This window comes from Streptomyces sp. NPDC006326 (assembly GCF_040612915.1).
Lineage (GTDB): Bacteria > Actinomycetota > Actinomycetes > Streptomycetales > Streptomycetaceae > Streptomyces.
This window is the reverse complement of sequence record NZ_JBEXRC010000009.1, coordinates 1-57,671: the sequence shown is the minus strand read 5'-3', so window position 1 is coordinate 57,671 and position 57,671 is coordinate 1. Positions and strand designations below refer to the sequence as shown.

44 protein-coding genes, 2 pseudogenes and 2 CRISPR repeat arrays (1 of these 48 running past the window's edge) are annotated in these 57,671 nt (G+C 69.2%); of the genes and pseudogenes, 21 read left to right on the top strand and 25 right to left on the bottom strand.

What is annotated here, in order from left to right; all coding sequences use genetic code 11:
* Positions 1-122: the final stretch of a response regulator gene (locus ABZ128_RS10010; RefSeq protein ID WP_356847422.1), read on the top strand. Its footprint begins 943 nt before the window's first position; the window shows 122 of its 1,065 coding nt (coding positions 944-1,065); its start codon lies off the left edge, out of view; it ends in the stop codon at positions 120-122.
* Positions 123-435: 313 nt separating this feature from the next.
* Here the strand turns inward: ABZ128_RS10010 and ABZ128_RS10005 are convergent, their stop codons facing one another.
* Together ABZ128_RS10005 and ABZ128_RS10000 are read right to left on the bottom strand one after the other, a co-directional pair.
* Entirely contained in the window at positions 436-2,178 is a 1,743-nt protein-coding gene (locus tag ABZ128_RS10005) for an SsgA family sporulation/cell division regulator (RefSeq protein ID WP_356847287.1), read from the bottom strand.
* On the bottom strand, positions 2,175-2,996 hold the full coding sequence (locus tag ABZ128_RS10000; RefSeq protein ID WP_356847285.1) for a hypothetical protein: 822 nt from the start codon (positions 2,994-2,996) through the stop codon (positions 2,175-2,177). Before ABZ128_RS10000 ends, ABZ128_RS10005 begins: the two co-directional genes overlap by 4 nt.
* A 215-nt stretch (positions 2,997-3,211) precedes the next feature.
* Here ABZ128_RS10000 and ABZ128_RS09995 point away from each other — a divergent pair, with 215 nt between their 5' ends.
* The 9 genes and pseudogenes from ABZ128_RS09995 to ABZ128_RS09955 all read left to right on the top strand — a co-directional run bounded on the left by ABZ128_RS09995 (position 3,212) and on the right by ABZ128_RS09955 (position 14,489).
* Positions 3,212-3,403, top strand: coding sequence for a hypothetical protein (locus ABZ128_RS09995; protein ID WP_356847284.1), 192 nt, complete (start codon positions 3,212-3,214; stop codon positions 3,401-3,403).
* A gap of 6 nt (positions 3,404-3,409) precedes the next feature.
* A CRISPR array of direct repeats spans positions 3,410-3,868; the repeat unit is 28 nt; unit sequence GGGTCATCCCCGCGGGCGCGGGGAGCAG.
* A 66-nt stretch (positions 3,869-3,934) separates the two neighbouring features.
* Positions 3,935-4,451: a CRISPR direct-repeat array (repeat unit 29 nt; unit sequence GGGGTCATCCCCGCGGGCGCGGGGAGCAG).
* A gap of 530 nt (positions 4,452-4,981) precedes the next feature.
* On the top strand, positions 4,982-5,404 hold the full coding sequence (locus ABZ128_RS09990) for a hypothetical protein (RefSeq protein WP_356847283.1): 423 nt from the start codon (positions 4,982-4,984) through the stop codon (positions 5,402-5,404).
* The gene (locus ABZ128_RS09985) at positions 5,404-5,967 is read left to right on the top strand and encodes a hypothetical protein (RefSeq protein WP_356847282.1); all 564 of its coding nucleotides are present in this window, start codon (positions 5,404-5,406) and stop codon (positions 5,965-5,967) included. Before ABZ128_RS09990 ends, ABZ128_RS09985 begins: the two co-directional genes overlap by 1 nt.
* A complete protein-coding gene (locus tag ABZ128_RS09980; RefSeq protein ID WP_356847281.1) occupies positions 5,967-10,703 on the top strand; it encodes a putative T7SS-secreted protein in 4,737 nt (1,578 codons plus the stop codon). The genes ABZ128_RS09985 and ABZ128_RS09980 overlap by 1 nt, the downstream gene beginning before the upstream one ends.
* A gap of 13 nt (positions 10,704-10,716) precedes the next feature.
* Positions 10,717-11,469, top strand: a complete 753-nt coding sequence (locus tag ABZ128_RS09975) for a hypothetical protein (protein ID WP_356847280.1) — start codon at positions 10,717-10,719, stop codon at positions 11,467-11,469.
* A gap of 267 nt (positions 11,470-11,736) precedes the next feature.
* Positions 11,737-12,485 (top strand): annotated as a pseudogene (locus ABZ128_RS09970) (transposase family protein).
* 255 nt (positions 12,486-12,740) lie between these two features.
* Positions 12,741-13,676 carry a hypothetical protein gene (locus ABZ128_RS09965; RefSeq protein ID WP_356847426.1) on the top strand — a complete coding sequence of 312 codons (936 nt, stop codon included), beginning with the start codon at positions 12,741-12,743 and terminating at the stop codon, positions 13,674-13,676.
* 32 nt (positions 13,677-13,708) lie between these two features.
* Positions 13,709-13,986: pseudogene (locus ABZ128_RS09960) on the top strand (transposase family protein); the annotation flags it as partial.
* A 125-nt stretch (positions 13,987-14,111) separates the two neighbouring features.
* Entirely contained in the window at positions 14,112-14,489 is a 378-nt protein-coding gene (locus tag ABZ128_RS09955; RefSeq protein WP_356847279.1) for a hypothetical protein, read from the top strand.
* Positions 14,490-14,496: 7 nt separating this feature from the next.
* Here ABZ128_RS09955 and fxsT read toward each other — a convergent pair whose 3' ends face one another.
* The 3 genes from fxsT to ABZ128_RS09940 all read right to left on the bottom strand — a co-directional run bounded on the left by fxsT (position 14,497) and on the right by ABZ128_RS09940 (position 18,504).
* Positions 14,497-17,232, bottom strand: coding sequence for an FxSxx-COOH system tetratricopeptide repeat protein (gene fxsT, locus ABZ128_RS09950; protein WP_356847277.1), 2,736 nt, complete (start codon positions 17,230-17,232; stop codon positions 14,497-14,499).
* A gap of 44 nt (positions 17,233-17,276) precedes the next feature.
* On the bottom strand, positions 17,277-17,834 hold the full coding sequence (locus ABZ128_RS09945; RefSeq protein ID WP_356847276.1) for a hypothetical protein: 558 nt from the start codon (positions 17,832-17,834) through the stop codon (positions 17,277-17,279).
* Between the two features lie 124 nt (positions 17,835-17,958).
* Positions 17,959-18,504 carry a hypothetical protein gene (locus ABZ128_RS09940; RefSeq protein WP_356847275.1) on the bottom strand — a complete coding sequence of 182 codons (546 nt, stop codon included), beginning with the start codon at positions 18,502-18,504 and terminating at the stop codon, positions 17,959-17,961.
* A 1,033-nt stretch (positions 18,505-19,537) separates the two neighbouring features.
* Here ABZ128_RS09940 and ABZ128_RS09935 point away from each other — a divergent pair.
* Positions 19,538-20,086 carry a hypothetical protein gene (locus ABZ128_RS09935; protein WP_356847273.1) on the top strand — a complete coding sequence of 183 codons (549 nt, stop codon included), beginning with the start codon at positions 19,538-19,540 and terminating at the stop codon, positions 20,084-20,086.
* Positions 20,087-20,099: 13 nt separating this feature from the next.
* Positions 20,100-21,179, top strand: coding sequence for a HEAT repeat domain-containing protein (locus ABZ128_RS09930; protein WP_356847272.1), 1,080 nt, complete (start codon positions 20,100-20,102; stop codon positions 21,177-21,179).
* A gap of 98 nt (positions 21,180-21,277) precedes the next feature.
* Here the strand turns inward: ABZ128_RS09930 and ABZ128_RS09925 are convergent, their stop codons facing one another.
* The 3 genes from ABZ128_RS09925 to ABZ128_RS09915 are packed head-to-tail and all read right to left on the bottom strand — an operon-like array spanning position 21,278 to position 23,589.
* Positions 21,278-21,841 carry a hypothetical protein gene (locus ABZ128_RS09925; protein ID WP_356847270.1) on the bottom strand — a complete coding sequence of 188 codons (564 nt, stop codon included), beginning with the start codon at positions 21,839-21,841 and terminating at the stop codon, positions 21,278-21,280.
* Between the two features lie 47 nt (positions 21,842-21,888).
* Complete coding sequence (locus ABZ128_RS09920) at positions 21,889-22,854, bottom strand: hypothetical protein (RefSeq protein ID WP_356847269.1); 966 nt, start codon at positions 22,852-22,854, stop codon at positions 21,889-21,891.
* A 36-nt stretch (positions 22,855-22,890) separates the two neighbouring features.
* Positions 22,891-23,589 (bottom strand): hypothetical protein, encoded by a 699-nt coding sequence (locus ABZ128_RS09915; protein ID WP_356847268.1) that lies wholly within the window; start codon positions 23,587-23,589, stop codon positions 22,891-22,893.
* A gap of 503 nt (positions 23,590-24,092) precedes the next feature.
* Here ABZ128_RS09915 and ABZ128_RS09910 point away from each other — a divergent pair.
* Together ABZ128_RS09910 and ABZ128_RS09905 are read left to right on the top strand one after the other, a co-directional pair.
* A complete protein-coding gene (locus ABZ128_RS09910) occupies positions 24,093-27,026 on the top strand; it encodes a hypothetical protein (protein ID WP_356847267.1) in 2,934 nt (977 codons plus the stop codon).
* Positions 27,023-30,994: a hypothetical protein gene (locus tag ABZ128_RS09905; RefSeq protein ID WP_356847266.1), complete on the top strand. Its 3,972-nt coding sequence runs from the start codon at positions 27,023-27,025 to the stop codon at positions 30,992-30,994. The genes ABZ128_RS09910 and ABZ128_RS09905 overlap by 4 nt, the downstream gene beginning before the upstream one ends.
* 105 nt (positions 30,995-31,099) lie before the next feature.
* On the opposite strand, the gene ABZ128_RS09900 is transcribed toward ABZ128_RS09905, so the two are convergent.
* Together ABZ128_RS09900 and ABZ128_RS09895 are read right to left on the bottom strand one after the other, a co-directional pair.
* Positions 31,100-31,417: a hypothetical protein gene (locus tag ABZ128_RS09900; RefSeq protein ID WP_356847264.1), complete on the bottom strand. Its 318-nt coding sequence runs from the start codon at positions 31,415-31,417 to the stop codon at positions 31,100-31,102.
* An 11-nt stretch (positions 31,418-31,428) separates the two neighbouring features.
* On the bottom strand, positions 31,429-32,307 hold the full coding sequence (locus ABZ128_RS09895) for a hypothetical protein (RefSeq protein WP_356847262.1): 879 nt from the start codon (positions 32,305-32,307) through the stop codon (positions 31,429-31,431).
* 552 nt (positions 32,308-32,859) lie between these two features.
* Here ABZ128_RS09895 and ABZ128_RS09890 point away from each other — a divergent pair.
* The 3 genes from ABZ128_RS09890 (at position 32,860) to ABZ128_RS09880 (ending at position 35,572) form a co-directional block, all read left to right on the top strand.
* Positions 32,860-33,597, top strand: coding sequence for a BTAD domain-containing putative transcriptional regulator (locus tag ABZ128_RS09890; RefSeq protein ID WP_356847261.1), 738 nt, complete (start codon positions 32,860-32,862; stop codon positions 33,595-33,597).
* Between the two features lie 79 nt (positions 33,598-33,676).
* Positions 33,677-34,717: a ferritin-like protein gene (locus tag ABZ128_RS09885; RefSeq protein WP_356847259.1), complete on the top strand. Its 1,041-nt coding sequence runs from the start codon at positions 33,677-33,679 to the stop codon at positions 34,715-34,717.
* 30 nt (positions 34,718-34,747) lie between these two features.
* Positions 34,748-35,572: a BTAD domain-containing putative transcriptional regulator gene (locus ABZ128_RS09880; RefSeq protein WP_356847258.1), complete on the top strand. Its 825-nt coding sequence runs from the start codon at positions 34,748-34,750 to the stop codon at positions 35,570-35,572.
* 80 nt (positions 35,573-35,652) lie between these two features.
* Here the strand turns inward: ABZ128_RS09880 and ABZ128_RS09875 are convergent, their stop codons facing one another.
* The 13 genes from ABZ128_RS09875 to ABZ128_RS09815 form a co-directional block, all read right to left on the bottom strand.
* Positions 35,653-36,228 (bottom strand): methyltransferase domain-containing protein, encoded by a 576-nt coding sequence (locus ABZ128_RS09875; protein ID WP_356847257.1) that lies wholly within the window; start codon positions 36,226-36,228, stop codon positions 35,653-35,655.
* A 189-nt stretch (positions 36,229-36,417) separates the two neighbouring features.
* A complete protein-coding gene (locus ABZ128_RS09870; RefSeq protein ID WP_356847256.1) occupies positions 36,418-36,690 on the bottom strand; it encodes a LuxR C-terminal-related transcriptional regulator in 273 nt (90 codons plus the stop codon).
* Between the two features lie 147 nt (positions 36,691-36,837).
* Positions 36,838-37,071 (bottom strand): hypothetical protein, encoded by a 234-nt coding sequence (locus ABZ128_RS09865; RefSeq protein WP_356847255.1) that lies wholly within the window; start codon positions 37,069-37,071, stop codon positions 36,838-36,840.
* A 72-nt stretch (positions 37,072-37,143) separates the two neighbouring features.
* The gene (locus ABZ128_RS09860) at positions 37,144-39,033 is read right to left on the bottom strand and encodes an ABC transporter ATP-binding protein (protein ID WP_356847254.1); all 1,890 of its coding nucleotides are present in this window, start codon (positions 39,031-39,033) and stop codon (positions 37,144-37,146) included.
* A 54-nt stretch (positions 39,034-39,087) separates the two neighbouring features.
* The gene (locus tag ABZ128_RS09855) at positions 39,088-42,309 is read right to left on the bottom strand and encodes a lantibiotic dehydratase (RefSeq protein ID WP_356847253.1); all 3,222 of its coding nucleotides are present in this window, start codon (positions 42,307-42,309) and stop codon (positions 39,088-39,090) included.
* Positions 42,310-42,316: 7 nt separating this feature from the next.
* The gene (locus tag ABZ128_RS09850; RefSeq protein ID WP_356847252.1) at positions 42,317-43,636 is read right to left on the bottom strand and encodes a lanthionine synthetase C family protein; all 1,320 of its coding nucleotides are present in this window, start codon (positions 43,634-43,636) and stop codon (positions 42,317-42,319) included.
* Between the two features lie 82 nt (positions 43,637-43,718).
* Complete coding sequence (locus ABZ128_RS09845) at positions 43,719-43,898, bottom strand: hypothetical protein (RefSeq protein WP_356847251.1); 180 nt, start codon at positions 43,896-43,898, stop codon at positions 43,719-43,721.
* 276 nt (positions 43,899-44,174) lie between these two features.
* Positions 44,175-45,563, bottom strand: coding sequence for a S28 family serine protease (locus tag ABZ128_RS09840; RefSeq protein WP_356847249.1), 1,389 nt, complete (start codon positions 45,561-45,563; stop codon positions 44,175-44,177).
* Positions 45,564-45,810: 247 nt separating this feature from the next.
* Complete coding sequence (locus ABZ128_RS09835) at positions 45,811-46,113, bottom strand: hypothetical protein (protein ID WP_356847248.1); 303 nt, start codon at positions 46,111-46,113, stop codon at positions 45,811-45,813.
* Positions 46,114-46,210: 97 nt separating this feature from the next.
* Positions 46,211-46,636 (bottom strand): hypothetical protein, encoded by a 426-nt coding sequence (locus tag ABZ128_RS09830; protein WP_356847246.1) that lies wholly within the window; start codon positions 46,634-46,636, stop codon positions 46,211-46,213.
* 1,093 nt (positions 46,637-47,729) lie between these two features.
* A complete protein-coding gene (locus tag ABZ128_RS09825) occupies positions 47,730-48,848 on the bottom strand; it encodes a hypothetical protein (RefSeq protein ID WP_356847245.1) in 1,119 nt (372 codons plus the stop codon).
* 194 nt (positions 48,849-49,042) lie between these two features.
* Positions 49,043-49,459 carry a hypothetical protein gene (locus tag ABZ128_RS09820; protein WP_356847244.1) on the bottom strand — a complete coding sequence of 139 codons (417 nt, stop codon included), beginning with the start codon at positions 49,457-49,459 and terminating at the stop codon, positions 49,043-49,045.
* A 51-nt stretch (positions 49,460-49,510) separates the two neighbouring features.
* Positions 49,511-50,215 carry a hypothetical protein gene (locus ABZ128_RS09815; protein WP_356847242.1) on the bottom strand — a complete coding sequence of 235 codons (705 nt, stop codon included), beginning with the start codon at positions 50,213-50,215 and terminating at the stop codon, positions 49,511-49,513.
* A 1,483-nt stretch (positions 50,216-51,698) separates the two neighbouring features.
* On the opposite strand from ABZ128_RS09815, the gene ABZ128_RS09810 reads away from it, so the two are divergent.
* Positions 51,699-52,295 (top strand): hypothetical protein, encoded by a 597-nt coding sequence (locus ABZ128_RS09810; protein ID WP_356847241.1) that lies wholly within the window; start codon positions 51,699-51,701, stop codon positions 52,293-52,295.
* Positions 52,205-53,182 (top strand): hypothetical protein, encoded by a 978-nt coding sequence (locus ABZ128_RS09805; protein ID WP_356847420.1) that lies wholly within the window; start codon positions 52,205-52,207, stop codon positions 53,180-53,182. The genes ABZ128_RS09810 and ABZ128_RS09805 overlap by 91 nt, the downstream gene beginning before the upstream one ends.
* A 92-nt stretch (positions 53,183-53,274) precedes the next feature.
* Here the strand turns inward: ABZ128_RS09805 and ABZ128_RS09800 are convergent, their stop codons facing one another.
* Entirely contained in the window at positions 53,275-53,697 is a 423-nt protein-coding gene (locus tag ABZ128_RS09800) for a hypothetical protein (RefSeq protein WP_356847240.1), read from the bottom strand.
* A gap of 36 nt (positions 53,698-53,733) precedes the next feature.
* Positions 53,734-54,840, bottom strand: coding sequence for a hypothetical protein (locus ABZ128_RS09795; protein ID WP_356847238.1), 1,107 nt, complete (start codon positions 54,838-54,840; stop codon positions 53,734-53,736).
* A 310-nt stretch (positions 54,841-55,150) separates the two neighbouring features.
* On the opposite strand from ABZ128_RS09795, the gene ABZ128_RS09790 reads away from it, so the two are divergent.
* Entirely contained in the window at positions 55,151-56,311 is a 1,161-nt protein-coding gene (locus ABZ128_RS09790) for a ParA family protein (RefSeq protein WP_356847237.1), read from the top strand.
* Entirely contained in the window at positions 56,308-57,522 is a 1,215-nt protein-coding gene (locus tag ABZ128_RS09785; protein WP_356847235.1) for a ParB/RepB/Spo0J family partition protein, read from the top strand. The genes ABZ128_RS09790 and ABZ128_RS09785 overlap by 4 nt, the downstream gene beginning before the upstream one ends.
* Positions 57,523-57,671 lie beyond the last annotated feature (149 nt).

Genomic DNA, 57,671 nt, shown 5'->3' with positions numbered 1-57,671 from the left:
TCCCGCAATGCGGGTGCTGCATTGAGTACACGTTGGGGCTTGACCAGCGGACGTGGGCTGCCGAGCTGCGGATTGCCGCGCTCGCCCTCACATCGTCTCCGCCGATCGGCCCCGGCTGCTGACTCTGCCCTGGCGGCGTGCCCCCAGCAGGGGCCGTCCGGCGGACGCCGGCGTCTCCCGCTCCGAGGCGGCGTAGGCACGTGCCGGGCCCCGACCCCGTCCTGTCACTGCCTCCCGCGCTGGACCAGCTGCTGGTCATACGCCGCTGGCCGGAGCTGACCCCGGCCCGCGTGGACGAGAAGTTCACCGCCGTACGCGCGGCGGACGCGGAGACAGCGCGGCGCCGGCCGGTTGAGCCGAGGGACCTGGTTTTCCGCGCTTCCCCCATCCGATCACCGCGGTACACCGGGACAACAGCCCGTTCCGGCAGCCCCGTCAGTCCTTGCAGCCGGGCGAAGCCGCCAGCTCATGCAAGTGCTCCTCCAGGTCCGTCAGTCTGCCGGCCAATTGCTCCGGTTCGGTTCCGAACGCGACCATGCGCCGGGACTGCTCCAGGAACTCCACCACGTGAGCCGTACGCATGAAGAGCAGTGCCGTCCCGTCCGGCGAGCTGAGACGGAGGTAGGTACGCCGATAGCCAGGCGCGGCCTCGGCAGACTGCGTCGCCGGATCCTCGCTCCAGACCTGTACATCTCCGCTGCCCGTCTTGCGCCGCAGGCCGTCCCACAGCAGGTCTCGTGCCAGCACCCAAGTGACTCCGTCCTCCTGCCCGGGGACTTTGAACAGCACCTCCACCGCATAGGGATCCCCACGCCGGTACGTCAGGCACGCGTCGAACCGGTACTGGGCATCGCCGGACGGATGCTCGCACAAACGGACGAGCAGCTCTGCATGCAGCACCTCATCCCCGTCCTCCACTACCCGCCGGATCCTCAACGGATCCGGGCGTTCAACCCGAGAATCGGCCCGCGGTACCTCGCTCTCCGCCGACGGAATCGGGTTTCGCATGACGTGATAGCTCCGCGACCGCCGAGGTTGCCTGTCCTCCAACAGGCGTGTACGGCCGCCTAGTGCGACGAGGTCTGCCGGGGCGCCCGTACGTTGCCATGGCTTCAGCACATACCGATACACCGCTTCTTCCAGCCCGGTACGCCCGCGAAGCGAGCCGAGCCCATCCCACTCCTCCCGAATCTCCCGCTCCTCGAGCAACGCAGCGAGACGAGCCCAAGTCGCCAACCCGCCCATGTCCGTGCGGCGCATGCCTGGCCGAACACCATCGACGGCGCCCCGCAGCTCCCTCACACGCCGCTCCGTCGCATCGCCCAGGACCGCCTGCTCCCAGGACCAGGAGACGGGCTGCTCGTGCTGAAGCCGTTCCTCCACAGCAGACAGCACCGCAACCTTCACACCGAGCCCGTAACTGCCCAGTGCCGGCCACCGAGGGTCGCTGTCTGCACGGAGTCCCATGAACCTGGCAAAAGTGCTGTGGCAAAAGGCGAACACCCGGTCAGCCTCCTGCAGCTCAGGGAACTCCTCGACGGAGCCAATCAGCGCATCAGAGCTCCACGTCACGAGGAGGGACCGGATACCCCGTACCGGGCCATTCGGCACTGTGCAATCCGCGAGCCCGCCCCGGCCGACGACGGACGCTTGGGCGCCGCGGCGCAGAAAGTACTCGGCAAAGCCGCGACGCTCGTCCGGCGGGCCGAGCAGCGGGTAGCCCGCTTCCGGCACCGTACGGCTCATGAGTTCGCTGACGGCCGAGGCCAGCGCTGTCGACTTCCCCGTTCCCGGTGGACCGCAGAACACCAGATGGGAGGCGTTCTGGAGCCCCTTCAGCAGCGGCGGGGGCGACTGCTCCCCCGCTGCCACCGGAAGTGCCGGCAGCCCACCTTCCGTCTCGTCGAGCGTTCGCGCCCGAGGGCGCTCCTCCGCCTGGCCGCTCTTGTCTGCCGGACCGGGCTGCTCTAGACCGGTTCCAGCAGCCGAGGAGACGGAGCGCGGTGCTGTGACCGCTTCCCGGATGCGCCGCCGGACAGGGTCAGGCACGTGCCCCAGCGCAGCCAGCACGTGGGGCGCTCCGAGGCTGGAGGCGTCCAGGAGGGAATCGAAGTCGAGGTCGTCTGCGGTGTCCGTCTCGGCGAGGTCCTCCAGGAACCCCTCACGCCGAAGGCTCATCGTGCTTCCCCCTCCCCCGGCTCAAGCCGGCGTGCTCCGCTTTCGTTGATCCGATTCCTCAACCGATGAGTCCGGCGCTCCAAGGCCTTGCGCGTCAGGCCGACGCGCTCGGCGGCCTGTTCCTGGGTGCAGCCGACGGCGTACCAGCCCAGGCTCTCCAAGACCTGGGGGTCCTTCACCATCGGGAGGATCCGGCGGATCTCGTCGTTGGTCGCGGCGACCTGGTACGGGTCCGCGGCGCGCTGGTCAGGGATCGCGGCCATCGGGTCGGCCTCCTCGTCGGTGCCGGCGCGACGGAGTTCGGCCTGTCCGGTCCGGCGCGCGTCGTACCAGGCCTTGTAGACGGGGCCGAAGGCGCGGATCACCGCACCCATGCAGTAGGTGGTGAGGCTCGCCCCGCCGCCGGCGTGCCAGCGGCCTTCGAGCAATCCGTACGTACGGAAGAGCGCCATGCCGTTGATCACGCTGTCCGTGGCGATCTCGAGGCGGTCGTCGTGCGACCAGTCCGAGACGATCAGGCGGCGGGGCACCGGGCGCCCCACCGCGGCGGCCCGGTGGAAGACCTCGCCGGTACCGCACCACTTGACCATGGTGGGCCAGGCGTAGCCGGACAACCGCTCGACGACCTTGTTGTAGCGGGGTCCTTCGAAGCCGTCCGCCCGCAGGATCTCGACGATCCTCGCGTCGTTCTGTAAGCGCCGGGCGCGCTGGGCCTCGCCCTCACTGCCGACGGGCTCGAGGGGGCATTCCGGGTCGGACTGTCCCGCGTGCGACGGGTCGCGGACGGCGATGCCATCGCCCTCGAGCTCAGTCGGCACATCCGCTCCCTTGCGTCCGGGCTCCCTTGGCGGTCCTTCTGTCTGGCCTCACGCCCTACGTCTTAGGTACGGACTGCCGGTCTCCCCCCGCACCAGTCGTGTGATTCAGTTCACACACACTCCGGCGGGGGAGGCGGCCCGTATGCGGCCTAAACCACCAGCACCCGGGCCGCCGCGGATGCGGACGCCCTCATCCGACGAAGCTGGAGCTGAAGTTGTCCCAGAACACCCCGCCGCCCACCCTGCTGTCGCAGCGATCGGCCGTGATCCTGCTGCTCGGCGTCCTGACCGCCGTCGCCGCTGTCGTACTCACCGTGCTGGCGGGCGGCGCGCTGGCCGCCGGCCTGCTCGCGGGTGGCGCGGCCTTCGCTGCGGGGGTGCTGTTCTTCAACGCGGTCATCTCGTGAGGAGGTGAGGTCATCCCCGCGGGTGCAGGGGGCAGGTGCGAGTCGGTCGGCATAGTCCGCCTGCGGCCCTACGGGTCATCCCCGCGGGCGCGGGGAGCAGCAGCCCGGGCTCGTTCCCCGCTCGGGGCAAGGGGGTCATTCCCGCGGGCGCGGGGAGCAGATGCTGAGCCTGTACATGCCGGCGGTCTGGTAGGGGTCATCCCCGCGGGCGCGGGGAGCAGTTCATCTTGGCCTCGTCGAAGCGGGCGTCCTGGGGGTCATCCCCGCGGGCGCGGGGAGCAGATCAGACCGAGCCGGTCCAAGACCTTGAGGTCGGGGTCATCCCCGCGGGCGCGGGGAGCAGGGCGAACCGGCACCTGCCGATACTGGGCAGCTGGGGTCATCCCCGCGGGCGCGGGGAGCAGCCGACGGTGTTCGCCCGAACGAACTTGGCCTCGGGGTCATCCCCGCGGGCGCGGGGAGCAGGGTGGACGCTCCGCGCTGAGTACCGCAGCGCAGGGGTCATCCCCCCGCGCTGAGTACCGCAGCGCAGGGGTCATCCCCGCGGGCGCGGGGAGCAGGGGTCTCGATGAGTTCGTGCTCGCGCGTGCGGGGGGTCATCCCCGCGGGCGCGGGGAGCAGTGCGACATGTTCGCCGCGTCGTTGAAGACGCCGGGGTCATCCCCGCGGGCGCGGGGAGCAGTCCAACGTCACTGGCGCCAGCAGCCCCCAGACGGGGTCATCCCCGCGGGCGCGGGGAGCAGTGGAAGCTCCCGACGCAGCTGCCGCTGTCGTGGGGGTCATCCCCGCGGGCGCGGGGAGCAGAGCAGCGTCCCGCGCTTAGACCGAAAGCCCAGGGGGTCATCCCCGCGGGCGCGGGGAGCAGATGTCAAGGGTTGACATCCCTCACCGGCTGCTGGGGTCATCCCCGCGGGCGCGGGGAGCAGACCACCGCGCGCAGCAGCGGGAGCACGGCCGGGGGGTCATCCCCGCGGGCGCGGGGAGCAGGGCCTGGACGAGTCCCTGCGGGACCTGTCCTCGGGGTCATCCCCGCGGGCGCGGGGAGCAGGCTTACTGACCTGCGACTCTATCCGGACGATGGGCCCTTTTTCAGCACTTCCATAGAATCCGGCAATCGGCATGTTTCTTGCCAAATCTATGCGTAGACCCCAACACTTGGGGTGGCAGGCCGACGACAGCGGCGCCGACAAGGATCGCGGCTCAGCGCCGCCGTGCCTGCCAGGAGCATCCGATGATGGCGAACTAGATGCTGAGCGCGGTGGAGTCCCCCTCGACGAGCCGGACTCCGACTGTGTGAAGGCTTTGTGCGATCTCCAGCGCTTCGGCGCGCAGCCTGGCCGGTGGAGAGCGTCGGTGCGCATGGCCTCCGTATCGGTCTGCAGACCAAGAGCGCGCAGGAGCCATCGATGAGCGCGCAGATCACCGAGCTGCTCGCGGGTTCGCGTGTCGCCTGCTCCCCCGCCGCCGACACCTGGCAGGTTGCGCCGGCGCAGACGCCATGACCCCTAATCAGGTGATTTGGCGATCAAGGTACTGTTCCCCCCGGGGTGTCAATCGCCCTGAAGGGGGACGCAGAGCATGGAACTGATTGCAGAGATAGCCGCATACCGGACGGGGACCGGGGATCCCAGACGCCTGGTCGGCGAGTTCCGGCGGGCTGTCCTACTCGCTCCCCTTGCCGAGGGTGCCGAGGACGTCGGGGGCGGGTTGATGTCGGCCGTCTCGGGTGGGATCCGCTGGTTCTACGCCTTCACGGACGAGGAGGCCCTGGCCCGGTTCGCGGAGGCCCGTGGGGAAGCCGGCCGTGAATGGCCCTACCTCGCCATCCTGGGTGCGCGGTTGGTCGATGCGGTTGTGCCCGAGGTGGACGGCCCGGCGGGGGTCGCCGTGAACGTGGCCGATGCGGACGGCTCGATGCTGTTCCCGCCCGTCGCGGGGATCGTCCCCGACGCCTGCGCCGTTGACATCGAAGCCGAGGACGAGTCCGCGGAGGTGGCCTGATGGCCGGCGATGGTGACCTTGAGGTATCCCCGCAGGCGGTTGCTGCGATCCAGAAGGGTCTGCGGGCGGCCATATCGGAGTTGCGGGAGTCGGGGGATGCGGCCGGGGCCTCGCAGGGGGCGGGGTTCGAGAACCTGTCGATGACCGCGATGGAGACCGGGCACGGCGCGTTGTCGAAGGACTTCGAGGACTTCTGCGAGCGCTGGGAGTGGGGCGTGCGCAGCCTGATCCAGAACGCCTCCGCCCTCGCCGGGAACCTTGGCATCGCCGCGGGGACGGTGTGGGAGGAGGAGCAGTACATCCACGGCACCTTCAAGGTGGCGGTCAACGCGGCGTACGGAAACCCGCACGCCAGCGAGGACGAGATCGAGAAGAAGTCCTGGGGGGACATCTTCAGCGCCGATGTCTACAAGCCGGACTACAGCAAGGAGTCCTTCGAGAAGGGCGCCGAGGACATCAAGCAGACCTGGTCCGACACCAAGGACACGGTGACCTCGTCCGGGAGGATCGGGTCGCTGAAGGACCTGCTGGAGCAGACGAAGGACAACGGGGGCGGTAACTGATGGGCTGGCGGGACGTCATACCGGACTCGATCGAGGACAAGGTCGAGAAGGGGGTCGAAAAGGTCGGCGACGCCATCGAGTGGACCGGTGACAAGACGGCCGACCTGGCGGAGGAGGTGGGCCTGGACGAGGCCGGCGACTGGATCCGCGACAAATCCCGTTCGGCCGCCAACCAGCTCGGCGCCGACGTCTCCGAGCTAGAACTCGGCCAGACCGAGGACCCCAAGAAGCTCGTCTACGGCAGCGTCTCCAAGATCCGCGCCCAGGTGTCGCACCTGAACGACTTCAAGGCTGCCTTCGAGTCGGTCGGCAACGGTCTGAAGACGATGACCCAGCCCGACGGCCTGAAGGGCAAGACCGCCGACACCTTCCGCGAGAAGGTCGCCAAGGAGCCGCCGCGCTGGTTCAAGGCTGCCGACGCCTTCGGCAAGGCCGCCGACGCGATGAATCGTTTCGCCGATACCGTCGAGTGGGCGCAGGGCAAGGCCAAGGAGGCCTTGGAGGACTACAACAAGGCCAAGAAGGCCTCCGAGGACGCTCGCACCGCGCACAACAAGCTCGTCAAGGAGTACAAGGAAGCCTACGAGGCGAAGAAGGAGCACCTGCCGCCCCGCCCGTCCGACGACTTCCACGATCCGGGCAAGGCCATGGCGCACGCCGCGCAGGAGAAGCTCGAAAGCGCCCGCAAGCAGCGCAACGAGGTCGCCGAGACCACCGCCGCAGCCGTCCGCGCTGCCCGCGACGCGGCCCCGCCCAAGCCCTCGTACACCCAGCAGCTCGGTGATGCCCATGAGTACTTCGTACTGGCCGGCACCCACCTCATCGGAGGCGTCGTCAAGGGCACGGCCGGCACCCTCAACTTCGCCCGCGCCCTCAACCCGCTCGACCTCTACAACCTCTCGCACCCCGCCGAGTACATGACGAACCTCAACTCGACGGCCGCGGGCCTGGTCACGATGGCCAACGACCCGTGGGGCGCGGGCAAGCAGATGCTCGACGAGTTCATGAAGGACCCCTCCGAGGGCATCGGCAAACTCATCCCCGAACTCATCGGCTCCAAGGGCGCCGGCGCCTTCAAGAAGCTCAGCTCCACCGCGAAACACCTGGATGAAGCTGCCGAGGCTGCACGTCTACGCAAACTGGCAGACGACGCCCCCGAGGGCACCCACGACACGCCGGACGGCGACCGCAAGGCCGGCGGCGACCCGGTGGACCTCGCCACCGGGCGGATGTTCCTGCCCCAGACCGACATCGAAGTGCCGGGCATCCTGCCGCTGGTGTTCACCCGCCGCACGGAGTCCGGTTGCGCGGTCGGCCGCTTCCTTGGGCGAGCTTGGACGTCCACGGTCGACGAGCGCCTGCAGGTCGACGCGGTCGGGATCCTCCACATCACCGCCGAGGGGCTGCTGATCCCTTACGCGCACCCGGTCCCCGGCGTGCCCACCCGGCCGGAGAGGGGCAGGGCCCGTACCCTGCTGGCCCGCGACGGCAACGGCGACTACACGGTCACCGACCCCGACAGCGGGCTCGTCTTCCACTTCGCCGCCCCGTTCGGCAGCGAACCGGGCGGCGACGGTGAAGCGTGGCTGTCCGGCATCAGCGAACGCAACGGCCACAGCATCACCATCGACCGTGACACGGACGGTCTGCCGTCGGCCCTCGTCCACTCGACGGGCCACCGTGTGAAGGTGTCGGTTACCGACGGCCTGGTCACCACCCTGTCTCTGGCCGGCGCGGGCGACGACGGCACGGACTTGCCCCTGATGGACTACGCCTACGAGAACGGCGACCTCACCGCGGTCACCAAGCCGTCAGGCGCCACCACAACCTTCGAGTACGACGACCGCAGCCGTGTCACCGCATGGATCGACTCCAACGGAAGCCGTTACGACTACGTCTACGACGACCGCGACCGCGTCGTCGCGGAGGGCGGCGAGGCCGGCCACGTCCAGATCACCCTGACGTACACCGACCCGGACCCGGAGACCGGACACCACACCACCACACTCACCACCGCCGACGGGCATGCGACCCGCCACCTCTTCGGACCCGGCTGCCGTCCCCTGGCCATCACGGACCCGCTCGGGCACACGACCCGCTTCACCTACGACGCACGCGGCAACCTGCTGACCCGCATGGACCCGCTGGGCCTCACCACCGCCTTCTCCTACGACGAGGAGGGGCGGCTCGTCCGCGCCGTCCGTCCCGACGGCAGTGAACTGCGCACCATCCGCGGTAAGTTCGGCCTGCCCACGGAGGTCTTCGCACCAGACGGCTCCCGCATGGTCCACGAGTACGACGAACGGGGCAACCGCACATCGGTCACCGACCAGGCCGGCTTCACCTCCCGCTACACCTACGACCACGCCGGCCGGCTCACCTCCATCACCGACGCCGGGGGTGCCACGACCCGCGTAGTGTGCGACGCGGCGGGACTGCCCGTGGAGGTGACCAACCCGGACGGCGCCATCACCCGCACGGAGCGGGACGCCTTCGGCCGACCGGTCCGCATCACCGATCCGGTGGGCAGTGTCACCCTGCTGGAGTGGCACGCCGACGGACAGCTCGCCCGGCGCACTGGTCCCGACGGCGCCGTGGAGTCGTGGACGTACGACGGCGAGGGCAACCTGCTCACCCGCACCGATGCGGCCGGTGGGGTCACCCGTTTCGAGTACACCCACTTCGACCTGCCGACATCCCGCACCGAATCCGACGGCGCACGCTACGAGTTCGAGCACGACGCCGCGCTGCGCCTCACCCGCGTCACCAATCCACACGGTCTGACCTGGACCTACGCATACGACGCGGCCGACAACATCGTCTCCGAGACCGACTTCGACGACCGCACCCTCACCTATCGGCTGGACGCCGCGGGCCGGCTGGCCGCCCGCGTCGACGCGCTCGGCGGAACCATCGCCTTCGAGCGCGACCGACTCGGCCAGGTGGTCCGCAAGGATGTCGACGGCCGGGTGACGACCTACGCGTATGACAGGGTCGGACGCCTGCTGGAGGCAGTCGGCCCGGACGGGGAACTGCGCTACCAGTACGACCGCCGCGGACTCACCAAGACCGAACTGGTCGACGGCCGACCCGTCACATACGCGTACGACGCGCTCGGCCGCCGCACGCGCCGCACCACCCCCACTGGCCACGTCACCTCCTATGCCTACGGGACCGACGGGCAGGCCCATCGCCTCACGACCGGCGGACACCGTGTCGAGTTCACCCACGACGCCGCCGGACGCGAGCTGGCCCGCGTCTTCGGCGACGCAATCACCGTGACCTCCGCCTGGGACGAGGCCGGACGGCTCTCCGAGCAGCACATCACCGCAGCAGGGCGCGCCGTCAACAGCCGCGCGTACGCCTACCGTGCCGACGGCCATCTCATATCCGTCGCGGACCGGCTGGCAGGCACGCGCAGCTTCGACCTCGACCGGGCGGGCCGGGTCACTGCCGTCCACGCACAGGGCTGGACGGAGCGCTACGCCTACGACGAGGCAGGCAACCAGACGTCGGCATCCTGGCCCTCCGGCCACCCCGGCGGCGAGGCCACCGGACCGCGCACGTACACGGGCACCACCATCACCCGCGCCGGCGGCGTCCGCTTCGAGTACGACGAGCTCGGCAGGGTCGTCCTGCGACAGAAGACGCGGCTCTCCCGCAAGCCCGACACCTGGCGCTACACCTGGGACACGGAGAACCGTCTCACCGCCGTGACCACCCCGGACGGGACCCGCTGGCGCTACCGCTACGACCCGCTCGGCCGCCGCACCGCGAAGCAGCGCCTGGCGGCCGACGGCGAGAGCGTGGTCGAGGAGGTCCGGTTCACCTGGGACGGCCTGACCCTGTGCGAACAGACCAGCCACCACCCGGACCAGCCGAACGCGGTCGCCCTCACCTGGGACCACCACGGCGACGTCCCGCTGGCCCAGACCGAGCGCATCCTCACGGCCGACGACCGCCAGGAGGAGATCGACCGCCGCTTCTTCGCCATCACCACGGACCTCATCGGCACTCCGACCGAGCTGATCGACCCCGAGTCCGGCGACATCGCGTGGCGCTCCCGGGCCACCCTGTGGGGCACCACAGCCTGGGCCCGCGACAGCAGCACCTACACCCCGCTCCGCTTCCCCGGCCAGTACCACGACCCTGAGACCGGTCTCCACTACAACTACTTCCGCCACTACGACCCCGAAACGGGCCGATACACCTCCCCGGACCCCCTCGGTCTGGCTCCAGCCCCCAACCCCGTCGCATACGTGGACAACCCCCACAGCCGGTGCGACCCGCTGGGGCTCATGCCGAAGTACACAAAGGAGGAAAAGGCCCAGAAGGCCAGGCAAGACGCCCTCAAGGCGATGGACGACATCATCGAGAGAGCGGAGGGGGGCAAAATCAAAAAAGCCGACAACTACCACGCGCACGAGCACGGCTTTAGCGAGGAACAGGTCATGTCGATTCTGAAGAAGCCGGACGCGGTGTACTACTCGTCGGCGGGTACAGGCAAACTGATCTTCCGCCAGGGAGAGGACATCGTGGTGGTGAGGGCTGACCGCATGGGGGCCGGCAACGTGATCACGGCATACGGCTCATCGGGCATCAAGGGACCGTCCGGGGTCACGGCGCTGGGCGGCTCACCCACCGATCCTGGTGGACCCATCACGCACGCAGACGTGGTGGAGGGCAGGATTCCAGGCAAGAACGGCTACCAGCCTCCCGCAGTGCAGGTTAGATGAGGTGGCATTCACCATGAGACTCACCCTGGACGGCGACTGGACCGCCGCGACGACGGGCGAACCGCTGGGCCTCACCCCGAGTTTCAATTTTCGGGACTTCTGCGTGCGCATCGTGCCGTACAAGAACGTGGATGAACGGGGGCAGTTCCTTATGAGCACTTTCGGCAGTGCGGCGTGGCTGTGGGACACCCCCGACGAGCTCCGGTTCGATCCCGTCAGCCGGGAACTGGTCGGAGCCGAATTCCAGATCGCCAGTGACGCCGCAACTGCCGACGACTGTGCCCGCGTTCCCGCCACACCTCTCGCCCAGCCGGGCGGCCTTCGCGCGGAAGAAGCCCGAGACTTCCGGCTGGAGGTGACCACTGAGCTGTGCCGCGCCCCGGGGGACACCGTGCTGACCTGTCTGCGGGACCTCGACGTGCTCGACGAGCCTCTGGAGGCCCGCATCTCGATCGCACCCGACGTGGCGCTCCTCGTCCAGCACGGCACCGTCGCCGGCTGGAGCCTCACGGATCCCGTGCGCTACCTGACCAGTGGGTTCGCCGACCCGGACCCGGCTCCTCCTGCCCCGGCCACCCGGCTCCTGTTCACCCAATGCCTGGACCTGATCACCACGTCGCTGCTCGACGAGGTAAGGGACCGGAACCCGGTCGCCCTCACCAGACTCCGGACGCTCGACCGCGCCCTGCGGCACCAGCGCGAGGACCGCCACCGGGCCGACGCCCTGCTCGCGTTCGTCGCTGAACTGGTCGAGGACTACGGGTGACCGTGGATCCCCACCCAGAGACGGATGATCGCTGGGCCCGTCTGACGGCAGCAGGGCTCACTGTGATCGCATCCTTCGATGGACGGCGGCCGGAGGTCGAGCGCGTCAGGGGGTTCGCCGAACGGCGGGACGCCCTCACTGAGCGTTTTCAGCGTGGCCACTGATCGGGTGACGCCGGTCAGGTCGAGGTGAGGGCCGCAACGCACAAAGCCCCCGTGCCGTTGAGAGAGGTGTTCGACGTCTCAACCCACCGGCACAGGAGCCCTTTTGGTTCCCTATCCTGCCGCACTCGACCTCCCTCACGCCCTGGTCGAGTGGGTCACCATGCTCATCGTCACCAGCGAGGGTGACCGACGGTGCAGACTCCCGCCGCACCAGCGTGCGCTCGTCGCTCTGGTGTACCTGCGCCGCCACGACACCCTCGCCCGGATCGCGGCCGGGTTCGGGATATCCGTCGGCACCGTCCACGCGTACGTCACCAGCGTGACCGGCCTGCTCGCCGAACGAACCCTGGCCTGCTCAAGACGCTGCGCGAGCACGATCCGGACTTCGTTCTCCTGGACGGCACTCTCTCCGAGTGCGACCGCGTCGGTGACAGCCGGGCGGACTACTCGGCCAAGCACCGCCGGCACGGCGTGAACGTCCAGGTCCTCACGGATCCGGCCGGCGAGCTGCTGTGGATCTCACCCGCCCTGCCGGGTCGCACCCACGATCTGACCGCAGCCCGCACCCATCGCATCATCCGGACCTGCGAACGCCAGGGCGTCCCTGTACTCGCCGACCGTGCCTACACCGGCGCAGGCCCCTGGGTCACCACTGGACTCAAACGGCCACCGGGCGGCGAACTCACCCTCACCCAGCGCACCGTCAACCGGGCCCTGGCCGCAGCCCGGGCAGCGGTCGAACGCGGCATGGCACGGCTGAAGTCTTGGCAGATCTTCCGCCGATCCCGCATCAGCCCGAACCGCATGACCGTCATCGCCAAAGCCATCCTCACCCTGGAGGGGCAACGCTGAAAACGCTCGGTGAGAGGGCGGGGCGTGGCCGCCTGCGCCCCCGCAGTTCGCAGTCAGCCCGCGCCGTGCCTGGCCAAATAGTCGGTGCAAGTGCGGTCCCATGCTCGGTGGACTCCGTTCGGACCATTCGTCATGCGATCTGGGCGCTCCCAACGGACGCTAGGGCCAGCAACCTAACTGCAGGTAGCTCGGGGTGTTGTCTCTGAGTGAGATGCACAGTGCGCGCGTCAGCAATAGGAACTGAGGAGGTTTTCGATGGGAAGCTTGGGAGCGGATGAGGCTGGCGAGGATCTGACGGTCGGCCGAACCAATAAAAGTGAGGAGCGGACGCTGCTCATGGCCATCAACGGGGATCCCGACGGCTACCAGACGGATTTCGTTCTATCGGTGGAGACCGAGAACATCCTGCTTCAGAAATTCAGCAACGGCGTAGACGGAATCCATGCGACGGGCTCCGTCGAATTCACTTCGGGCGGTGCCGCCGGCCTCCAATCAGCAGGAAATGGCATCGTAGGGCAGGGCCTCAATGGGGTTGTGGGGTACGTGCACTCTGCAGATCGCAACAGAAAGGAAGAGCGGCGGGTGCGCGCTGGCGTTCTCGGGGCAGGGGGCACCAATGCGATCGGCGTCTCCGGCCGCGGATCGATGGGCATTTTGGGGTACTCCCAAGAAACATCACCTGACCCCACATGGGAAACCCTTGATCGCTCGGGTGTTTGCGGACGCTCGCAAGGAATCGGCGTTCGTGGGAAGGGCGAAAACGGAGGCATCCAGGGGGTGGGCGCCGATCGAGCTTTCGGCGTGCAAGGGATCGGTAGCCCCGGCTTGCACGGATTTGGGGAAGAGGACGGCATTGGCGTCGTCGGCGAGGGCGAATCCGGTCCTGGCGTTTTCGGAGCCTCCCAGTTGGATAACGGCGGAGTTTTCGAATCACAGAAATCCGCGCAAATCCGGCTCCTTCCCAGAGGGATTGACATGGGCCCTCGCTTTGGACTTGCAGCACCCGAAGGTCATTTCTTCATCAAGGGCGAGAATCCATGCCCCCTCCCGAAGAGCGGTCGTATCGGAGAGCTTACGGCTGTTGTGGACAATCAGGGCCAGGGCACACTCTGGTTCTGCGTGAACAGTTCTGGAGAATCGGCCATCTGGGCGCAAGTACACCTTGGGGTAGGATTTCCCGGAACTGCATAGATGGTTACTCGGGTGGAACGGCCCGCTCTTGGATCATCCGGATCTGCGAACGCCAGGGCATCCCGGTCCTCGCCGACCGCGCCTACATGGGAGCCAGCCCATGGGTGACGACACCCCTCAGACGCCCACGGGCGGTGGCCTCACACCCACCCAGCGAACCGTCAACTGCGCGCTCTCGGCGGCACGAGCACCGGTTGAACGCGGCATCGCACGGATCAAGCCCTGGCGGATCTTCCGCAAAGCCCGATGCAGCCCGAATCGAATGTCGTCAATCGCCGCCGCCGTCCTCACCCTGGAGCGGCAACGCTGAAAGAGCTCACTGAACCCGTGCCTTCGGTCCGCTCCGATTCGCAAGGTTACGGACGTGACCAGCCAAGCCAGCTCTATGCCAACCGCTACGCTTCGTTGAGATTCCATCAGCACGAGGAACTTGACGTGACGATCGTCGCTGTCGCCCCCTTCGGTTCAAAGGTCGAAGTGGACGGGTCTGACGGCACATTCGGGTTCATCGACCAGGTGAAGCACCCGTCCTGGTGGGACGAGAGCGTCGCGCCACCCCACGCAGGCGACAAGCTCCACGTCTGCCTCCTCGACCCCACCCGCGAGCCGTATCCCCGTTTCAGCGCACTGCAGGACGACATCGACATCGCCCGACGCCTCCGCGGGGAGGCATGGCCGGAGCGCCTCGAAGCCTCCTCAGTATTCCTCCGGCAAAGGGAAGACCCCCGCCCAGCCAGCCTCGCGCGGGCCCCGTCCGGGACCGCCTACGGTCGGCAAGGACGGTCGGGGGTCGCGCCGAACCGCGTCTTCTGAATAGCCATCACGATCGTGGCTTCCGCGCGCGAATCCGTACGCGCAGCTTGTTCACCCGCGCCCGGGTGGCGGAGACGACGATCCGTCCTAAAACAGTGATCATGTCCCCGATGCGCCACGCCTTCCGATAGCTGACAGCCAGGACGAAGCGGGCCCCGGACGTGTCGGGGTGGCTGGGCCCCAGTATTCGCTCGGCGTCGGCAGCGACCCGTTCCCCCAACGTGATCGCTTCCTCGCTGCGCCCTGCATTCGAGTAGGCGGCTGCCAGGAGAGTGCGGGACCTGATGGTGTCGGCATGGGCCTCGCCCCGGAGCCGCTCGCGCGCGGCGGCGACTCGCTCCAACAGGGGGATGGCTTCCTCGGAGCGCCCCACCCTCATGTATGAGACGGCCAAGTCCTCGCGGGCCGCGATGGCACGGGGATGGTCCTCGCCCAACCGCCGCTCCGTGTCGGCGATGCCTCGCTCCAAAAGGGGGATGGCTTCTTCGGCGCGCCCCACCTGCCGGTAGAGGGCAGCCTGGTTGTCCCGGGCTGTGAGAGTGAGCGGATGGTGGGGCCCCACTACACGCTCAGCGTCAGCTACGGCCCGCTCCATCAGGGTGATGGCTTCATCGGAGCGCCCCACATCCTGGTAGGCGGCGGCCAGGTTGGCGCGGGCCGCAATGGTCTCGGGATTGTCCCCGCCCAATACACGCTCAGAATCAGCAAGGGCCCGCTCCCCCAGGGTGACGGCTTCCTCGGCGCGCCCCACCCCCCAGTAGGAGTTAGCCAGGCCGTCGTTGGCGGCCAGGGTGTCGGGATGGTCCCCGCCCAGCAGCCGCTCGTGGTCGAGGGCAACGCGCTCCATCAAGGCGACCGCTTTTTTGGTGCGCCCCACAGACTGGTACGCGATGGCCAGGATGCGGCGGATGGACACGGTGCCTGGATCATCCTCACCCAGCAGCCGCTCACGCGCGGCGGCGACCCGCTCCCCAAGAGCAATCGCATCCCGGGCGCGCCCCATCCCCAGGTAGCGAAAGGCCAGGTTGGCATGGGTATCAACGATGCCCAGGGCGTCCTCCCCCCAGAGCCGCTCGGCGTCGGCGGCAACCTGCTCTCCAAGGACAACCGCGTCCCTGGCACGCCCCGCCGTCGAGTAGCAGTCGGCCAGGGTGCTGCGGGCGGTCACGGTATGGGGTTGTTCCTCGCCGAGCAGCCGCTGGGCGTCGGCGGCAACCTGCTCCGCCAAGGTGACCGCTTCCTCCACGCGCCACGCCCGCCGGTAAGCCTGGGCCAGGAAGCCGCGGGTAACCACGGTGCTGGGATGCTCGTCGCCCAACAGCCGCTCGGCGTCAACGGCAAGCCGCTGCCAGTGGATGACCGCGGTGGCGTACGCGCCTGCGTCCAAGAGACTTTGCCCCGCTCTGTACAGGACCGGGTGGAGGTCGGGCTGCCGCAGCGGGCGGCCGGCCACGGCAGCCAGGGTGTCGGTGTTGGCCCGAAGTACGGCAGCAAGGTCGCGATCGGTGTGGTCCTTTTCGGGCCAGATCGCGGCCAGGGCGTCTGCGGCCGCCGTCGCGGCTGCGGCGAGCGCGGGTGCGGGGGCGCTTTCGCGGGCAGCGCGAGCGGTCAGTGCGTGGATGCGCACCGCGCGCGCGTCGTCCCGGGAGTCGCAGGTGATCAGGCTGTAATGGTGCAGCAGCCGCAGTGCTGCCCCGGCCTGTTGCGCGAAGACCTCGGCCTGCTCCGAGGGTGCGGGGGGTGGGGTGCGGTGGGCTGCCAGGTAGTCGGTGACAGCGGCTTCGGCCCACAGAATCAAGGGGTGTCCGGCCGGGTCAAGGTGGGCGGCCAGCCAGAGGGCCGGTGTGGCCAGGCCCACCGGGTCACGGCGCTGGACAGCGTCCAGGGACAGCAGCAGGGCTGCGGCTACCGGCCGGCCATAGCCCTCGGTATCAGCCCCCGGGGGCAGCAGCGACTCCAGGCGGGAACGCTGGTCGGTGAACAGCTGGAGATAGTGCTCGCAGGGCACGTCCTCGTTGATCATGTAGGCAGCTGCGTGTGACAGAGCAAGCGGCAAGTGCCCCAGCTCGCGCAGCAGGTCCGGGGCCGGTGAATCCAGCAGATGGTCCATGTGCGCGTCGGAGAACCGGTTGCGCAGGTAGGCGATGGCTTCGGCCGGGGTGTAGGTCTCGACTTCGATGACCGCCCGGCCGCCCCCCGACAGCAACGCGTCCCGGCGCCGGGTAGTGGCCAGTACCCGGCCGCCTCCGGTAGGCGAGGACGGCGGCCACCACGGTTCGATGCTCTCCATGTCGGTGACGTCATCGAGCACGATCAGCCAAGAGCGCGAGGTGACGGCCAGCCAGTCCCGAAAGGCGCGCGCATCGTTCTCGGCGTCCTGCCCCAGTGCGCCGTCCGCCTGTACGCGGAGCGCGGCGGCAGCGTAGCCGGTGACGACCTGCGCCAGCTCGGCGGCGTTCACCCACACCACCACCTCGGTGCCATCGGCCAGAGCCTGGTGGGCGCAGACGCCGGCCAGCTGAGACTTGCCCACCCCGCCGCCGCCGGAGAGCACAACCGAGGTGTGCTCGGCCCAGGCCTGGTCGATCCAGCCACGCAGGCCTGGGCGGGGCTGGAAGGCGGAGGCCAGGGTCGGCACGGCGCCCCCTCGCACCGGCCAGACCACCGGGGGGCGCGGCGCGGCGTGATATTCGACCCGGTTGATGCGATCGGCGGAGATCGAGTGGTGCTGCGCAAGGATCAACTTTTGCGCGGTGATGTGCGAAGCGGGGTTGGCGCCGGGCGCGGTCAGTTCTTGTCCGGGCCCGGCGAGGGAGGGTTTCCGATGGTCACGTCGCCCATCTTCACGGCGGCCGCTCCATGGTGCTGGGCCTGGATGTACACGTCGCGGCCGATGGCGATGCCCTCGTCCGCGGCCGAGACACCGCTGTTGGCCTGCGAGGCCAGCGCCACCATCTCACGCAGCTGGGCGGCGGCCTGTTCACGGCTGTCCTCGTCCAAGTCCTCCATCAAGTCCTGGAAACGGGTCTGCCAAGCGGCCACTGCGGCGTCCCGTACCCGCTCGGCCGCGCCAGCGTCGGCGCTCTCCAGCTCGGTTGCCGTACGGTCCAGCCTGTCCAGCGCTGCTTCCTGGGCCGCCTCTGGCGCAGGGCCACGGCCGAAGACGCGGGCCACCCGCTCCCGGAAGCTCTGCCAGGCATCCGTGCCGGCCGCCTGTGCCACCGCTACCCCGGCCGCCGAAGCCAGGGAAATCAACGCCTGATCCAACATGCCGCCCCCGTGCCCCGAGTAAAGGGTGAAAACGCCCGTTCCGGCATGGGCAGCATACTGCGGGCGCGGCCGCATGGACCGGTCCTTCGCGCTATCGCAACGCCCGGCTGCGCTACAACCCGAGCTTGCCAAGCGCCGCATCCGCGTCCGCGTCTACCAAGACATCGTTTCGCATGGGCGGAGTGGTGAGCCCGTCCCGTCAGAGACCCGACGGGTGGCTGGAAAGCCAATCGGCATGCCTATCGCGCGTCCGATCCCGTTCCTCGGGCGTAGCAAGGAAGACATCGGCGCCACCGTCGTAGGGGTGGTAGATGCGGCGCATCTGAGTGTCGGTGACGAGGACTCCCGCCACCTTGTCGTCCGCGATGTCACGAAGCACATCGTCGAGGCAGCCGTATCGCCAGGGCCGGTGGGCGGCGAAGAGGTGGCAGTAGGTACGGAACTCCGGGTCGGGATCGTCCTCCACCAGCAAACTCTGCCAGTAGCCGGCGTCAGGCCGGCATGGCGGAACCTCGGCTTCGGCCGCCCAAGCCGGGGTGATCACGTAGACATCCCCACCGGCGAACAACTCATCGAGGACGGTGTTGTACCGCTCCAGGAGGACGGCGTATTCGCTCTCGTCCTCTGCGTACCGCTTCGACCCCGGCAGGCTGTGGAAGCGCACCCAGAGGTCCCGGTACGGGTCGCGGAGCTTGTACCCGACCGGAGGACAGTCGGGCCAGTGCTGCTGCCACAGCTCGGTCAAAGCCGCTTGTACGCCTCCAGACACCTGCCGCACCCGTCCTCGCGCCATCGGCTCCCGCTGACGACCATGATGCCCGGCACCCAGTCACCCACAGAAACGACTTCTGAGACAGGTCGAGCCGCTTGTCCATATCCAGGCGGAACGTGCCGTAGAGGTTGATGTTCGACCAGAACAGCGCAGTCGGGCCGCGCCGGTCCTCGTCCGACAGGCTCTTCGCCCAAGCCGGTTCGGCGAGGACCTGCTGGAGCAGCAGCGTGTGGCATTCACCGTTCTCCAACATCACGGCGAGAGGAGGACCGGTCGCGGCATCGGTGTCGTCGGCGGCGAGAGACCGGTCGAGGTGCCCGACGGCGGGCCCCGCAGCCGTACGTCTTCGCTGTCCGGCCGACCCTCATACAGCACGTCCGGCCGGGGTCCGGCCGTGAAGTCGATACCGGAGCGGCGTGGGAGAGAATCGGGCTCCTCTCACAACCGAAGCCGTTGGGCGGCCCCTGGACCGGCGGAATCCGCCCTGCGCAGCGTCCTGCCGGGTGCGGGCCGGGCCATCGAGTCGCGCTCTGCCCTGCATTCAGGGCCGCCAGCACGTCGGCGAGCGCCTGTGGCAGTTCACCTTCCGTGGCGCGCGGGCCCGTCTGGATTCCTTCTTCCGCATGCTCCGTCTGGTGCTGACGGTAGCCAGCGCGCGTCACCCCTCCGTCATCGGTGAGCGGGTGGGTCGGGCGGCAAAGCACTCCGTCCATGCTCGGCCATCTCACGAAGTCCGCTGGACGCGCATGGGGGTGCCGGGAAGTTCAGGCTCGCGGCCCTACCGTCGGCTACTCTCCGGCATACCGGGAGACGCTCAGTACGGTGAACGCTGAGCAGTTGACATCAAGGCGCCTCCGGTTGGAATCTGAAAGCAAGAACACATCCCCCAAGCATTACCCGAATTGACGGTGCGGCAGCAGCTCGACGTGTCGGGGGCTGGCCATTCTGCTGAACAGCGCGGCAGTCGCACGTTTCGCACAGATGTGCAGTTCCCATAGAGGGAGGCATGATGCCTCACGTCGCCGTCAATCTCATCTACGTCGGGTGGGAGAATTTCACCGACACTGACAAGGCAGTGGTCAACGCGGCCTGCTGGGCAACCCGCCAAACGTATTGGCAGGTCGGGTTCGACATCTTCGGCTTCGACGCCTACTCGATCTCGGTGGCCGATGCCCAAGGATATGCATACATCGACAGCGACGCGGAAGCGACGTGGTTGACGTCCGACTACACGATCCCCGGTAGATCCGTCGACGTCTTCCTCGTGAAGGGGTATGCGACTTCGACAGCCGGCCTCTCACCAGTCCCCGGCCCGTGCAACAAGTACCTGACGTACCCGTCTATGACCGGCTCGGTCGTGGAGCTCATCGGAGCCGGTACCAACGTCGCCATGCCACACGAGATCGGGCACTATCTGGGTCTCCATGACGATTACAGCGATCCGACCAACTTGATGTACTACACCGTGTCGTCCGGCGGCCCGAGCGGTCTCCCTGTCCTCACCTTCGCTCAAGGCGCCCAAATGGCCCAGCACTGCTTCACGAGCCTGCCGTGAGGAGCTGACCGTCATGCTGTATCTCGACATCCCTCCCACGCAGTTGCAGCGCGATGCTCTGGCAGCCGCGCTACGGGGCGCCGCCGCGGCGATGACCGCAGAGGAGGCCATGAGCGTCCTGTCGAATGTCGCAGTCGAGCTGCCGGGACGTGACGACCTCTTGGAGGATGCCGTGGCCTCCAGCGACGTTGCCGACGCTGTCCGCGGTGCCGCCCTCAGTACCCTCGCCAGGACGGCACCCACACGCGCCGTCACAGCGGCTCGCAACGTGCGCGATCCGGGTGAGCAGGTCGTCCTGGCTGCACTCACGGCCCTGGGGCGGCTGGGCGAACCGTCAGACACAGGGAAGGTCGCGGGGCTCGCCGATGCCCCTGAGACGAGCCCGGTGGTGGTCAGCCGGGCCAGGTTTGCCCGGGCGCTGATCGCACACCGGTTCGGGCTGCGGGGGCAAGAAGAGCCGACACCGCTCGCTCTGCTGTCCGACCCGGGTTCGGCCGGTGAGCCCTTCGTGTCGACTGAGACCGGCGCGACGCGTGCATCCGTCACTCTCGCGGCGGTGCGCGACTGGGCGCCCGAAGTCTCTGCGGAGTCCCACGTCGTTCTGGACATCACCTGCGGGAAGCAACCTACCCACCTTGTTCTCCGTCGCGACCTTCTGGATGCCCAGAGCCAAAAACGTCTGCTGTCTGCTCCCGCAGTGCTCGGCTACGTCGTGAGCCCGAATCCGCAGAACGGCACTCTGGAGAACGGCACTCTGGGCGTCGCTCTTCTCATCCTCTACCAGCCCTCTGCGAACGGTGTTGCCCTGCGGGTGACCCGGACCACCGGTGAACCGGTGTACGCCGGCACGATGGAACACACGGCTGACGCCGGTCTGTCCGCAGACCTGTACGCCGTCCACCGCCCAGGCGCTCCCGCCGGCCGCATCCGCGGTCTTGTATCCGAAAAGGGGGTCGAGGTCTTCGGTCGTTCCACTCGTACCGCTGCGGTCCCCAAGCGCGTGCCCGAACGACGCCCCGAGGGCGACCCGAGCAATACCTTCGTACAGCCCCTGGAGCAGCACCACGACAAACCGCCGTACGCCGAAGAATGAACAAGGTCGCTACCGCACGAATGCGAGAGGCTATCGCTTCGACATTGTCCGAGCAAACGCTTCGACATTGTCCGAGCAAAAAGGGCTCCCAGCGGCGATCAGCACACCGCGCTTCCTGAGGTAGGGGCCCATGAACGACCACGGCAGGTCGAGCTGCCAAGGCGTGGCGGCCTCGCCCAGTCGTACACCCTGAAACGCGGCGCCGTCTGCCCGTGGTAGGAGACGAATGCGTCGGGCCCGAGGGCCGCCCGGTTCATGGCCGTCAGGTGCAGGTGGTCGTCGACGTTGCCGCCGGGCAGATCCGGGCAGATGACCTCCCAGCCCAGGGAGGTGCCCGTCGCAAAGGCCCGCCTGAATCCCTCGTTGTAGAAGAAGCCGTAGCCGACGCCCCCGCCCGCCGCTTCCTCCTCGCCCTGTAGGTCGAGCCCGAGCCGATCGGCCAGGGCGGACACCATGCGCTCGCGGTCGTCGATGTCTCCCGGGTGAGTCCTCACCAAATGGAGCTTGCTCAGCAAAAACGCCCGCCGGGCGGCTTCCGCGTCCTCGTCGGGGTACACCACGGTGATACGGGCGAACTTCTCGCGCTCGTCCGCCGGCTCTCCGGGCATGTCGGGTCCGACGATGCGGAACGGCGCGGAGACTTCGGGATGGGTGGTGGTCATGGGAGATTCACCTGTTCATGACGCGCAGGGCCCCGGCCGGTGTGCGCCTAACGGATCCTGACCGAGTCGTTCGACTGGAACAGGTAGTCGTACACCTCGGTGTAGATGCCTTTGTCGCAGACACCGGGGTCCCTGATCACATAGCCGGATTCGTCGACATATCGCGCCGAGTTTCCCGCATGTTTGTGCGACCAATACCCTGTTTCTGGGTGGAACCGGTAGAAGTGGAAATCGCGGACCAGTGTCGAGGGATAGACACCCGTGCACAGGGCCAGGAGGAAGCGTCTGGACCCCGACTGGCAGGGGTAGCCGAACTGCACGAGCCCGTCCTTGTAGAGGCCCACGGCGACCTGGTATCCCAGCATGCTGCTGGGGATGGTGTAGTTGTGTGCGCGGCCGGGCCACGCGAACGTGTCCGATCTGTAGGCCACGCCGTAGGCGTAGCAGTTGTTGTAGGGCTGGATGTTGGGGTGGTTCCAGTAGTACGGGGACCACGGCTCGGTGTCGATGTAACACGAGGGTGCCCTCTCCACCAGCGCCTGCATCTGCGCTTTCCACCCGTCGGGGAGCTCGGACTCCTGCTGAGCCTTGGATGACCTGTAGGCCCCGCCCTGGGTTCCCGCGTTCAGGGTCCGCTCGATCTCCCCGCGGGCCGTCTCCAGCATGAGTTCCGCGTACGAGGTGTCGCCGACGGCGATGCCCCCGCCCTCCGCGAGGTCCCGCGGGATCGTCTCCACCAGAGCCTGCGCCAGTTCCGCGCTCGCGCGGAAGTCCTTCGCTCCGCCTCCGGCCAGTTCGAAACCGGCGGGTAGGCCGGCCGGGGCGTCGCCCTCGGTGAAGTCCACTTGTATGCCGTCGAAGCCGAGTCCTGTGTAGCCGCTGCCGACTGGTCCGCGGGCCGCGGGGTTGCGTCCCAGGCGTTCCCGGAGCTCCTTGACATGCTCGGGGTCGTTGATCTCCCACGAGGGGTTCGGGCGTCCCGAGAACATTTCGATGGTGATGCGCACTGCCATGGTTCTGCCTCCTCTGCCTCTGCGCGACGCGCGTCGTCAGGCCCGGTTGAGGCAGATGTGCTGCGTCGTGCCGGCCATGGTGGCGCTGTCCAGGACGAACCTCCGGTTGATGTATCCCTCGCGCATCACGAGGACGGCGTAGCTCGTCCACATCCCGTCGATCACGGCGATGAACTGCGCATTGGCATCGAACAAGTACGTGACGCTCCAGTCGGTGAGCCAGGACCAGGGCAGCAGCTGCCCGGTGTCGCAGTCATGGAGGACGAGCGTGACGACCCAAACGGATCGGGTCTCCTTGGTGAGTGCCTGCTCCGCCCCGAGCAGCCCGCCGTCGTCGAAGACTCCGCTCCCCCGGCTGGTGCCCGTGGCGGCCTCGTCGGCGAGGGTGGCCAGGCGCTTGTGGAGCGGCAGGGCGAGTCGCGCAGGGGAGCCGGCACCCGCCTGGGCCTGGCGGAGGAAGGTCCGGATCGTGGCCGTGAGCTTGACCGCCAGGTCGGCCTCGTCGCGGATCGGGAAGAGCTCGTCGGGAAGGCACGGCGTGTTCGGGGTCGGCACCTGAAGCAGCTCGGGGATGGGTTCGCGCTGCAGTTTGCCGACGAGGTCGTCCCAGTCCGCGATGGGCAGGGGGAGCGTCCTCAGCCGGGAGGCGAGTTCGTGGATGAGCGCCGTTTCCGGGTGGGCCTTGAGCAGCAGCGTCTCGAAGGACTCGGCGGGCGGGTCGGTGTACTGGTTCACCGTCACCAACTCCTGTGGAGGTGGATGCGTATGCGAGGGGAAGACCCTCGGTCACGAGCGCGCCGTCGGCGCCAAAGGGCTCGGGTCGCCTCGAAGTGCCGGATGGAGTCACCGGGAGGCTCGCGGGACGGGACACGGCCGAGGACCGTGTCGGGCGCGTCCGCCATCAGTCTCAGTTCTGCGGTTTTGGCCCGCAACTCTGTTCTCCCGGCTCGCCCTACTCGGCTCCGGTGCTGTTCCGTCGCGGTGCCCAAAGGACTGCCCCCGCTTGCTCACCGGCACTGCACGGGGCGCTGACGACGCGATGACGCGGGCGTGACGCAGGCACCGCACCGCGTCGCCACCCGGTGGCTGCGTCAGGGACGTGACCGTGCCGCCGACACCGCCGCGGGCGTTTCGCGATGACGGTGGGATGACGCTCCCCTCCTAACGTGCGAGGCATCCGTGGCGCGCGGTGCGCGTCCGTCGCGCCGTGTCCTCGCGATCTTCTGAGGGGAACGGACATGACCTTGCATGAAGACCCTGATCTGCCTCCGCCGGAGACGGACCCCGGCGTGGGCCTCGTCGCGTCCGGGTTCGAGACGCTCGAACAGTTCGACGAGGCCGCTCGTGCGGCCGACATGGACATGGACGGCTTCGTCGTCACGCTGCTGCGCCGCGAGGACATGCTCCTCATCGAGTTCAGGTTCCGGGGCCTGCTGCGCACCGGTTCGGGCGCCCAGCAGCGGCTGGTGACGAAGACCGCCACCGAACCGGGTTTCCTCTTCGTCCGCATGCCGCCCCAGGCGATGCTTGAGGAGGCCACCCCGCTGGGGAGCCCGTCGACCGCGGTGAAGAGGGCTTGGTTCGCCGGACCGAGCGACCTGACGTTGCGAGTGGCGCCCGGAACGACGATCCCGCTCACCGCCGCGGGCCTGCTGGACTGGGCGGGACTGCAGACGGACTCAGCGCGGCTGGAATGCGTGTGGGGGCTCGGGCTCGCTCCCGCGACGCCGTCGCAGGCGGTGTGGCTGCACGCTGCGGAGCCGGTCGCCGGCGCGTCCGGCGCGGTCGGGATCTGGCACACGCGCCTCGGCGTCCGGCCCGACGGGTCCGGTCCGGCCGGGACCCCCTCCCGGCTGCCGGTGCCGGTCAAGCCGACGGAGGTCGTCAACGACACCGAGGGGTTCATGAGTTCCCTCTCCCCGACGGATCGCCGCGACATCGGAGCGTCGATGGCACGCAGGCCCGCACTGGCCAAGAACCTGACCTTCACCCCGCTCGGGGCGAACGTCGACCTCACGGGTAACTGGCTGGGGCTGGCGAGCGTCAGCGTGCTCATGTACCACCACGAGTCCGCCGGCGGCCGGGACACCACCGTGAACGTGCTCAAGCGCGGCTACCTGCTGCCCTTCGGATTCCCCGCGCTGATCACCACCCAGACCGAGCGGCGGCTCGATCACGGTCTCGTCCGGTCGAGCGTCCTGACCGTGCTGCTGCCCGAGCTCACCTACCAGGACGTCGCCGCCCTCCCCAACGGGGGCCGCGGCTTCCCGTTCACGCGCGTACGGCTCAACGGGCCGCTCACGGCCGACGTCATCGACACCACGGACCCGCTGACGGACGTCGGGTTCTGGGTACGAGGACCTGGGGCGTCCGACGGGCGGCTGCGGTTCAGTCTGACGGCCGAGGACCGGCGCGGACACCCGATCGCCTTCACGGCGCCGCTGGTCTTCGTGAAGGGGGACAGGGCCCACGGTGATCTCACCGCGGCGCTGGACGCCTTCAACCGTCAGGCGGAGAACATCGACCTGCCCGCCTCCGGGAGCCTTGAACTGGCGCCCGCGACCGGACCCGACCCGGAATCGACCACGGTGGACGTCGCGACCCTCCGCATCAAAGCGGTGAGGTCGAGCGCCTCCCAGGCAGCCCTGGAGGAGGCCGGCCGGCTGGCGGCGCTCCCCGAGCTGGTCTCCGTGGACGCACGGATCCCCGCCCTGGACGCCCTGGTCCCGCGCGGCGTGGCGCAGGTGGAGGCGGAGGCGGAGGCGGACGACGAGATCAGGTCGGCCGTTCACACCCTGCTGCTCGACCAGAAGTACGTGCAGCAGGGTCTGGCGGCCACCCGCCAGGTCTACGCCCGGCTGAAGAACCAGGTCCCCCTGGCCCCGCCGGTCACCGCGTCCGGCGGCATCGCCAAGCTGGACCTGCCGGTCACGGGGCTGTCGAGCGCCACCGGTCTGATCGGCGGCGACCTGGAGAAACTCAAGAGCGGGACGTTCGCCCCCGCCAGCTTCTTCACACCGCCCCCGCCCCCGGCCCCACCCCACGCGCCGGTGTTCCCGACCAGGCTCCTCGGTTTCGTCGACCTGACCAAGCTGGTGCCGCCCGTCTCCGTGCCGCCGGCCGGGGCGGGCGACGGCACGGACGTCCCCCGCATGCTCACCAAGGTGCTGCGGCAGCCCGAGAGACCACCCCACGCGGTGGAGACCACCCTCACCTGGCACCCCAAGCTCCGTCCCACCCAGGAGGGACCGCTCAGGACGACGGACAAAACGCAGTTGGACCTGCGCTGTGTCACGCTGATGAACCTCGGCCAGAGCGGGCCACCGGTCACGGAGGTCCGCGGGGAGCTCAGCCACTTCACGCTGTCGTTCGCGGACGTGCTCGACGTCGAGTTCCAGCGCATGGCGTTCACCAGCAAGCCCGGCACCACGACCGCGCTGGACGTCAAGGTCGGCAGGGTGGGGTTCTCCGGCCAGCTGAAGTTCCTCGACCGGCTGCGCGAGTACCTGCCGTCGGTGGCCAACGGTCCGCGGATCAACGTCGACACCGCTGGGATCGACGTCGGATACACCCTTGCGGTGCCCAGCGTGGGCCTCGGCGTGTTCCTCCTGCAGAACCTGGCCCTGTCGGCGTCGGTGCACCTGCCTTTCGACGGAACCCCCGTCGAGGCGACGTTCGCGGTTTCCTCGCGCGAGCACCCCTTCCTCGTCACCGCTTCTGTGTTCGGCGGTGGCGGCTTCCTGGCCGTGACCGTCAGCACCGGCGAGGTCGTCAGGCTGGAGGGCCAAGTGGACTTCGGTGCAGCCGTGGCGCTGAACCTCGGTGTCGCGAGCGGCTCCGTCAGCGTGACCGCCAGCGTGTACGTCAAGCTGGACAGGGGTGTCTCGTCCGTCGGCGGCTTCCTGCGGGCCTACGGCGAACTCGACGTCCTCGGCATCATCAACATCTCGGTCGAGTTCTACCTCGGCCTCGTGTTCCGCGCGCCCAAGACGCTGTACGGGGTGGCCTTCGTGACCGTCCGGGTCCGTGTCGCCTTCTTCTCGGAGTCGGTGACGATGAAGCTGGAACGCACCTTCTCCGGCGGCGACGATCCGTCGTTCGGCCAGGCGTTCCCCACCTCCCAGCCGTGGCGGGACCGCTGTGCCGCTTTCGCCCCGATGGAGGAGTCATGACCTTGGAGACCGTGGTGTGGACCCTGCTGCCGGACCCCACGGCTCCGGCCACCGCCGACGGGCTGGCCCACCTTACGCTCGTGTTCGGCCTGCAGCTCTTCGATGCACCGGCCGTGGCAGCCGGGGAGCTCGTTCCGCTGACGGCATTTCCCAACGCCAGGTCCTGGCCCGACTTCTCCTTCAAGTTGAGTGTCAGGTTCCGGTCCGAGAGCGGGGCTTCGACGACCAGGCAGGCCACCGTCGAGCCGGTCGCCCAGCCCGCACTGTGGGGAACCCTCTTCGCCGCGTCCAAGGTCAGGCCCTTCGTCTTCGACCGCACCGTGGCCACGCAGCCGTTGCAGTCCTACCCTGCCCAACGCGTGTCGCGTTCCCTCCGCGAGGAGTACGGCCGCATGTTCCCCCTCTCGGACAGCCCGTACCCCGAGGTCCTGCCCGCACGGACACAAGGTGGGGACCTGCCGGGTGGTACGGACGGATGGACCGCGGTCGACCGTCTCATACGTCTGGTCGGCGCGGACGATCCGGCGCGGACGGCCGACGCCCACGCGGCGTTGATCCGGCAGGGGGTGCTGCCCGACGACTTCCAGGACGACCCTCACGGCTGGATGCGTCTGGCCGGCTTCCACGAACCGTTCGCCCTCCAGGAGGGCGACGAGGACCAGGAGGCGGGCGGCCCGGCGCTCAAGACTCCCGAGCGGGACTTCCACGGTCTCCTCGCGGCACTGGCCGACCATCCCGGACTGATGGAGCGGCTCGGGCTGATACGGCGGGTGACGGTGCCGCTGCCGCCCAACCTGGTGGAGGGAAAACCGACCGACATCCAGGCGGTGCCGCTGGAGCATCCGTCCGTCAGAGTCGACCAGCCCTTCACCCGCTGCGTCCTGCGGCAGGGCCGCCTCCTCCTGGCACGGAGCAACGGAACCCAGGCCGCGCTGTACCTGCCGCTCGACGACACCGACACGTACGAGGTCCTCGACGTCGACGTCGACGCGGCGGCCCTCGGCCTTCAGACGTACGCCGCCATGCTCGCCGGCCTGCCGCGCGACCGTGAGGCTCCGCGCCTGCTGGCGCCTGCCCTGCGCTCCGACGGGATTGCCGTGGTCGAGAGCGACCGTCAGATCGGCTTCCGCGAACAGCTGAAGAAGGCCGTCGACATGGACAAGGACCTGGAGCAGGCGGCCAAACCCGGCGAAGCGATCACCCTGCACGCGGACAACGTGCTCCAGGGCTACCGGGTGGACGTCTTCGACCAGGCCTCCGGCCGCTGGTACCCCCTGTGCCGGCGCACCGGCCAGTACAGCGTGCGCGGGTACAGCGGAGCGCTGCCCATCGACGACGAGGGCACGGTCTGCGACGCCCTGACCGGGGGCGTCGACGCCCACGGAAATACGGTGTTGCGCCTGCACCAGTACCTGTTCCGCTGGAGCGGCTGGAGCATCGTGGCCGAGCTGACCGGCAAGATGATCGACACGTCGGACCAGCTCCAGGAGCCGGGCCCCGCACTCGATGCCACCCTCCCGTTCTCCTCGACGGTGCGGCCCACACCGGGCACCCTGCCGTCCCTGCGGTACGGCCGTACGTACCGCTTCCGAGCCCGTCTGGTCGACCTCGCGGGCCGCAGCGTGCCCTTCACGTCCCGGCCGACGGCCGGCGAACCGGCCAGCACCCCGCTGCGCTACTCGCGCTACGAACCCGTGCCCGCGCCCGTGCTCGTGCCCCGGCGTCCGGTCACCCCCGGAGAGTCCTTGACGGTGCTCGTCGTCCGTACCGACAACTCGAACGCCGCGGCCCCCGCGCCCGGCCCCACCTGCGACCGGCACCTGCTGGCTCCCAAGGCCAGCGTGCAACTGCTGGAACGCCACGGTGTCCTCGACGTGGCCCGCGAGCACCGCCTCGATCCTGCGGTGTACGCGCTGCTCAGCCGCCTCGACTCCGGGGCGGTCGGGGGCACGCCGGACCCGGGCGCCGGCGGAACGCCGTACAAGGACGCCGACACCGTGCAGCTGCCATGGCCGCCCGACCCCCTGTCGAGGGGAGCAGCCCTGCACGGCCTGCCCGGGATGCCGGAGCTCCTGGCCTCCTGGCCGCAGGGCAGTGGATGGCACGAGCGACTGCCGCTGCGGCTCGTCGTGGTGCCCGGCGCCATCGGAGCCGCACAGCAGGTGCCCGTCGTGGACTTGGCGGCCCGGGTGATCCGCGTGACGGTGCCACCGGCCGCCACCCATACCGCGATGCTGAGCAGCATGCTGAACCGGGGCGACGAGGACCTGCTGGCGCTGTGGCGCTGGTACGCCGAATCCGACGGCCGATCGGAGGACGAGCTCGACGAGCTGCGCGCCCGGATCGCCGCCGGACTGCTCGCCCAGCTCACGCCCACGACGGAGCTGCGCCTGATCCACGCCGTCCGCTGTCCGGTCGTCGGTCCCGAGTTCGTGCGGGCGAGCGTCAAGCGTGGCCCCGGCGAGACCGTCTACGTCCTCGACGACCCCGGGATGACCCTCCACGAGGCGTCCACCCTGTCCGTGCACACAGAGGCGGAGTGGACCGAGTACATCGACGACCCGACGCAGGAGAAGCCGGCCGAGACACCCGCGCGAGCGGTCCTGCACCAGGGCGACGAGGCGGTACGCGCTGACCGGGCCCACCGTCCCGTGACGTACGACGAGGACGACCCTGCCGAGCGGGCGGGCACCGTGACCGTGCCGTTCGAGGCGCGCCACGACCTGGGGGACACCCGCCACCGCGCGATCCGTTTCACCCCGGTGGGCGTGTCGAGGTTCGTCTCGTACTTCACCCAGTCGCGCAAGGTGCGGCTCGTGGGCACGCAGTCGGCGTCGGTTGCTGCCGCGTTCGTGCCGGGCACGGTCGTCGTACGGGCCTCCGTGGCCCCGGTCACGTCCTCCGGTACGCCCGCCGATCCCGGGCCGACGTACACCTTCGGCCGTGACTTCGTCGTGGACGACGCGCACGGTACCGTCGCGCGCCGCGACGCCAGTGGCATCCCGGACGGCGCGGAGGTCCTGATCGAGTTCACCGTTCCTCCGGTGACCCGGGCCGGGACCACCGTCACCCGCCACGTTCCGGCGAGCACGCGGCCGCCGGCGCCCGCGGTGCATTCGGTGGTGCCCGCCTTCCAGTGGGAGCGCGGGACGGTCGGTACGAAGCTGACCAGCACGCGGCTCGACGGTGTGGTCCGGGTTTATCTCCAACGGCCCTGGTACGCGTCGGGCGAGGGCGAGATGCTGGCCGTCCGCGTCCTCGGGCCGAGCGAGCAACCCGACGGCGCCTCGGCGAAGTGGGCCACCATGTGGGGCCGCGACCCCATCCGCCAGCCCGGCTCCGCACCGCTCATCGGCTACCCCCGGCCGGTCGACCTGCTCGGCGCCGTCGATGAGACCGTGCCCCAGGGCCACGCCATGGGCTACCCCGTGAAGTACGACGAGCGACGTCGCCTCTGGTACGCGGACGTGCGGTTCCAGGCCCAGAACGTCTACCAGCCCTTCGTACGGCTGCGGGTGGCCCGCCTGCAGCGGAACGCGCTGCTCTCGCCGCAGGACCTGCGGCTCTCCGCCGGAGTCGACGCGGGATTCGTCCAGCTTCCGGCCCGCCGCCAGGCGTCGGTGTCCGTCGTGGGCAAGGACGCGACCGTGACCGTCACCGGCCCGCTGCCTCCGGCGGGCGCGGCCGGCATGACCACGCGCATGACGGTAGGGGTCCAGATCCGGGGCCTCAGCTCGATCGACGACCCCGCGCAATGGTCCACGGTCGGCACCCCCGAGGCCACGGTGACGCTGGCCCTCACGTCGGTGACCGGTCCCATCGGGACGTGGGAGGGCACGCTGAGGCTGCTTGCCGCTCCGTCGGAGGGGCGTCCGCAGCGGCTGCTGGTCCAGGAGGTCGAGGAGATCCGCAGCGGCGCGCGAGGGGTGATCCAGCGGGTGTCCTACCTTGACACCTTTACTGTCTGACCCTCGCCTCGTTCACGCTTCTGCTGATGCGTGTGGGGTGCCGGGCGGAGGTTCTCCGCCCGGCACCCCACAACACGCATCAGCAGGGTTCGTCGATGGCCGCCCCTAGCAGTAGCCCGTGGCCACCCACTCCGAGGTCTCCATACCTCCGTAATAGCTGTACTTGCAGGACTCGCGTTCGAGCCTCTTGCCGTCGTCGCAGATCGCTGCCTTCGTGCAGCACGGCACGAAGAGGCACTCGTTCATGCACATCTTCTGGCACTGCTTCCTGCATTGCGCCGGGTTCCACTCGTCCTTGCAGTGCTGTGAGCACTCGACGTCGCATTCCCGCGGGCAGAACGCTTCCGCCATGCCGGTCGGCCAGTTCTCGCCGCACTTCGGCATCTCGTAACGGAACCCCGGGATCGTCTGTTTGACAGACACCGGAAACCTCCTCAGTCGTGGTCGTAGAAGCCGCTCAGCGGGCCGGTGCGGAACGGGAACAGGTAGCCCACCTCGACCGGGACGAAGTACTTCTCCACCTCGTCCGTCTTACGGCTGGCGTAGGTGAAGACGACGTCCATGATCCGCCTGGGTCCTCCCAGGTTGGAGCGCCGGACGTCGATCGACGTGAGGGAGTAGTCGTCCATGAACCGCTCGAACGTCTTCCGGTAGATGGCGGGATAGCGGACCATCAGGTAGTTGAGCGCCCGGTCCCCGTCCGACGCGCCCACGTTCCCCGACACGTTCATGACCGTGTGCAGCAGGTCCCCCGCCGCCTTCTCGAACTGCTCCACGTCCATGGACTCGGGTCGGTCGATGGCCTGTATGAGGTAGGGGATGGAGGCGGAGTAGAGCTGGTCCACGGTGACGACGGGCAGCTGGAGCCCGCCGCAGTGGCTCGGGGGCGCGACCCCGCCCCGTACCCCGATGACCACGTCGAGGGCGTCCGCCTGGTGCGAGGGCCGGATGGCTTCGGCCAGCAGGGCGAAGTCGGCCGGGTCCCGTGGGACCAGGACGTAGGTGTCCACGCCTTGTATGGAGAACACGTAGCACAGTTGCCGCGTCAGGTAGCGGTTTTCCGGTTGGTTGAGCACTTCACAGAGCGCCTCGCGGTCCGTCATCCATTCCGTATCCGTGCGCCTCATGCTCTGCGCCAGCTCGTTCTCCACGCCGGGGTCGCGAAATCGGAAGTCGAGCCTGCCGATCGCGTAGACGAAGGATGGCGGCGGGGGCGCGGGCCGTTCGGACTGCTCGTCACGCTCGGTTTCGCATGGGCACCGAGCCGGGGTTGCCGGTCCTGCTGTGGGGGTCTTGATGTCTTCGGCATCCATGGAGAAGCTCCTGAACTCCGGCGGGCGGCCGCGGGCGGAGCGCGCACGCGCTCCACCGGCTCAGTCTGTGTCGCCGCCTCGCCGGCCCGTGAAAGTCATCCATTGGTTCAGCCTTCTGGCCCGTTCCTCGCAGCTGCGACACGGCCTGACACCCATCGCCAGGGTCGCGTGCTTCAGCACGTCGCCGAGGCCGATCTCGCCGTCGACGAAACCGGGAAGCCTCATCCGGTGGGTGGGCCTGCGGACTTCATCCGGCCGCGGGGTCTGGTGTCGTGGCTCTTTACTCATCACGACCCACCATCCCTTCCGGGCGTCAGGAGGAGTGCTCCAGCGTCAGGAGGAGTGCTCCAAACGGGCGTCCCCTCCCAGCACACCCTTCTGCTCCCCACTGACCATCGTGCTCTCCCGTGCCACCACCCGCACCTCGACTTCTCCGTAGGCCGGTTGGGCGCAGACCCGGTCGCGATGGCGGGCTCGCGGCAGCCCCCCACCCTATGATGTGGCTGTGGAAACCGAGACCGGTGTCTCGCGACCTGAGCGCAGGGACGGCACATGAATCCCTCTCCCTCACCTCCACGACAGTCCACCTTGCTGCTGCTCGACCGGTTCCGTCTGGAGTCCGGCGGCGAGCCCGTGCCCTTGTGCGGCAACGCGCAGCGGCTCTTGGCCTTCGTCGGACTCCGGCGGCGGGTCCCCCGCTGCGTCGCCGCACGGACGCTGTGGCCGGCATCGACCGAGGCACACGCCCGGGGAAGCCTGCGGACCGCGCTGTGGAAACTCCCGTGTCGCGCTCAAGGACTCGTCCGCTGCACGCAGGAGTCCCTCGCCCTCGCCGACGGTGTCGCCGTGGACGCGCGCGACCTCGCCCGGACGGCGCTCGACGTGGTCGGGGGCTGCGGGCCGCCGCGTGTCGAGCCTGTGCTGATGGGCCTCCTGGAGCAGGGCGATCTGCTGCCCGACTGGGACGAGGACTGGGTCGTCCTCGAACGGGAATGGTTGCGCGGGCTGCGCCTGCACGCGCTCGACACGCTCTCCGAGAGGCTCGCGCGACAAGGGCTGCCGGCCCTCGCCCTGGAGGCCGCGCTGGCGAGCATCCGCATCGAACCGCTTCGCGAGGACCCGCACCGTTCGATCGTCTCGACGCACCTGGCCGAGGGCAATCTGGTCGAAGCCCTCCGGCACTACGAGGCCTTCCGCCACTTGCTCCGGGCGGAACTCGGGACCGAGCCCTCCCCCCAGTTCGCGCGCATGATCCCACTCGAATGGCGGTGCGCGGCGCGGCGCCGATGACGGCGCGATAACGGTGCGGTGACGGCGTCGGACGACGATCGATGACGGGGGGCTCGTCTCGTCCGGAAGGAGCGTGGCGGTGAACGCCGTTCAGTACGCCCAGAGCAACCGAATCGTCGAATTGATGCGGCAGCCCGCGGAACAGCGTGACGCCGAGTGGGTGAGGAAGGCACTGCAGCAGGCGGTCCTTCTGGAACTCGCCACCCTCCCGCCGTACCTGTGCGGCCTGTGGTCGATCAACGGCACGAGCGGGGACGCCGGCCAGGTCTCCCGCACCCTGCGTGAAATCGTCTTCGACGAGATGTCGCACCTCGGTATCGCCTGCAACCTGCTCACCACCGTCGGCGGTACTCCTCGTCTCGCCGACGAGACGCTGGTTCCGCGTTACCCGGGCCCGCTGCCCGGCGGAGTACGGCCCGGACTGAAGGTGTTCCTGAGCGGCCTTACCAAGAAGTCGGTCGCGATGTACGCAAACATTGAGGAACCCGACCATCCGGACACGCAGGCGGCCGATCCCCCCTACACCTCGATCGGAGCCTTCTACACCGCGATCCTGAACGCCCTGTGCGCCGACCCGGGCCTGATCACCGGCCACCGGCAGGTGACCCGGGACATGACGCACCACGGCTCGGGGAACAGCCTGGAGAAGCTCAAGACGCTCGACGCCGTCAAGGCGGCCATCAGGGTCATCAAGGAACAGGGCGAGGGAACGTCCGCGCCGCCCCCGGACCCGTACCCGAACCAGGCGGCGGCGGCTTCGGGCGAGCTCCCCCATTACTACGCCTTCCGAGAGATCCTTGCGAAGTACTTCCCGGACCCGCCGGCACCGCAGCTGCCCGTTCTCCCGATGGGAGAGGTGCCCGCAGGGGGTTGGCCACGGACCGGGGCCGCTGCCGACGTGATCGACCTCCTCGACAAGTCCAACCGCGCCTACAGCGAGGTACTGAGGCTCCTGGAGCAGGCGTGGCAGCAGGAGGACGAGGACGAAGCCACGGCGCTTCTGGACAAGGCCGTGCAGAAGATGTTCGCGCTGCGGTCACCGGCTCGGGAGCTGATGAATCGCGTGGTGCCCGGCGGCGGCAAGAACTACGGACCGGAGTTTCGCTACACGGCGCCGTAAAGCGCCCCTATCCACCTTGTGAGAGGAACGATGGACCGCTCGACATCACCCTCCTCTCCCCACCTGCGGCTGCTGGGTCAGTTCCGGCTGACGTACGGCGCGGAGGCGGTGAACCTGTCCGGGAACGCGCAACGCCTGCTGGCCCTCGTGGGACTGCGCTCGTGCGTCAGCCGGACGGTCCTCGCGGGAACGCTGTGGCCGGAGGCCACCGAGGCGCGTGCCAGGGGCAGCCTGCGCAGCGCACTGTGCAAGCTTCCGCATGGCGACCGGAGACTGGTCATCTGCTGCAGGAACACGGTCTCGCTCGTCGACTCCGTGACCGTGGACGCCCGCGTGCTCGCCGATACGGCGCTGCGCGTGGTGCGGTCGCCGGGGGCACCGGGGGTGACCGGCGTGGAGGCGGTGCCGGCGGTCCTGTTCGGCGACGGGGAACTTTTGCCCGGCTGGGACGAGGACTGGGTGCTGCTGGAGCGGGAACGGCTGCGGCAGTTGCGCCTGCACGCCCTCGACGCGCTGGCCAACGGCCTGGCCCGGGAAGGTCAGCACGCACTCGCCCTTGAGACCGCCCTGACGAGCGTGCGCACGGAACCGTTGCGGGAAAGCGCGCACCGAGCGGTCGTCGCCGCGCATCTGGCGGAAGGGAACGTGCACGAGGCGGTGCGTCATTACGTCGCCTTCCAGCGCCTGTTGCACGAGGAGTTGGGCGTACCGCCTTCGGCCCTGTTCGCCCGCCTGCTCCAGTCGGGCGGCGAACGCCGGCACACGCCTTCCCCGCTTCGTGATGAGCGCGGCCGTACGCTTCAGACCCGCCGTGCCGCCTCCGTCGTCGGAGCGGACGGGCCGCGACCTCCGTGAAGAGGGCCGGCGTGGAGTGGTCACCGGCGGCCCTCCACGTGCCCTGATATGGGGACGCCGGCCTCGCAGGACCCGGCGGGTCAAGGGTGGAGTGCGTAACAGCGGACGACGTCGAGATCGGCGGTGCGGACGACCGACCAGCCCGCGGTGAGCAGCTCGGCTTCGGCGGTGCTGATCCCCAGGTACGCGTGAGGGTCGGAGTCTGCGCGGCGGCCGCCGAGTTCGGTGACGACCCAGAGGGTTCCGCCGGGCGCCAGGATCTGCCGGACGCGGTCGAGGAAGGCGGCCTTGTCGTCCATCCACCGGTAGAGCAGGCGGCAGGTGACGACCGCGTACGCCGGATCCGGCAGGGTGGCGAGGTCGTCGGTGGTGATGTCCATGCACCGCCAGAGCGGGCCGGGAGCGGATTCGGTGCCGTCTGCGGCCGCGAGGGCGAGGGAGCTGGGGGCGCAGTCGATGCCGGTGGTGCGGTAGCCGAGACGGTGGTGCAGGTGGCGGGCAAGGGCGCCGTCCCCGCTGCCGATGTCGAGAGCCGGGCGTCCGCGGCCGGGGCCGAGGTGTTCGGCCAGGAGCGCAGCCTCTGCACCGTTGATCTGCCGGTATCGGCGCCCGTCGGCCCAAAGGGGTTCCCAGTAGGCGGCTGTCGCGGTCGTCATGAGCGGCTCCTCTGAGGACGGCAGTGCCTATGAGGGTTCCAGATGCCGAAGGCGGCAGAACGGCCGAAAAAGCAGCCACCCCGTGCGAGGGGTTCGGCGGTCCGGAAAGGGTTCCTGCGGCGCGCGTCAGGGGCCTGAGCCGGCCGGGCGGCTCAGGCCCCTGACATGTGGGGGCGGCGTGGGCGGCGGTCAGCCGGCTTCCGCGAGGGTGGGGGTGCTGGTCTGGGTGTAGGCCGCGGCGGCCAGGCAGGCCTTGAGCCGTGAGCACAGGCCCAGCTTGGCCTGGATGCTCACGATGTGGGCGCGGACCGTGCGTTCGGTGATGAAGAGACTGTCGGCGATCTCGCCGTTGGTGGGTCCGTCGGCGAGGAGGAGGAAGACCTCCTGCTCGCGGGTGGTGAGGCGTCCGACCTTGGCAAGGGCGGCCATCCAGCTGGGTGTGGGGCGGTCTTCGGTGTGCATGTTCCCCCTGTCGTGCGCCAGGGGCGGGGATCTGGCGGTGCTGCCCCTGGGGACTGGTGAGCCGAGGGCTCGGTTCGGTGCGGTGTGCCGGACGAGGGACGCCTGGTCAGTGGCGTGCGGGTCCGGGGCCGGTGTCCGGTGCGCCGGTCAGGATGTGTCCTCGCGGGACCGGGACTTGGCGACCCAGTAGGCGCCCTGGACGACCAGGGCGATGCCGGCCAGCTGCGGCCCGTGCCTCAGGAGCGTGTTGTCGCCCGCGATGGGGAGCAGGCCCCAGGTGGTGATGACCACGAGGACGATTCCGAGGACACCGGCTGCGATGCCTGCCGCGAGGTAGAACGCGGGCGACCGGCGCGACTGGTCAGGTTCTGGTGCATTCATGATCATATTTTTACCTCCGCAACTCACCCACCTCGTAACTTTTCGGCCATCCCGCCGTGGGGCGGGGCGGGGTCATGGGGTGCCGTCGGGCACCTCCTCCGGGTCGAGGTATCCGGAGGCCTGCAGGGTGAAGAGGCGTGCGTAGGTCCCGTCCGCCTCCATCAGCTCGCGGTGGCTGCCGTGTTCGATGAGGCGCCCTCCCTCGAGGACGAGGATGTCGTCGGCCATGCGGACGGTCGAGAACCGGTGGGCGATGAGGATGGCGGTGGCGCCGGAGGCGATCTCCCCCAGTCGGCCGAAAACTTCGGCCTCGGCCTCCGCGTCGATCGACGCCGTCGGTTCGTCCAGTACCACCAGCGGGGCCTTGCGCATGAACGCGCGGGCCAGGGCCACCTTCTGCCACTGCCCGATCGACAGCTGGTGGCCGCCCTCGAACATGCGCCCCAGCGGGGTGTCGTACCCCTGGGGCAGCTTGGCAAGGAACGGGTCCGCCCCGCTCTCCTCGGCGGCCCGGCGGATGCGCTGCCCGTCCGCCAGCCGCGCGATCTTGCCGAAGCCGATGTTCTCCGCGGCCGGCATCTCGTACTGCATGAAGTCCTGGAAGATCACCCCGATGTTGTCCCGGAGGTCGGCCAGGTCGTAGTCGCGCAAGGGGACGCCGTCGAGGTAGATCTCGCCGGACGTGGGTTCGTACAGCCGGGCCAGGAGCTTGACGAGTGTGGTCTTGCCCGCACCGTTGTGGCCGACCACGGCAGCGCAGCGGCCGGCCGGGATGAAGCAGGAGAGCCCGTCGAGTACGACCTTCTCGGTGCCGGGATAGACGAAGGTGACGTCCCGGAACTCGATGCCCTCGCGGATCGGGGAGGGGAAGGGCCGGCTGCCGCCCTTGATCCGGGATTCGGGCAGGTCCAGGTACTCGAAGATGTTCCCCACGAACAGGATGTTCCGGTAGAGCTCGCCGATGCCGAACAGCACGCTGTGCGCGGAGGACTGCACGACGTTGATCGCCTGGGTGTACGCGGCCAGCCGGCCCACGGTCGCCGCCGAGGTGGTGCTCAGCAGGGCGAACAGCAGGGCTCCGGAGGAGACGAGCACGCTCAGCAGGCCCAGGGGGAACGCGGCGAAGGCCTGCTTCCTGGCCAGGGTGCGGTCGGTGTCGTAGAACTCGCGGGTGAGCGCCTGGTACCGGCTGACGAACTCCCCGCCCAGGTTGAACAGCCGCACCTCCTTGAAGGCGCGGTCGGTCGTGGTCAGCTGCTGGAGGTAGTGCATCATCCGGCGCTTCGCCGTGCGGTCCCGCTCGACCTGGTACCCGCGCCGGCCGTAGACCACCGAGGCGAGGATCGACGGGATCGGGGAGGCGAGGATCAACAGCCCGACCCAGACGTTCCACGAGAACAGCAGGCCGGCGACGGAGACCAGCTGCACGACGTTCTGTCCGACGTCCAGAAGGCCTTGGAAGATCTGGTAGGGACGGGTCGAGCCTTCCTGGTTGGCGCGTTGGAGCACGTCGTAGTTGTCGGCGTTCTCGTAGTGCTCCAGGTCCAGCCGGGTGGCCTTCGCCATGATGCGCTCGTTGATCTTGTACATGAACTGCAACTGCAAGATCATCCGCGCGTACTGCTCCCACGTCCCCAGGAAGTGCATCAGGGCCGCCAGCACGGCGAGGACGGAGCCGAGGACGACCACGTAGCGGGTCGCGGGGCCGTCCCAGTCGTGGCCGATCGCGTCCACGACCGCCTGTACGGACGCCTGGGTCAGCTTGATCTGGAGGGCGGGCAGCAGGCCCGTGAGCAGCGTTAGGCCGAGGATGGCGCAGACGCTCTTCGGGCTCAGTTCCCAGAAGAGTGCGATGACCCGGCTCGCGTAGCGCAGCCTCAGCCACCGGCTTCCGGTCGACTCCGCGGGTGTGTCCGCGCCCGCGCCCGCGGCGTCTGCGGCAGTGCCGTTCCGTTCACTCACGTTCCCACCTCACCTGGCCGGCCAGCCTTTCGTACTCCACCGCTCGCCTCGCCGTCACCGGCGCGGCCTGGTCCGGATCGCGTCCAGTGCCAGCTGCCACAGGCCGTAGCAGTGCTCTTCCCTCTCGCGGTCCACCCCGAGGAACCGGTTGCTCTGCATATGGGCGAGGCTCGCCAGCAACCCGCTCTCCACGGCGTCCGCCCCCGCCCCGTGCCGCTCGCGCAGCGCGGCACGGGCGGCCGCCGCCGCCCGCTTCTGCTCCTCGAACAGCGGCAGCAGCACCTCACGGTGGGCCAGCGCGGCCGGGTCGGGGTGCTCCTCCCACGGGGCCAGGAGGTTCGTCACGTGGCGGCGACCGGAGCGGAACTCCTTGCGCACCGGGTCGGTGATCGGCGCGAGGGACGGCGCGTGCGCCGGCGCCGAGCCCAGCCATCCCTCGTACAGGGCGTGGTGGGCGAAGACCATGACGTGCTCCGCCGACAGAGCCGGGTCCCCGCCGGTCAGGCCGAGCAGGCGCACCACGGCGTCGCTGTTGGCGGAGAAGACCTCCTCGACGTGCTCGATGACACCGAGGCCGCCGTACCGTTCGATCTCCCGCTCGTAGACGTCGGTCTGGATGCCGTCCACCCCACCCGATTCGAGCAGTGAGCTGCCCCAGCGGGCCGCCTCCACCAGCAGGGCCTCGCGGGCCTGGGCGCCGTTCGCGTGCAGTCGGATGCGCAGGTGAGCGTCCGGGTCCACGTAGCGGATGAAGAACCACCGGTCCAGTACGCCGACGCGCCGGGCGTGCCGAACGAACTCCGCCAGCGGGCCGGTGATCAGATCGTCCTGGGCGTCGTGCGGCAGGTACAGCTTGAGATACGTCCAGTCGGTGGCGGGACCGAACCGGCGCAAAGGGCTGCGCAGTGGCGCGGCGGCACTCCCGCGCGCGGCGGCCTTGTGGGCGACCTCGGCGGTGCGCGCGCGCAGCGCCTCGTCACGGCCGGACGCTGCCGTCACCAGCGGTACGACGATCTCGCTGACGTGGGGGCGGCCCTCGGAGTCGGTCAGCCACAGGCCGTCGGCTGCGGGAAGCATCTCGTGGAGTTCGAGGTAGCGCGGTGAGCCGTCGCGGAGCGCGGTCAGCGCCTCGCGTCGGAGCTGTCCTCGGCCGAGGGGGCTGTCGAGGTCGAGGAGCAGCCGGTTGTCCATCTGGACGACGTACACGTAGCGGTCGATGCCCCATCGTTCGCGGGCCGCCGCCAGCGCTTCGTCGAACGCGGCCGGGCCGGCGGCGCCGTCCGCTCCCACCAGGTCCTCGGGCGGTACGTTCCACTGCGCCGGGCGCAGCACCACCCGTCCATGGCGTACCCGCGGCAGGAACGGGAGGGTGTCCATGTCGTCCCAGCCGAAGCCGTTCGGAAGGGCGTAGCCGTCGTGGGAGGCCTCCAGCAGGAAGCGGCCGACGTTCGGGACGGTCGTCGCGACGAGCATGTGCGTCTGGTTGACGACCACTTCCTTGCCCAGGCGCCGGGAGCGCACGTAGAAGCGGTTCCCGGTCGCGCCGATGACGAGGTCGTCCAGGCGCAGCTGTCGCTCCTTGTCCATGGTGGGGAAGGTGCTCAGCGGGATCTCGTAGGAGCGCAGCCCGGGGTGCACGGCGACGTTGGACCCCAGGGCGAAGGTGGGCTGGTAGCTGAGTTCGGCGTGGACGGTGTCCGGACGCCGTTCCTCCTCGGCCTGCAGGTAGGTGCGCAGACGCTCCCGGGCCTCGTCGCCCAGTACTTCTGCGAAGCGCCCCATGGACCGGCCGCCGAAGATCATGCAGTCGGCGGTGGTGACGAGCTGCCATTCACCCGCGTCGAGGGCCTGCGGGGAGGAGGCGTGGACCTGGCAGAACAGGTCCACCGCGGGCAGAGGCGGGGCGCCGTCGGCCGGGTCCCAGACCGCGAGCCGGTCGACGTCGGCATCGGTGAGGGTCAGCGTCCGCTCCCCCGCGCTGAGGCAGTCGGCGAGGAGGCGGCCCAGGTGTCGCTTCTGGGCGTCGGGGACGGGCGGCGGCGGTGAGGCGTACCGGCCGAACGGCGGGGCGGGCTGCGTGTACGTCGTGGGAGCGCCCAGTCCGGTCCGCGGGTCGAGCAGTTCCAGGACCGGGACCTCGGTCTCGGTGCCGTACTTCTCGACGAACCGGCCGTGGTAGTCGACGATGTGCTGCTGTCGTACCGGATGGCAGCCGAGCCGCATCAGCGTCTCGGCCGCCGCCGCTGCCGCCAGGCCGACGGAATGGTGGAGCGACGGGCGGGTGACGGCCATCCCGGTGTCCACGTGCAGGGTGGGCGCGTGGCCGGAGGGGCGGTGGATCCGGTGCTGGAGGGACACCGCCTCGGCGAACAGCCCGTCCTTTCCGCCGGGAGCGGTCGCGTCGGCCTTGTCGAGGACCCGGCGCAGCTCCGCCCAGTTCCCGGCGGCGGCTTCGTCCCCGCGCTCCTTCGCGAGCCGGGCCATGTGCTCCTCGGGCCGGAAGTCGGTGCGTGCGGGGCGCAGGCCGGTCAGGAGGAAGCGCTTCCGGTTCAGCGACAGCAGGTACTGGCGTGCCGCCTCGCGGCGTTCCTCGCCGGCTTCCGCTGCCAGCCGGTTAAGCAGCGCGGGGAACGGCACCGGGTCTGAGCACAGTTCGCGGATGCGGCGCAGCATGGGGGTGGCGGTGATCGTGATGGCGCGGTTGTCGCTGTCCCCGTACACGTCGGCGTACGGCAGGACGAACTGGTGGCCGGCGTCCAGGATGAGGGGGTTCCACAGCAGCTCGCAGGCGGCCACGACGTCGTCGTCCGCTTCGAGTTCGCTGATGTGTTCCAGCAGCCAGCGCATGTCGGAGCGGGTACGGGTCGTCGAGGCGGCCGGGTCGGCCCTGGTGTGCGTGGCCTCGGCCAGGGGCAGGACGGCCACACCGGCGAACGCCCCGAAGGGGGTGGGGCGGCTGCTCATCCGGGTGATGTAGCGGGCCAGGCTGGAGACGAGCCGCTCGCCGCGCTTGCCGTCGGCGAGCCGCTCCCCGCCGGGGGCGTGCTTGTCCAGTGCGTCCGCGAGGTCGGGGCTGGCGATACGGACGGCCTCGCCGACCTCGGGGCGGCGGGCGGCGGCCAGGATCCGGTCGGCCTGTTCCTGCGGGCCGGTCATGGTGTCGGGGTCGCGGTGGAGTTCCTTGAAGGTGCCGATGTCCAGCATCGGGGCCCGGAGCATCACGAAGCCGACGGGTTCGTAGAGGCCGCTCACTGTGGCGTGTTCGCCTTTCTTCACGTGTCCGTCACCATCCGAGCATCAGGCTGCTCGACCACAGCGGTCGTTCCCCGCCGGCCACCATGGCCAGGGCGGCGCCCACTCCGGCCGCCCCGGTGAGGAACCCGGGGTCGTCCACGAAATTGGCGGGAGACTCCTCGTCCCGTACGACGAGCAGGTGTCCGGTGTCGCACGCGGCGAGGACGTGCCGGGTCAGCTCGCCGGTGGCGTGGACGGCGCGCGGGTCGCCGCTTCGGTGGGAGAAGTAGTGGGCTACGCAGAGCAGTCCGGTCAGTCCGTGGCACAGGGTGGGTGATTCCACGTCCGCCCCGTGGCCGCACCGCTTCATGGCGCTGTCGAAGGCGTCCAGTGCCAGGCGGCGCAGACCTGGGTCGTCGAGCACGTCGGCGGCCTGGTGCAGGGAGACGGCCACGCCGGGTGCGCCGTAGCACCAGGCGGTGCGGGTCGGTTCCGGGTGGCGGGTGTCGGGCCGGCCTTCGGGGGTCAGGGGGACGCCCGCGGGCCAGTCGACGCCGTGGGTGTCGGTCATGGACCACTGCACCAGGTCGTCGGTGAGCCGCCGGAGGGCGTCGGCGGTGCCGGGCTCCGAGGTCCCGCTGAGGCGGGCGGCGGCGAGGGCGGAGACGACGCCCGGTATCCCGTGCGAGAGCCCGGTGTTGTAGTAGCCGTGGGGGTACTGCGCCCGGTACTCCTCCAGCGGGTAGAGCTCCGGTGTCACGAAGCACTGGGAGTGGCCGTTCTCGGCCGGGCGGGCGCTGTGCACCAGGTAGCGGACCAGGAGGTCGCGGGCATCGGCGACGGCAGCCGACAGCGGGCCCGGGAGCGCGCACAGGGCACCGAGGACGCCCGCGGCGCCGCCGATGACGTCGTAGTCGGTGGCGGCGAACCCGTTGTCGCGTTCGGGCCAGGCGTGTTCCAGCACCTGTGCGGCGACCTGTTCGCGCAGGGTGCGGGCGCTGCCCCCGTACCGGGAGTCGCTTTCGTTGAACTCCTCGACGGCGAGGAGGAGTCCGGAGCTCCCCAATAATGCGGAGGTCATGGTGAGCGGGTGGGAGTGCGTGGTGGCGACTGCCTGACGCAATTCCTCCTGGGCTGCCGTGAACCATTCCTGCTGCTGATGCCCTATGGAATTCCGGGACAACGCGAGATAAAGGAGTGCGGTTCCTGTGCGCCCTTTGGCGAGGGTGGCGCCACCCCATTCGAAGGGATTCTTCGCCGTACGTTCCGATTCTGCGACAGCCTGCTCCACGAGGGCGTCCTGGCGAAGCCGTGAACCGATGAGTCCGGCGGCGGAAAGAGGGGTGTCGACCCCTTGCTGTGCTGGCATCGTCAACCGTTTCCGAGCGAGTGTTTCGGCCTGCCGTACGCACGGGGGTGCCGGGCCGGCCCGGCACCCCCTCACGCGTTCGTCAGCAGCCGACCGGACACTGCGTGGCGCAGCTGAGCAGGGTGCAGGTCTGCTTCACCGTGGGGCACTTGGTGGTGCAGCCGAGGCAGGTCTTGGTGGGCCACGGCTCGGCGGTGGCCTCACCCTGGGACGTGACCTTGACATCCAGGACGAACGGGTCGGCAACAGAAACGGCAGACATCGCTGCTCCTTTCAATGAACGAAAATGACGGCTGGCCGGAAGAGGAATTCACGGACGATGCCCGTTTCACGAGCGGCGCGAGCGACGGACAGAATTTCCGTGGAACGCGCAGGCCGGTACCGAACCCTCCCCCGTCGAACATTTCGTGCGTATGTCCGGACAACCAACAACCTATCCACGGCCAGGCCCGTGATCAACGCGAAAATAGCCACCCGGAAGGATTGTGACTCTCCCCATATGCCAGTTCTGACAATGGACCGGCATTCAAGCGCTCTGTTAACGGGGGCGGGCCCAGCGCTTCACCATGCCTTCCGCGCGGGTCCTCGCCTCCTCGGGCAGACCGGCGAGGGCGGTCGTTCCGTGGGTGGCTCCCGCAACGGTGAGCACCTCCGAGTCCCGGGTGCGCCGGCCCGTGGAGAAGCGCTCGGATCCCCAAGGGTCCCACTGGCCGTAGACGAACAGGAGCCGACTGCCCTCGCGGTCGATCCAGTCCTGGATGTCGCGCATCGCCGTGCGGTCCGGGGCGGCGCCGCGCAGCTGCTGCGGCAGCCGGTTGCGGATGTCGTAGACGTCCGGGTAGCGGCGCAGGTCGTCGAGCCAGGAGAACGCGGGGGAAGGACTGCCGATCTGCGTGGCGGCCTGGTAGTAGTACGCGGCGTGCGCCCCGATCCGCTGGTCGGTGTAGCCGTCCAAACCGTCGAGGGAGAAGTGCAGCCAGCCCCACAGCGTGTCCAGGTTGGCGTCGGCCACGGGAATCTTGTCGCAGCCGTCCTCGCCCCACAGCATCCAGTAGGCGAAGACCGACTCCATCGCCATGAACTCCAGGGCGCGGTCGGCGGTGCCGAAGGTGGCGGTGTAGGTGTACCCCTGCTCCTTGGCCCAGGCCTCCAACCGTGCGCCCAAGGCCTCGCGGTGGGTGAGGAGCTGCCGGCTCACCCTCTGGACATCGGCGCGGCACTGCGCCGTGCCGACGGTCGCGAGGAAGCGGTCGTACGCGCGGTCGTCGCCGTCGTCCACGTCGTGGGGGGCGACGTAGGCGACGGTTCCGTCGACGTCCTGGGGATGGAACCTGCGGTGGTAGACGGAGGCCATGCCGCCCTTGCTCCAGCCGGTACCGATCCACTTCCGGCGGTAGACGCGCTTCAACGCGGTGACCACGGCGTGGTAGTCATCGGCCGACTGACGGACGGTGAGGGTGGACCAGTCGGGTCTCGCCGGCGTGGACGGACCGAAGAACCGGTGCTCGATCTTCAGCTCGTTGCCCCCGAGGAGCCGGGTGGGTTCGCTGGTGCCGTCGCTCTCGTCCAGTTCGTACCCGGTGGAGTACAGCACCGTGGGGGCGTCGAGCGAGTGGTGGATCAGGTTCAGGCGCTGCTCGAAGGTGCCGCGCGTATGGTCCCGGTGATCCGCCCACTGGCGGAACGTCAGGGTGTACTGGCGGTCGCCGCCGTCCAGTACGTGCTCCGCGTGCACGCTCAGCCCGGGCACCGCCGCCAGCAGGGCCCGTATGTCAGCGGCCGCCCCGTGCGGAGGGGCCGCCGGTGCAGCCGCCGCGACGGCCGGGGCGGTGGCGATCGCCGTCCCCGTGGCCGTGATCAGCAGGGCGGTGACCACCGCCGCGGCCCGCCGGCGGATCGTCCGGCGCCTCTGTTCGTTCCGGGCCAAGGTGCCCTCCCGTTTCAGTTGGAGTGTGCTTCCCGGCTGCGGCTCAGGGGTGACCGGCCGCAGCCGTCACCAGCTCACCGTGCGGAGCCCCGCGACGGTATTGGCGCTTGCGACAGGGTCGGACGCGGCAGTGGCGCACCGGCGGGGCGCCGAGCTGCGGCGTCGGCGGCGGTGGTGCCCCAGGCCGGCAGGCGGCGTCGGCACGTGAGGCTCGGTGCTGTACCGGCCTGGTGGTGCGGTCAATCGTTCAGGAGGCGCCGAGGACGACGGCCAGTGAGGCGGCGCATCCGAGGTGAGCGACGACCATGAGCACCCAATCCAGGCCACCCATGCGTCGGCGGCTGCGAGCCAGCAGCCTCCACTCGAACGCCATCAGCACCAGGGCGAGGAGGAACAGCGGGGCCCAGAGCAGAGCCCACCAGGACCATACGTCGACGACGCGGAGCAGGAGGGCGACCACACCCAGGACCACCACCGGCACACCCCAGCCCGGCTTCTGCTTCTCTTCGTCGGTGGGGTGCGGTGCGGGTGCGTTGGAGGACTTGTTCACGTTGTGGGAGACCTCTCGGGTAGGCGGGGCAATGCCAGAGGGACGCGCCGCAACCTCGGCTGCGGCGCGTCCCCTTCAGTCACCGCTCACAAGGCCGTCAGTGGAACAGCTCCCAGATGCTGTACAGGTCACTGCCGACGCCGGCCGCGGTCAGCGGAGCCTTGACGTACCAGGGCAGGTCTCCGTACCACTTCTTGAAGTCGGCGTACTTCCCGCCGACGGCCTTGGCGAAGCCGGGCACCTTCTTGAGGAGCTCCAGGGCCTTGTCCCACTTGCCGGCGGCAGCGCTCTCGCCGTTCGCGATGGCCTCGAGCTCGGCACGGTCCGCCGCGCTGTACTCGATGCCCGAGTTCAGGAGGGCTCCGGCCGCCTGACGGATCGCCTGGTCCTCGTCCTGCGTCGCCGCCACGGTGGCGCGGGGCGCGGGAACGGCGGTGCTCGCCTGTGCCGCGGTGCCGCCGAAGCCCAGAGCAAACGCCGCGAGCACGGCGACGCCCCCGATACGTACGGTGTTGCGATTCACGTATTCTTCCCTTGTGTCATGCACAAAGGGGTGCGGAGATCAGGCACCTGTTCGTGGAGCCGACGGCTTGGACACTTTCGGCCCCGAACCGTTCCTGGCTCCGCCCCCCGTGCGGATTACCTTGCACACGCACCGAGTTGGCCTGGTCAGGACCCCCGAGGTGCGTGTGCAATGAACGTAACGCACCCCGGCAACCACGCCCAAAGAGTTCTCATCGTGAGCCCGATCACAGGATGAATTCCGGCCATACCCCCTCACCGAGGGAATACCCACGCCCCTCCGGCGCCCGGCCTTTGTTCACCGCGGGCTGCGGCCAACAGCGCTTGTTGCCAAGTGCGAACGGTCCGAACGAAGCCGGTCAAAGCTTCGTCAAGGATGGCCTGAACCACTAACCCAGCCCTCCCGTCCTCCGCGGTACGACGGTCTGGGCGGACCTGACGACGCCTCGCCCCGCTGGCAAGCCGAAGCCGGGGCGGAGGGGGCACAGCCCGGCGTAAAGAGGCCCAGCGCTTCGCGGGGCATTAGGCACGCACCGACGCGCACACGACCCAGAGCTGGCTCCTCCCCAGCAGCCCGGCAGCGACTGCCCCTCTGCGAAGTTCATCCCCGCGGGTGCGGGGAGCAGGCCCGCGCACCTCGAAGTTTGTGCTCGGGGTCGGGTCCATCCCCGCCGGTGCGGGGGGGCAGCCGGGTCCCCTCCCCGTCGGCCGGACCGCGCTGGGGCCATCCCCGCGGGTGCGGGGGAGCAGACCCGAGTCTGCATCGACGACATGCTCGGCCCGGGATCATCCCCGCGGGTGCGGGGAGCAGAGCCCGTCCCCGATAAGTCGGTCGAGGATCCGAGGGTCATCCCCGCGGGTGCGGGGAGCAGCACTTGCGGCCCTGCCACGTCGGGTTCTCGATGGGGTCATCCCCGCGAGTGCGGGGAGCAGGCCATGGTGTGCGGGACCCCCCAGATATCAATGGGGTCATCCCCACGGGTGCGGGGAACAGGCTTCTTGAGCTGGCACTTTAGGTCAGGCGAAGGCGGTATGCGCGCACTTTCATTGATTCCGGCAATCGCGACATCGTCCGCGGCCTCTGGAGTGTCCGCTCAGGGAAGCCGGCCGGCTCCGGCGCGGTCTGCAGGGGTTGCTGGAAGCGGTGCAGGCGCCTGAGGTGCCGGCAGGAGTTCTGTGGGGAGGTCCGGGACGGGGATTCGGCGTTTGAGTGCGCGGTGGCCGGCACCCGCCACGAGCACGACCAAAGCCCACGTCAGCGGTTCCGGCAGGCTCAGCAGGGACAGCAGTTTCCCGACCGCGACGAGGCCTGCGATGAAGAGGCCGAAACCGAGGACCTTCGCGCCGAGCGACGCGTTGCGCAGCGGCGGACCCTCCCAGTCCGGGTCCGCGGTCAGCAGTTCGGCGGAGACAAGAGGTCGGGCGCTGGAGGACAGGTGGGTCGGGGTCACCGTGCCGGCGAGGAGCGATCCGATGATGCCGAACAGGGTGGCGAGCGCAGCGGAATCTCCCTCGGCGATACGGACCTTGGCCGCGTGCAGGTTCCGTACGACCTCGAGCGCCTCCGCGCGCAGCCGGGCCCGGTGCACGGCGTCGGTGCGCCTGGGCTCCAGCTCCACCTGCCGGTCGAGCGCCGCGCAGAGCTCGTCGACGGACGCGCAGACCGCTGAACTGCGCGAGTGTCCGCGTGCCTCCTCCTGCCTCGTCGCCGGCTCCCGGCAGGCTTCGACGACGCGGACGGCCATGAGGGTGGTGTGCTCGAGGGGAACGGAGCGGGCCAGCATGCGGCGATCCACCTCGGCGATGACGAGGACCCCGCCGAACATCCCCCACACCAGCGGCACCATCCAGGGGGAGCCGTCGTCGAAGTGCCCGTTCAGCACGAGGAACAGTGCCGCGACGACACCCAGGTAGGGAAACAGCCACAGCAGCAGGATGGAGAAGATCGAGAAGCGGCGGTCGTCCAGCCGCCGCTGCAACCGCTCGGGCCCCGGCAGGTCGGCCCCGGCCGGCACCTGCTCCCGCAGTGCCTGCAGCACCTCGGCCGCACGGACGTCCGACGGCTTCCCCCAGCCCATCCGTCGGGCGAGGCGGAAGACCCTCCCCCGAGGCATGCGCGTCCTGGTCGTCCACTGGGGAGCGACCAGACACAGGGTGACCCCGACGTACAGGCCGATCCCCCACACGAACTCCATGAAAAGGCTCTTCAGCATGAAGGGAATCATCCGGCCCCGCACTGACAACGCGGCGCCGTACCGCCCGGCTGCAGACACGGAAAGGGGGCCGAAGCCTTCCGGTGGCCGCGCCCGGCCCGCAGCGAATATAGTGGGGGCCACCAAGTTACTCAGGCACGAAGGGCCCCCGCCTCGGTGGGGGCCCTTCGCCGTGTCCGCGGGAGCGGCACCCCTCAGGCGACCTGCAGCTTCGGCCGGCCGGTCGGGGCGGGCGGCGCCTGGTGGTACGTCGGGAGCTTCAGGTTGGGCAGGTCCCCCTCCTGGATGCGGACGAGGGCCGCGCGGAACGCCGCCTCCATCATCTCCGGGCTCTCGTACTTCGCTGCGAGCGGGTGCAGCCGGTACGAGTTGCCGTTGCGCTCTTCACTGCGCGGCCTGAGCACGATGTTCAGGTCGCACAGGGGCGCCATGAGCCCGCTGACGGCCTGGGGCGTGACCCCGTACTCGGCGGCCATGTCCTTCTGCCGTACCGGCAGCGCTCCCCCGAAGTCGCTGCGCGAGACGAGGTACTGGAGGAACTTGACGGCGGACCCTGACAGCGGCAGGGCCCAGATGCGCTCCGCGACGATCGGAGACATGACGTTAGCCATGGGACAGCCTTCCTCGAGAGCGGTCGCCCGTGCAGGGGCCTGGCAGCACTATCACCCGGTACGTCTCCTTCCGCGAACCTCGATCTCGCTCCCGAAGTCGAGGTCCAGCTCCTCCTGATGGGCGCCCTCGGGGCCCACCGCGTACGGGAACGCTTCGACGTCGTTGTCATGCCGGTCGGCGATCTCCGCGAGCACCTCGTGCTGGGCCGTGCTGTTTCCGTGGAACCACAGACGCACGTTGATCTGGATCCGGCCGTTGCCGGCCTTCTCCACCCAGTTGTAGCCGCACAGCGCCTGGACGGCACGGTTGACCGTGGAACGCGTGATCATCTTGCCGCCCTTCTGGGCGGCGATCTTGTTGAGTCCGTCGGTGATCTCCTGCTGCGTGTACTGGGTGATGCCGGTCCCCGGCACCTGCCCTCCGGCCACAAAGAGGAAGACGCACAGCTGGGACTTGGTGATGCTGTTGGCGACGGCGAGCTGCGCCAGCAGCTGGGTGAACCAGTTGCTGGCCAGGCTGTACCCGGCGCCTCCGGCCATGTCATGGACGGCTCGGGGGTCTGCCGCGTACTCGAAGTGAACCCCCTTGAGTCGACGCCGGCCGCTGGGGTCGGCGACGCCGGCCACCTTCTCGCCGAGCTGCTGGCCGAGTACGGCCAGGATGTCGCCGTACTCGGCTTCGTTCCCTGCGGCGACCGGTGTGGGTACAGGACGGGGCCCGCGCTGTCGGCGACGTGCGGGCTGATCAGATGTCACAGGACCTCCTTGTTACTCAGGCGGTCCGAGACTATCCAAAAAATCAACGTGTGCTTGTCTTTTGACGCGTCGACGCGCCGCCGATGTGCCAGATCCGGGGCACTGTTCGAAGGAGGCGCCGAAAGTACACGGTACGTGAAGTTATTTTGCGGTCAAGCTCCGAAAGTACACGACTGCTTGACTTCGGTTGTCGCTATGGCAGCACATTCCGGAGGGGTCTGCGGGTGTGCACGGGCTCTGCGCGCGTGTGAGCCCGACGCTCTGACCTGCGGTGATCCACAGCCTGTGGGCCGCCCGGAAAACTCAAGCGCTGCTTGAGTTTTCGGCGAAATGTGCTCGCCAGGTACACACTTCGGGAGTCCAAATGTGTCCTGGGCGACACACCCCCTCTAGCAAACCCGCAGGTCAGAGCCCTGAAAACGCCGCGCCCTCTTATTAAAGAGCAACGGGACCGCCCGCATCAGTCGACTCCGGCCTGCTGTGACCTCAGCATGTCCGCGGTGCCGGTGCGAGCCCGTCCGACCCACGCACGAACGGGTTGCTCCCCCCTGTCTCCCCCACTGATGCACTAGCCAAAGCACGCGCACTTCACGAGTGCTGTACTTTCTGTGCGACCTGGCAACCCCCACCCCTGCCACAGCTCACAGCAACCACTCTTCGCTGTGGCCCTCATGCCCAGTGAGGGCGCCCAGCGCCCGAGGGGTGCACCGGCGACCGTCAGGGAGCCGGGGCAGGGCGTGAGGGGGAGCGGGTCCAGGGCGCCCAAGCGCCTGGCGAGGGGGTCTGGGGGGCGAGTAGCCCCCCATGCCAAGGCCGGTCCAGCGCGGCCTAGGCGCTGGCGGGGTCCAGGGGCTGGCCCCTGGGATGTACGGTCCGCAGCTTGCCGTGGACAAGAGCTCCGATTCGGCAGACCGGGTTTCTACTCGGCCTTTGACGGCCTGCTTGCCTTGCTGCACCGCACCGCTGAACTCGCCCGATAAGGTCGCCGTCATGTGGGCGGGACTGGATCTGGTCGAGTGGGCAGCACTGGAGCACAACTACGGGAGCGCCGACGACGTACCCGGCCTGCTGCTCAGGTGCGCGGGTCCGGATCCGCACGATGCCGACGATGCCGCGTCGGAGCTGCTCAACCTGCTGTGCCACCAAGGCGGCTGGGTCTGCTCCGCGGCCCCAGCCGCCTTGCCCTTCATCCTGCGCCTGGCCTCGACAGCCCAGGTGCCGAGCCGCCTCGCGGTGCTGGAGCTGACGGCAATGTTGGCAGCGGAAGCCACGCAGGTCGCAGCCGAAGCCTCAATCCAGCCTGGGCACCGGCATGGGAACGGGCGCTCCCCGAGGTACTCAAGCTGTTGGATGACCCCGAGCCGGGGATACGGAGGGCCGCGGCCGACGTGGTCGGTGTGTGCGCCAGCCCCGGTGAGCTCTTCTGCCCGCGCTGCTGCGCTCCTGGCGGAGTGAGAACGATCCGGCAACCCGCCTTGAGCTGGTGCTCGCCCTTGGCCAGGCTTCGCAGCGCGCGCCCCTCGGCGTCCCCGGGGGCGAGGTCCAGGCCCTGCTCCGTGGTCTGCTCGACGCTCCGCAGCCACAGATACGTCTGGCAGCCGTACATGCGCTCGCTCAGAGCGATCCGGAGCTGCCTGCCCAGCGGCTGAATCTTCTGGTGGAAGCGGTCCGGGACCCGAGCGTTGAGCTGTGGCGCCACACCAGCTCAGTGCAAACGGGAGTACGGGGCGTCCAGCAGTGGACGGGGGACCTGATGGCCGGGCAGTCTCCCCTCTTCACCCTTGGCCTGCTGGCGGACCACAGCGACGAGGAGCAAAGGGTTGGAGCCTTGGCTCAGGCCGGCGGCCTGCTGTCCCGGTGGCACTCACCTACCGCCGCGCTGGTCCCTCGCATCGCCGTACGGTTGGACGATCCTGCCGCCGAGGTGCGATTTTTGGCGGCTGAGTTGTTGGCTTGCCTGGGTCCGCAGCAAAGGCGTACGTTGACGACATCGCGGAGCTCCTTGCCGATGACTCCGCCCGGACGTCATGTGGAGGGGAGACTGTCGCCGAGGCTGCCATGTGGGCGCTGGCGCGGATGAACGACCCTCGTTGCGTGCCGGGACTGGTCGAGTTGCTGGCCGGCGAGCCCTCTGGTTTCACGTCCGCTCACCTCCACCACCCTGCCGTCGACTGGCATACCGCCGTTCTGCCCGCGCTCGACGAAGTACTGCACAACCTCGTGGAACACGCGGAAGCCCTCATGCCGGCGATCTGCATCCGACTCACTACCGCCAGGGACCACCTGCTCACCCGGCTCTGCAAGCTTCTTGCGGATTGGGGCCCCTTCGCCGCAGCGGCAGTTCCGCAGCTGCTCCACCTCCTGGAGGACGACCAGACCTGGCAGGCTGCCGCAACCGCCTTGGCTGGGATCGGAGAGGCCGGGAGCGAGGCCCGGGAGCTGCTGATGGCACGGGCTCGCACCGGCGGATCACGCCAGGATCTTGCGGCCTGGGCCTCCTGGAAGGTCGGCGGCGACCCCGAGCCGGCTCTGGAGGTACTCGGACCTGCTGTCACCGAGGGGTTCTGCCGGCCCGCCATGGCGATGCTCGCCGACTTCGGACCGTATGCCGCGCCCCATGCGGACCGGCTTCTCACCTTGATCGCCGACGAGGACCCCTGGACGAGCATCACGGCGGCGCATGCCCTGTGGGCCGCCACCGGGGACACGACGAACACGGTTCCGGCCCTCACCACCGTCGTCCGGGACCTGGCCCAAGGCGTCTATCGGCCGGTCATGCTCCCCGCCGTGCGCCATCTGGTACGGATCGGCGGAACGGCATCCCAGCCGACGGCGAGCATCCTGCGAGGGGTACCAGCCCTCGACCAACGGCTGCGTACCAACGGCGGTTGGCGTGGTTTCACCCAAGACGAGGAGATTCGCGCCGCCGTCAACAAACTGCTGACTGCGCTCGACAGGCCTGTCTGAGCCGAGGACTCAGAGGTCGAAGCGGCCCAGCGAAACACCGCTCGGCCATGAGGGCATGGCAGCGGTGCTGCGTTGCGACTCGGCGAGGGCAGTCACTGCACCGAGTGATCGACTGTCACAGCGATGTTCTGTCGCCGAAGGTGGATAGCCAGGAACTCTATCTCGACCAACGTGCCGAAGAGGCCGGTGTCCACGAGCTCGGCGGCGCATCTGCGTGCCTCTCCCAGGGACAGTTGCTGCGCTTCGCGCAGACCCTTCAATACAGGGACCAGGGTCGCGAGTGTTTCGACGAGGCGAAGCCGCGCCAACCCGTGAGCTTCGAGCAGAGCCTGCCGGATGTGCTCAGGAGTAGCCGAGCCGCCGTCATGCTCGCACCACCCGTCGGGACACCCTTCACACCAGCCTTCGCTGCCCCAGCGCACCATGCCCCGCTCGATGAACTGACCGATGTCGCATCTCAGCACCCCGCCACATCGCCCACACCGCTCTTCGGTCTGGACCCCCTGCGTGATCATCACCCTGCTTCGGCCCGCCGTTCCTTTGCCGGTCGACTAGAAGAGGCCGGCGCGCATGTGCTGCGTGAGGTCCTCCAGGACATCGCGGAGCCATGGGCTGCGGACGGCCGGCAACCGGACCAGAGTGTGCCGGAACACTCCCGGGTCCGCCCGGAACAAGTATCCAGGGCGCGGCATGGGCGGGTCGTCGCGGAGGACGCCGTCGGGCATGCCGCCCGACGCGGGGACGGGCAGGTGCTGTTCGGGGAAGGCGAACCACATCCACACGCCGAACGGCAGCGGCACCAGGTAGGCCAAGGGGACCAGGCCGCCCGGGGTCCACACCTCCCCCGTTTGCGGATGAGTCGGGACGAGGAGGATGTCAGCGTCCGGGTCGGGAGTGGGCTGTCCCGGTCCGGTCAGGACGGCGCGCAGCGCCGGTGGACCGGCGGGCAGCAGGGCGTCGAGGGCGCGTTGGAACACTTCCTTGAGCAGGCCGTCCGGGACGGTCACCGGTCCGCCTCGCGAGGCCGCCAGCAGGTGGGCGAGCGCCCGGCCGGCTGCCGCCTTCCACTGCGGGCTCCATGACCAGTAGTGGTTCGTCCCCCCTCGCGGTCCCCAGGTGGTGACCGGTTCGAACGGCGGAGTGCCCTGCCATTGCTCCATCAGCTCTCCCCAGGAGAGCGGTGCGGGGTCGGCGCCTTCGACGGGGAGGCGGCAGACGGTGTTCGGGTCGAGCCATACGGCTTGCCAGAGAGAGCAGTCGTCGATCCGGCTCGCCACGGGCAGACCGCACGCCTCGCAAGCCATGTTGGGGCCTTCTGCTCCGTCAAGGCCGCAGCAAGAGCCTCCGCCCTTCTCCGGGATCAGCCGAGTGCCGCGGGCGTCGCCAGGTGCGATGACGATCGCGCCGGGTGCACCGTCGGAGAGGGCGTAGACGGGTGCGTAGATGCCGCGGGCCGTTGCCTCGTCCGGATCGATCTCCTCCCACCTGCGCCATGGCGGCCCCCAGGGTTCCGGGTCCACGGCGAAGGTGCCCGACTCCATGAGCACCGGAAGCTGAAGCCCGTTCCCGTACTTCTGACGCGCGTGGACCGGCAGGTCGACCTGGGAGAGCGGGGCGGTCAGCTCGGCGCCGCACCCGGCGCACACGAAAACGAACAAATGTCCTCCGCTAGTGAAACAGCAGGGCATCGTCGCAGCTCTCCGAAGGACCGGCCAACGCATTTTTCATCCGCTGCCGGCCCGGGCACGGCCACGTGCCTCCCTGAGTGGTGAACACCTGCTGTCGTTCTGACGGACAGAGCCAGTCGTGACATGCGCGGGCAGCCAGACCGGTCCGGTCCTGATGCTGCGGGGCTGTGCGCGAGAGCCCACCGAAACGGCGCCAGCCCGGGTCAAATCCAACATACGGAGGCAACTTGTGTCGGTGTGCCTCTTCGCCTTCCGCCCTGGAGGTTAGTAAGGTACCCGCATGACCGCTCCATACGATCCGGAAGTCAGGGAAAAGGTAGTCGCCAAGCTGCCCGCGTCCCTGCGGCAGGAACTCAAGGTCCGCGCCGCCCAGTTGGGCGTGGACATCCAGGACGCCGTCACCGAGGGCATCCACGCCTGGCGTGCCGATGCCTCCGCGGCGACTCCCGTGGACACCTCCGGCGCCTCTTCGTTCTCCACGTACCTGCCCACAGGCCTGTACGGGGACTTCAAGGAGGACTGCCAGGCACGGGAGGTGCCGTACAACCAGGGCGTCGCCCAGTCGATCCGGCTGTGGCTCGACACCCATCCCTCGCCGACGGGGCGGCGGCGCCCGGCACACGAGGGCGCCCGCCGGATCGTGGTCTGCAACCAGAAGGGCGGTGTGGGCAAGAGCGCGATCAGCAACGGGCTTTCCCAGGCCCTCGCCGAGACCGGCGCCCGCGTCTGCGTCATCGACTTCGACCCACAGGGCCACCTGACCCGCCACCTGGGCGCGGAGATGCTCGGCATCAAGGAGCCCAGCCTCGCCAAGCACATGCTCGGCGAGATCGAGGGCCGGGTGCGGGAGCTCCTCGTACCCATCGAGCACGGGGTCTTCGCCGGCCGCCTCTTCCTGCTGCCCTCCTGCAAGGACGCCTTCCTCCTCGACGCCCGGCTGGCCACCACCCGCCACGTCCGGACCAAGGAAACCGCCCTGGAAAAGGCCCTGGAGGAACTGGAGAAGGAGTTCGACTACATCGTCGTCGACTGCCCTCCCAGCCTCGGCTACACCATGGACACCGCGCTCTACTACGCCCGGACCCGCGAGGGCGAGGCGCCGAAGACGTCCGGCATCATCGTCCCCGTCCAGGCCGAGGACACCTCCGCCGACGCGTACGACATGCTCAGCGAGCAGCTCGAAGACCTGATCGACGACCTCGACATCGAGATCGCCCAGCTCGGCTTCGTTGTGAACCTCTACGACAGCCGGAAGGGGTACGTCGTCACCTCCTCCCTCAACAGCTGGAAGGAGTTCGGGGACCCGCCGGTCATCACGGTCATCTCCGACCTCAAGGAGCAGCGCGAAGCCGTGCGCGTCAAGCTGCCCCTGCTGCACTACGCGCCTGACTGCGAGCAGTCCGAGGCGATGCGTGAGATCGCCCGGAGGATCGCGGCATGAGCAAGAGCGACCTCCTCGGCACCGGCGCAGCCTTCAGCAACGCCCGCCGCACCAGCGGCGGGCGCAGCGAGCGCGGGCGGGCGAAGGCCATCGCCCAGGGCGACCTGCCGGCGTACGAACTGATCCGCGTACCCCTGGACCAGGTCTCCCCGACCCCCCTCAACCCGCGCCGCAACTTCGGCACGGACGAGGACCTGACCCGCTTCGGCGAGGAGCTGCGGCAGGCCCAGCTCTCGGCCTGTGTGGTGGTCAGCCGCAGCGCATACCTCGGGCTGTGGCCCGACCACGAGTCCCGGATCGGGGCGGCCTCGTACGTCCTGATCAACGGCGAGCGCCGCTTCCGCAGCGCGCTGCACGTGGGGCTGGAGGCGCTCGACTTCGTCGTACGCGACGACCTCGCCGGCTCCCGTACGGACTTCATCGACCACCTCCTCGCCGAGAACCTCGAACGCGAGGACTTCGACGTGATCGAGCGGGCCCGCGGTGTGCAGCAGCTCGTCGACACGTGCGCGGAGCAGGGCCGCGAGCACGGGGCGAAGTCGCGCGCGGCGGAGCGGCTGGGGAAGTCGCCGTCGTGGGTGACCAACCAGCTGGTGCTGCTGGAACTGCCCGAGGAGATCCAGCGGATGCTCAGCTCGGGGGAGCTGCCCGAGCGGGACGGGCGGGCCCTGGCCCGTGCGGCCAAGGACCGGCCTGGCGTGGGCGCGGCCGAGCTGCTGGACCTCCTCAAGGAGACCAAGGCACAGGAAGCCCAGGTCAAGGAGGCCCAGCGCGAAATCCTGCGCAGCGCTGCCCAGGAGCCGGCGCCGGTACGCGCGGAACCCGCGGTGCCCGACGCCGGGGGAGTGGTGGACAACCCGGAGCACACCCAGGCACCCGCCCGACTTTTGTCCGCGGACAAAAGTCGGGAGAGCCCGAGCCCTGCCTCACCGCGCACGGAAGCACCGATTCCGGCTGATGAGCCGGCTGCCGCACCCGTGGCCGAGGCGACGGCGGTGGCACCGGTCCTCGCTGAACCCGTACGTGCGGAGCCGGTGGGGGAGCGCGAGCCCGAAGGAGTCATCCCTGCGCAGGGCAGGGGAGTGGAGGCCACCTCCGTTCCGTGGCAGGACCCGAAGGCGGTGTGCGAGGTGATCTGGGCGAACATGTCGGCCAAGCACCGGGCCGAGCTCACCATGCTCCTGATCGAGAGCAACAGCCAGCGAAGCTAGACCCGCTGAACCGAATCGAGGGCTCCACCGCACGCGGTGGAGCCCTCGACTTTTGTGCGCGGCCAAATGTCGTCCACGACGGTGAGCGTGAGGTGGCCGCCCTCCACCCCGGCCGTCACCGTCACCCCCGTGGCTCCGGCGTGGCGGCG

What these genes read in the sequence shown, in the direction of transcription:
- ABZ128_RS09785 (WP_356847235.1), top strand. Translation starts at nt 56,308, where the DNA reads ATGAGCAAGAGCGACCTCCTCGGCACCGGCGCAGCCTTCAGCAACGCC.
- ABZ128_RS09980 (WP_356847281.1), top strand. Translation starts at nt 5,967, where the DNA reads ATGGGCTGGCGGGACGTCATACCGGACTCGATCGAGGACAAGGTCGAG.
- ABZ128_RS09870 (WP_356847256.1), bottom strand. Translation starts at nt 36,690, where the DNA reads ATGCACACCGAAGACCGCCCCACACCCAGCTGGATGGCCGCCCTTGCC.
- ABZ128_RS09825 (WP_356847245.1), bottom strand. Translation starts at nt 48,848, where the DNA reads ATGCTGAAGAGCCTTTTCATGGAGTTCGTGTGGGGGATCGGCCTGTAC.
- ABZ128_RS09935 (WP_356847273.1), top strand. Translation starts at nt 19,538, where the DNA reads ATGATGCCTCACGTCGCCGTCAATCTCATCTACGTCGGGTGGGAGAAT.
- ABZ128_RS09925 (WP_356847270.1), bottom strand. Translation starts at nt 21,841, where the DNA reads ATGACCACCACCCATCCCGAAGTCTCCGCGCCGTTCCGCATCGTCGGA.
- ABZ128_RS09990 (WP_356847283.1), top strand. Translation starts at nt 4,982, where the DNA reads ATGGAACTGATTGCAGAGATAGCCGCATACCGGACGGGGACCGGGGAT.
- ABZ128_RS09905 (WP_356847266.1), top strand. Translation starts at nt 27,023, where the DNA reads ATGACCTTGGAGACCGTGGTGTGGACCCTGCTGCCGGACCCCACGGCT.
- ABZ128_RS09875 (WP_356847257.1), bottom strand. Translation starts at nt 36,228, where the DNA reads ATGACGACCGCGACAGCCGCCTACTGGGAACCCCTTTGGGCCGACGGG.
- ABZ128_RS09930 (WP_356847272.1), top strand. Translation starts at nt 20,100, where the DNA reads ATGCTGTATCTCGACATCCCTCCCACGCAGTTGCAGCGCGATGCTCTG.
- ABZ128_RS10005 (WP_356847287.1), bottom strand. Translation starts at nt 2,178, where the DNA reads ATGAGCCTTCGGCGTGAGGGGTTCCTGGAGGACCTCGCCGAGACGGAC.
- ABZ128_RS09790 (WP_356847237.1), top strand. Translation starts at nt 55,151, where the DNA reads ATGACCGCTCCATACGATCCGGAAGTCAGGGAAAAGGTAGTCGCCAAG.
- ABZ128_RS09920 (WP_356847269.1), bottom strand. Translation starts at nt 22,854, where the DNA reads ATGGCAGTGCGCATCACCATCGAAATGTTCTCGGGACGCCCGAACCCC.
- ABZ128_RS09845 (WP_356847251.1), bottom strand. Translation starts at nt 43,898, where the DNA reads ATGTCTGCCGTTTCTGTTGCCGACCCGTTCGTCCTGGATGTCAAGGTC.
- ABZ128_RS09800 (WP_356847240.1), bottom strand. Translation starts at nt 53,697, where the DNA reads ATGATCACGCAGGGGGTCCAGACCGAAGAGCGGTGTGGGCGATGTGGC.
- ABZ128_RS09965 (WP_356847426.1), top strand. Translation starts at nt 12,741, where the DNA reads ATGGGAAGCTTGGGAGCGGATGAGGCTGGCGAGGATCTGACGGTCGGC.
- ABZ128_RS09865 (WP_356847255.1), bottom strand. Translation starts at nt 37,071, where the DNA reads ATGAATGCACCAGAACCTGACCAGTCGCGCCGGTCGCCCGCGTTCTAC.
- ABZ128_RS09850 (WP_356847252.1), bottom strand. Translation starts at nt 43,636, where the DNA reads ATGCCAGCACAGCAAGGGGTCGACACCCCTCTTTCCGCCGCCGGACTC.
- ABZ128_RS09895 (WP_356847262.1), bottom strand. Translation starts at nt 32,307, where the DNA reads ATGGATGCCGAAGACATCAAGACCCCCACAGCAGGACCGGCAACCCCG.
- ABZ128_RS09985 (WP_356847282.1), top strand. Translation starts at nt 5,404, where the DNA reads ATGGCCGGCGATGGTGACCTTGAGGTATCCCCGCAGGCGGTTGCTGCG.
- ABZ128_RS09880 (WP_356847258.1), top strand. Translation starts at nt 34,748, where the DNA reads ATGGACCGCTCGACATCACCCTCCTCTCCCCACCTGCGGCTGCTGGGT.
- ABZ128_RS09945 (WP_356847276.1), bottom strand. Translation starts at nt 17,834, where the DNA reads ATGCGGCCGCGCCCGCAGTATGCTGCCCATGCCGGAACGGGCGTTTTC.
- ABZ128_RS09910 (WP_356847267.1), top strand. Translation starts at nt 24,093, where the DNA reads ATGACCTTGCATGAAGACCCTGATCTGCCTCCGCCGGAGACGGACCCC.
- ABZ128_RS09890 (WP_356847261.1), top strand. Translation starts at nt 32,860, where the DNA reads ATGAATCCCTCTCCCTCACCTCCACGACAGTCCACCTTGCTGCTGCTC.
- ABZ128_RS09820 (WP_356847244.1), bottom strand. Translation starts at nt 49,459, where the DNA reads ATGGCTAACGTCATGTCTCCGATCGTCGCGGAGCGCATCTGGGCCCTG.
- ABZ128_RS09975 (WP_356847280.1), top strand. Translation starts at nt 10,717, where the DNA reads ATGAGACTCACCCTGGACGGCGACTGGACCGCCGCGACGACGGGCGAA.